Consider the following 57671-nt stretch of genomic DNA (forward strand, 5'->3'; position numbering starts at 1 on the left):
CCAAGCGCGCCTCCAAGACCCAAAACATGCTCGAGATCACCCTCGACATATTCCTCGCCAGAAAACGCCTGCAGAGTCCGGGGTGAACACTCCCCTGTCCAGGGGAGAGGGAAAGAAGAAGCAATGCTGAATGTCGATCCGCCCTAGCCCCCCGCGAGAACCCGAACCTCGGATACTCGAACCGAACCACCGCTTGCGTTGAGGTTCAAGCTGGTCGCATCCGATGGCGCATTGATGAGTTCGGAAAGGACGCTGTCACCATCGTTGATGAACACCTCGATCGAACCGGTATCGAGGAAGATGCTGACCGTCACCTTTCCGTCAGCGGCTTCGCACCGTACGCTGCGAGTCTCGCGCCATGCAACATGGTCGGGCGGGTAAGGACCGCTGGTGTCGCGTTTCACAAATACATGGCTTTTGTTCAGTTCGAAGCCGATCTGGGTGAAGTAACCTTGGCCGCCGCGCACCGACAGCCATGCGCCGCCCGGCCAGTCGGCACCGACGCGGGTGAGCGTCAGGTCGATCCGCCCGGCGATCATTCCGGCATCGGCGGGCCAGACATAGTCGCGTCCGTCGGTGATGGTCTGATCCGTCCCGAGCATCACGCTCTGGAACGCGTTATTCTGGGCGGCGATCGGCGTCATGCGCAGGCTGGGCGTGCCGTCGGAGTTGCGCTGCAGTCGGATCTGGCGGACGATGCTCAACTGCCCGCGATAGCCGGCGGAGGCGGGCAGTTGATTGGCATAGGCCCAATTGTTCATCCAGCCCATCGTCCACGCCGCGGCAAGCGGATCGGCCGCTCGCGGGTCCTGCCACACCATGGCGGCATAATAATCGGCCCCGCCGTCGAGCCAATGGCCGGTCGCGCTGTCGGCGGTGAAGCCGGTCCCGTCAAAGCTGCCCACCCAATAATAGCTGCCGCCGGTAAAGCCGCCGCCCGTCCCGTCGCCGCCGACCAGCAACACCCATTTGTCGACGCCCGTGGCCCCGTTCGCATCGTAGAGGTGCAGCGGGAAGAGGTGCGAGCATTCCATCACCCCGCCAACCAAGGTGGAGACAAAGCCGCTGGCATAGCTCCACTGTTTCAGGTCCGGAGAGGTGTAGAACCCGATCTTGCCCTCTTCCGACAAGGTCATGACCCAACGCGACGTGGGTGCATGCCAGAACACGGTTGGGTCGCGGAACGGCTTGTTGCCCGGAAAATTGGGATGGACGATCGCGTGGAAGGCGAAGCTCGCCCCGCCGTCGCGCGAATACCACAGCGCGGTCGACTGGTTCTGTCCGGCGGCATTGTCGGCGGGCATCGTCGTAAGCGCGATCAGCGTCCCCGCCCCGAAAACGGCGGTGTCGTCGGTGTCGATCACCGCGCTGCCGCTCCATACATCGCCGAACGCCGTCGTCTGACGTGGAATCGACACGCCGCGATCGGTCCAGGTGACGAGATCGGTCGAGGTCCAGCGGCGCCATTCGGTGCCGCCATTCGGCCATGTGGGATTGTAGAGCGCCCACATCGTCCAGCTGTCGCCGATCCGCACCGGGCGCTGCGGATCGTTGATCCAGCCGCCATCGGGCGCGGCAATATGATAACGCGGACGGCCGCCGACCGCCGCCGGGGCGGGGCTTTGGGTCGGGCTGGGGGTCGGCGTCGGGGCCGGAGCGAGTCCGGCGGCCGAGGCGCTGCCCCCTCCCCCGTCGCCCGATCCGCCACAGGCGGACAGCATGGGCAGGGTCGTGATGAAGCCGAGCGTCTGACGACGCGAAAATATCGATGCCATCTGCTTCCTCTCCGCGCGCGACGAGCCGCCGCACGTCATCCTCCGCGCATCGCTTCTTCGAGCGATCGCGCGATATTCGCATCGGGACGGTCCGGCGGACGCGGCAAGGCACGTCCGCCGCCCGGATTACATCTTGAAGCGGACGCCCAGGCTGAAATAGCGCCCCTCCACCCGCAGATCGCGGCCGAAGAATTGCGTTTCATTGTAGAAGCGATAGTTCTTGAACGGCTGCGCCAGAATATTGCTGACGTTCGCGACCAAGGAGATATTGCGAAATGCGTCGTAGCTGGCCGAAAAATCGAGACGGGAGACCGGCCGCACCAGCTCGCCGGCATATTGATCTTCGTTGATATTGCGGTTGTAGCTGGTGACGTAGCGCGATCGCCAGTTATAGGACAGCCGCGCGGAGATGCCGCTCTTCTCGTAAAAGGCCGTCAGGTTGTACGCCCATTTCGACAGGCCGGTAATCTCCACCTGTCGGTCGCCCTCGCCCAGCACGCGGGGCAACTGATTGGTGCCATCGAGATAGGTGACATTGCCCTGGACGCCGAAGCCCGACAGCGCACCGGGCAGGAAGTCGAAAAAGGTCTGGAGCGACGCCTCGATCCCCTTGATCCGCCCGTCACCGGCATTTTCCGGCCGGTTGAGCTGGACGCGGCCATAGATGGGATCGGTCACGACCTGGGTATAATAGCCGATGAAACCGTTCAGGTCGCGATAGAAGGCGGCGACCGACGCCGATCCGTTCTTCGAGAAATACCATTCGAGCGACGCATCGTAATTCTTCGACGTCAGCGGTCGCAGATCGGGATTGCCGCCCGAACCGCTGGCGTCGAACACCGGTGGCGTGCCGTCGGGACCCGGGCTGTTGCGGGTGATGTTGATCGACGGATTGAGCTGCCCGAAGCCCGGCCGGGTCCGCGTCTGGGTATAGCCCAGCCGTATCTGCCATTCATTCGAGAAGCGGACTCGCGCGATCGCGGAGGGCAGCACATCGACATAATTCTGGCGCGTGGTGCTGGGGACGATACCGATCGTGCCGTCGGCGGCCTGCACCCGGCTTAACCCGCGATAGGTGCCGTCGGTGTTGACGATGCGCGCGCCGACCGTGCCGTCGATCCGCACCCCGCCCAGGTCGAAATCAAACTTCCCCTGGCCATAGGCCGCATAGCTTGCCTCGCTGGCGGTGAAGCCGCCCAGCGGATTGAACGGAATCTCGGCGGTCGCGAATTTGGTCACCGCTTCGCGAATGCCATTGTCCGAGGGGAATAATAGGGTCGCGCGCTGGACCGATTGCAGCGCCAGCAGGCGCAGGGCCTCGCCATTGTCGCGGATCGCATCGCGACTGGGGGCGAGCCAGTTCTTGAAGCGTTGCGGGTCGTCGCGAAACCCGTCGGTGATAAGCCCGAGCGCCCCCGTCGGCAGGCTGTCGAGCGGGATGTTCAGCCCGGCGGTATAGGCATAGCGATTGTTGTTCTGCGAATAGGCGTTGCGATCGCTGGCGCGGAAGCCGAATTGCAGCCGCGGCAGCCAGTCCCAGTCGGTTTCGAGATCCAGATCGATGCGCCCCTGGACGCCATCGCCCTTGGTCACCAAGTCGCGCTGATAATAGCCGCGCCAACGGCTATTGGCCGGATTGTCGATGGCATAGCCGCCCAGATCGAACACCGCCGATCCGCGCACGTCCCAATCGACATTGATGGTGGGCGCGCTGGCAAGCTGGGCGTCGAGGCTATATTCCGACGCCTGATATTTGCTGTTGGTATAGGCGAAGTCGCCCGACAGCGTCGCGCGGCCGGTGGTCCATTTGAAACCCGCCGCCGCCTGCCACGTATCGGTACGGTCATTCTGGGTCGAACGATAGAATTCGGGGACATAGCCGCCGGTCTTGGTGAAGCTGGCCGCCTTGTCCGGCTCGCCCGGCACCAGCACGACATTGCTCAGCGTCGGGGCGACGCCGTTCGCATCGCGGCGTTCGAAATTGACGTTGAACGCATCGCGCAGCACCTGGCCGCGATAGGCCTGCCACAGCCCTTCGGCGAAGACTTCGAGATTGGGGGTCGGTCGCCACTGGATCGTGCCGTTGACCGCCGGGCGGTGGCGCACGCCCTTTTCGTAGAAATTGCCCGCATTGGCGGGAAAGCGGAAATCCATGCCCACGCCCGGCGTGGTCACGGTCAGGTCATCGGCGGCGTCGTTCGCCCCGAAGCCGCGCGGCGAGATGATCGCGGAATCGGCATAACGATCGGCGTTGCGATAGGTGGTGCGGACATAGCTGACGTTGATCAGCGCGCCGACCTCCCCGATCGGCGTGTCCCAGCGCTTGGTCAGCAGCAGATTGCCCGCCGGGTCGAACGCCCGTGCCTGATCATTATAGGACGCGCGCAATTCGCCCGCGATCTCGGTATCCTTGACGTCGAACGGGCGGCGCGATCGCAGATTGACCAGCCCGGCAAGCCCCGGTTCAATGAGGTCGGACGTCCCCGATTTATAGACCTCGATCCCCGCCGCAACGCCCGCCGGAAAATCCTGAAGGTGCAGCACGCGGTCCTCGGCCGAGAAGAATTCGCGGCCGTTGAAGGTGGTCGCGACATCGGGCAGGCCGCGCACCAAGATCACCCCGGCTTCGTCGTTATAGCGCTGGACGGTGACGCCGGTGACGCGCGCAATCGCTTCGGCGGCATTGTTGTCGGGCAGCTTGCCGATGTCGTTCGACACGATCGCATCGACGATCGACGCGGAGTTGCGCTTGATCTCCTGCGCCGATCCCAGCGCGGCGCGGTAGCCGGTGACGACGATATCGGCGCTGGCGTCGTTTTCGGGCGCGGCATCGGCCTGCGCCTGGGCGCTCCTGTCCTGTGCGGCGGCGGGACTGGCGGCAAGCGGCACCAGCGCACTGGATGTCAGCAGGGCGAGCAAGGTCTTCGGCATAAATCCTCCCAGATTTCCGTTATGTTTTTTTGATTTTCAAAAGATCGACGGGGTGGGCGTCAGCCCGGCGCGATCGCTTCCACCGTCATGACGAAGCCGTTCATGTCAGCGCGAGCCCCCAGTCATCGGCCACGCCTGCATCGTCAGCCGCGCCGATCCGCCCCTTGCGCTCGCGCTCCAGCGAAGCGGGCCGCCACCGCGAAAGAAGCGGTCGGTGATGGTGCGCGTGCCGTCGCCGACGAACACCTCCAGGATCGACTGATCGGCCAGCACCCGCAGCCGCACCCGCTTTCCCTTCAGGTCGACCGGCGCGATATGGCGGGTGGCGAAACCGTCATGAAAATGCGGGCCCGATCGGGTGCGGTCGACGAACACCTCGTCAACGGTCGGGTTGACGCCGATCAGCGTCTGGTAACCCTGTTCGTCGGTCAGGGCGATCGTCACCTGCTCCGCCGTGCCGGTGTCGAGATCGAGCGTCAGGTCGGCCGAGCCGCCCGCGATCGGCAGATCGACCGGCGTTTCGCCGAGCGTCGCGGCGAAATCCTGTCGCTCCCCGCGCAGGCTCGCCACCTCGCGCACCGGCGCCTGGGCGATGCGATAACCGGCGGGCGTCTTCTTCAGCGTCACCTCGCGCGGGACGGTCATCAGGCCGCGAGCGGGCCAGGTCGGTATGGCCTCGGCATAGCGCCAGTCATTCGCCCAGCCGATCCAGATGCGGCGCGGGTCATCCTTGGGCAGGTCGTTCCACGACACGGCCGCGTAAAAGTCCGCGCCATAGTCCATCCACTGCGCCTCGCCGGGCCAGCTCGGCACCGGGGTGAAGCGCTTGCCGTCGAAATCGCCGACGAAATACTGCCCGCCCGAACCGCCGCCGACTGCATTGTCGCCGAGATTGATGCCCAGCACCCAGCGCTTCTCGCCCGGCGCGCCGCCTTCGACCGGCAGTTCGAACAGATCGGGGCATTCCCAGTTCTTGCCCCGCCCGCCAGCGGGACCGAAGCTGCTGGCAAAGGTCCATTGCTTCAGGTCAGGCGAGGTGAACAGGACCGCGCGGTTCTCCAGCGCCATCACCGCCACCATCACCCAGCGCTTCGTGGGGGCATGCCAGAACACCTTGGGATCGCGGAACTCGGGCGAGCCGACGCTCAACACCTCGCCATGCACGGTCCAGGTCCGGCCGCGATCATTGCTATAGGCGACATATTGCGACTGCAGCTTCGCCTTGGGATTATGCCCCGTATAGATGGCGACCAGCGGCGGCTTGCCGTCCCGGCCGAAGCCGGTCGTGTTGTTCCAGTCGACCACCGCGCTGCCCGAAAAGGCCATGACATCGGCGGTTTCGGGGATGGCGATCGGCAGCTCCTGCCAATGGACCAGATCGCGGCTGACCGCATGGCCCCAACTCATATGGCCCCAGCGATCGCCATGCGGGTTATACTGGAAGAACAGATGATACTCACCGTCATAATAGACGAGGCCGTTGGGGTCGTTCATCCAGTTGCGCTGCGGCGCGAAATGATAGGTCGGGCGCGGATCGGGACGCTGCGCCGACGCGGCGGAGGCCAGCGCGATCCCGGTCATCGCAAGGAGGGCGATGGTCTTCATGCCGCCTGCCCCTTCAGGTTCATGTCTTCGAGTGCGACGCCGTTGGTCTCCGGCATCACGCGCAGCGTCCAGAGCAGTTGCAGCAGCATCATCGCGCCGAAGAATGCGAAGACCCAGCCGCCGACCGCGCTCGCCACGATCGGGAAAAGCCAGGTGATCGCCGCCGCCGCGACCCAATGGGTGGTGGACCCCAGCGCCTGTCCCTTGCCGCGCACCGCGCTGGGGAAGACTTCCGAGATGAAGACCCAGATCACCGCCCCCTGGCTGATCGCGAAGGCGGCGATGAAGGCCAGCAGGCCGCCCAGGATCAGCGTACCGTTCGGGGCGCTGCGTTCGAGCTGCCAACCGACCAGCAGCAGCGCGGCGGCGCACACGACCGACCCGACGATCAGCAGCGGCTTTCGCCCAAACCGATCGATGAAGAACAGCGCGGCCACGGTGAAGAGCAGGTTGGTGCCCCCGACCGCGATCGACTGGAGCAGCGCGCTGTCGGCCCCCGCCCCCGCCAGTTCGAAGATGCGCGGCGCGTAATACAGCAGCGCGTTGATGCCCGACAGCTGGTTGAACAGCGCGATGGCGATGGCGCAGGCGACCGGGAAGCTGTGCGCGCTCTGGAACAGCCGGGCATCGCCCTGCCCCGCATCGCGGCGTTCTGCGGCCTCGATCCGCGTCAGTTCGGCCGCAGGGTCCAGGAAGCCGAGGCGCGCCATGACCTGCACCGACTTCGCCTGTTGCCCGTGCACCGCCAGCCAGCGCGGGCTTTCGGGCAGCAGGAAGGTCACGGCCAGGAACAGCGCCGAGGGCACCGCGACGATGCCGAACATCCATCGCCACGCCGCTTCGGGCGGCAGCGCCTGCGCGATCAGATAGTTGCTCAGGAACGCGATCAGGATGCCCAGCACAATGTTGAGCTGGTTCATCGCCACCAGCCGCCCACGGAACTTCGCGGGCGACACTTCGGCGATATAGATCGGCGTCACCACCGATGCCGCGCCAATCGCAAGGCCGCCCAGAAACCGGAACGCGATCAGCATCGGCCAGCTCTGCGCAAGCCCGGCGCCGAGTGAGGAAACGACATAGGCGATGGCGACCGACAGCATGATCGCCTTTCGCCCATATCGGTCCGCGGGCGCGCCGGTGACCAGCGATCCGATGACGGTCCCGATCAGCGCGGAGGCGACGGTGAACCCCAGCGATGCGTCGGTGAGCGCAAAGCGTTCCTGCAACGCCTGCGTGGCCCCGGAAATGACGGCGGTATCGAATCCAAACAGCAACCCGCCCAGCGCCGCCCCGGCCGCGCTCAGCACGATCGCGATCGTCGCCCGTGCATCGTCCACATCCTGCCGACCGTCCGGCGTGGTGATGCTATGCATCGACCGTCTCCTTGTTCGCGTGAAAGGGTTCGGCCATGCGCCAGTGCATCGGCCATTGGCGTGTCGCGGTGCGATAGGCGAGCGCCAGCGCGCCGGTCAGCCCGGCGGATGCCCCGGCGGTCGGTGCGGCGACATATTGATCCATATCGATCGCCCGCATGCTGGCATCATAGCCCGCGAGCTTCGCGACCAGCGCGGATCGCACCCTCGGGTACATTTGCGGCTGCATCACCCCGCCGCCGACGATGATCCGGTCCGGGCGAACGACATAGGTGAGCGTGGCGCACAGCGCGGCGATATAGTCCGCCTCGATATCCCATGCCGGATGGTCGGCGGGAAGGTGTTCGGCCGGTACGCCCCAGCGCGCAAGCATCGCCGGACCAGAGGCCAGCCCCTCCAGGCAATCGCCATGAAACGGACAAATGCCCTCGAACGCATCATCGCCGGGCGCGCGCGGCACCATGATATGCCCGGCCTCCGGATGGTTCGCCCCGCCATGCGGCGCGCCACCGATCAGCAAGCCGACGCCGATCCCCGTACCGATCGTGACATAGCAGAAGCTGTCCAGCCCCTGCCCGCTGCCGAACAGCCGCTCGCCCACCGCCGCGCAGTTCACGTCGGTGTCGAGCGTCATCGGCGCTTCCGTCATCCGGCGCAGATGGCCGAGCAGGTCGACATTTTCCCAACCGGGTTTCGGGGTCGAGGTGATGCTGCCGTAATCGGCCGACAGCGGATTGAGGGAGAGCGGCCCGAAGCTGCCGACCGAAAAGGCCGACAGATCGCCATGGACGCGCTGTGCCTCGCGGAAAAAGGCGCTGGTCGTGCCCAACGTCTCGGCCGGGCTCGTGGTCGCGATCCGGGTTTCGGCGAGGATCGTCCCATCACGATCGGCGACGGCGCACAGGAATTTGGTACCCCCGGCCTCGATCCCGCCCAGCAGCAGCGGTTCGGTCACCACGAGCAGCCCGCCCGCCTTGTACGCCGAGATACGGTCGCCATCGTCATCCTCCCATCACCTGCCGCTATTGCGGTCGATGCCATTAAATCTACTAGTGTGATTTAGTTGGTCAAGGACAAATTTTGCGGCTTTTCAGGGGCTTGTCGAGCAATCGTTTGCAGTTAGCGATACCAGACATGCCTCAGGCGGGCGGGATTTCGCGAAAGCCGACTAGCTGCGCTTGAACAAGCTGCTGAGATCAGGCGAATACTGTGCGTGCAGCGGCAACAGTCCTGCGCCGATCGCCGCGGCCTGCCGCCCCAACGTGCCGATGCGCAGTTCGGGCGCGAAGAAATCGGGCGGGGCATGTTCGGCCAGCTGCCGTTCCACCGCCGCCGCGATGTCGGCCATTTCCTCCGCTGCCAGCGATCCGTCGAGGATGACCGCTTCGAGATCGAGCAGGCTGTTCGCACCCGAGATCGCGAAGGCCAATGCTTCGGTACAGCGCCGTCGCCAGCCCTCCAGTTCGGCCGGCGTCGCGGCGAGATCCCGATCGTAGAGCGAGGCATGATGGATCAGCGAATCGCGCCGACCATCGGCCATGACGGGCATCGACGCCAGCGCCCCGGCATTGCCATGCCGCCCCTGCACCACCTGCCCGCCAAGGACCAGTCCCCCGCCGACAAAGGTGCCGAGGTTGATCAGAAGATAACTCTGCAGATCGGCCCCCGCCCCGCACAACAGATGCGCCAGCGCCGCCGCATTGCCGTCATTGTCGAAAAAGGTCGGCCAGTGCAGTCCGGCACGCAGGCGGCTGGCGACATCGCCGCGTCGCCACTCCTCGGCCTGATCCTCGGAAATGCCGAGCTCGTCACGCCATTCGCCCAGAAACCACGGCATCGCTATGCCAATGCCCAGAAAGGTGCTGGGATCGCGCAGCGAGGCCGGCAGTTGCTCGTGCAGGAACCGGTCGATCCGTTCCACCACCATGTCGATGGTCGGAAAGGCGCTGGCATCGCAATGCACCGCCTTTTGCTGCCCGTCGAAGTCGAGCAAGACCAGCGTCATGGCGTTCCGGCCGATTTCCACGCCGACCGTGTATCCGCGCGCCCCGTTGATACGATAGACCGTGGCGGGCTGCCCCATGCCGCCCGTGCGCTTCTCGGCCTGGAACAGTAATCCGTCACTGTCGAGTTCGTCGATGATGCGGACCACGGCCTGGGGTGACAGTCCCGTCACCCGCGCCAGCTCGGCCTTGGATGCACCGTTTAGTCGGCGGATTGCAGACAGGATCAGCCGCTCGTTATACCGCCGCATTCCGCTCGCGTTCGTGCCCTTTCGCACTCCATGCATATGGGCATCCGCTCCTATCGAACCATCGTTATCACCCTGTGATACACGGGATTCGGCGGAAAGTACCGCGTCACGCGCGCATTCATGGTGCGGGCGGGGTCAGAGCGTGATGGGTGGCGGCACGCATATCGCTACGACGCCGGACGCCCCTGACGGCGGGGATCGGTCGCCTCGGCTACCCCTCGCCCGTCGCGACATCCGCCGTCCGCTCCTTCCCCGCATTGGCCATCGTCGAGCGTCGCGGGATGAGGGTCGGCGCTGCCATCTGGATGGGCTCGCATGGCCGACTGCGGCCCGAGATGAGCAGGTCGAGGAGATGCCGTGTCGCCAGATAGCCGCCCAGCCGGTCGTCGCCGATGGAGGACAGGCTCTTGCCATCGGTCCGGAGGGCCAGCACGAACGGCACGCCGCGTTTGGCCAGAATGTCGGGCAGGTCGTCATCGTCGCGTGCGGTGGCCGGGATCAGCCCATCCACGCCACGCTGCAACAGGGACTCGGCGGCCCGCAGCTCGCCCTCGACCTGCTCTTCGGTCGTCGCGACCAGCGCGATACGACCGGTTCGCCCGCATGCCCGGGCGATGGCTTCGTACAGCATCGCCATGACCGTGTCGGTCAGCCTGGGCACGATGACACCGATCGTCATCGTCTGCCCCCGGCGCGGCCGCAACATCGAGGATCGTCACCCTGCCCGGCTTGGTGTTGCGATCCATCTTCGCGATGCCCCGTTGACGCAGACCGAATTCGGCCGCCTGCTCGTAAAATCTGGCATTCGGCCTGCGTGTCTCTATCGACAGAGCTGCATTGTTGGGCATGCCCGTTCAGGGATCGAGCGGGTCCGCGGGATCGACGCGCAGCGCCTCACGGGAAGGCTTCATGGCGATGGCGGTGGGGGCGATACGCCCGTCGGCGGTGGCGGGCTGATAGCCGAGTTCGCGGCGGTTGCGCTCGACAAAGGCCGGGCTGGCGACCGCATCGATATGGGAGGCGTTGCTGACCACGAGCATGTCCCGGTCGAGCGGCGCGCCCATCGCGATCAAGCGGCGCGTGGCGTTGCGGACATTGGTCGTAGTATGCCGCGCATAGGGTTCGACCACGATCGCGTCCGCCGGAATGCCATAGCGTTCGATCAGGGCGCGTCGCATCTCCAGCGCCTCGACATGCGGCGTATCGCGTGGATGCACGGCACCGCCGCTGACGATCAGAAACGGCGCTGCGCCCTTGGCGAATTGCTCGGCGGCGACGCGCACATTGACCTTGCCCTTGGCGCTGAGCGGCGTTTCCAGGTCATCCGGCCCGACCCCGAGGACCAGGATCGCGGTGTAGCGATAGCGGCTCCAAGCCATGGTCCGCGCCCGCCGGATGGCGGCGGCGTTATACCGCTGATCCAGGGGCTCGAAGGCGACGGCCGCATTCTTGTCATTGGCATCAAGCAGGGCGAGCGCCAGCGACAGGCTTATGTCGCCGCCGACCGCCGGATCGCCGCGCTGCGCCCCGGCCATGACGACCGCATCGGCCACCTTGGCGGCAAAGGCCTCGCTCCCGAACGGCGCGTCGGACCCGTCGATCAGCGGATAGCGCGGCAGTTTGCCGACGCCGTACACGCGCAATATGTCGTTCAGCCCATCGACCTGCCGCCGCACGTCATCCCCATGATCCGGGGAGCGCGCGGCCAGGGCCTCCCGCTCCTCGTCACGCAGGATCGCCGCCGCGACGACGCAATCAGGCACTCCCGCGCAGGCGGCGACGCGCCGATCCCGTGCGTCCCCCGCCAGCGGCCCGTGCAGCGCCGGAAACAGCCGCGCCGCCATCGCCGCCAGCTGGGTATCCCGTACCGCTGGCGCGGCGGCGGGCAGCGGCTGGGCGATCGAAATCGCCAGCGCCGCCGCCATCAGCCGTCCCATGGGCCTCACCAGGCCTTGCTGACGACGAAGCGGACGCTGCGCCCGAAGATCGGGCGACCATAGATCGCATCGCGCGAAGTCTGCCCGTCGAGCTGGTCGGTGCGCGGATTGCCCTCGGTCAGCCCCTTGTTGTTGAAGATATTGTCCCCGACGACCTGGAACTGGAACCCGCCATGGGTCAGCGTCGCGCCGAGCCCGAAGGTATTATAGGCGGGCAGGCCGGTATTGTTGAACAGGTCGACATACCGACGTCCGACGAACTCGTAGCGGCCATAGACCTCCACCTGATCGCCGCCTGCGTCAAAGGCGAAGGTCGGACGGATATTGCCGAACACCTTGGGCTCGCGAATGATCTGCTTGCCGTTGACGGCCGAGGGGTCGGCGCCCGAGCTGTTCTGCAGATTCTTGTACTCGGGTTCCTGATAGGTGAACGATCCGGAGACGAAGAACCATGGCACCGGGGCCAGCGTGCCGTCGACCTCGACGCCCTTGACCTCGGCCTGGCCGATAAAGGGCACCGACTGGTCATTCCGGCCGGTCGTGGGGTTGAACGCCACGAACGAGGCGTTGAACGGATCGAACTTCGTATAGAAGCCCGTCATATAGAGGTAATTGCGTCCGAAGGATGCCTTCAGCCCGGCCTCATATTGGTCGGCCTGCGTCTTCACCAGCACGGGGTTGATATTGTAATAGCTGGCGGACTGCGGCGGCACCTCCAGATGCGACGCACGCACATAGCCGCCGAAATGGGTGCTGACGTCGTAATTGATGCCGATCGTCCAGTTGGTCGCGACCGGGCTGTCCTTGCGTGTCTGGCGTCCGCCATCGAAGCTGCGGACGCTGTTGTCGGCGAGCGTGGTGGGATCGCCCAGATTCACCGAGGTCGATGTCAGGCCATAGCCGCTGATATTGTACCATTCATGGCGAATGCCGCCATCGATGCGCAGGCCGGGCGTCACTTCCCAGGTGTCGTTGGCATAGAGCGCATAGACGGTGGAATCGACATCGCCCTGGTTCAGCGTCGTGCCGTAACGCAGCACGCCCTTGTCGGTCACCGAGCCCAGCACGGCCCCGCTCGCCGAATAGGCGACGAGGTCCAGCGTCCGGGGCTGGCCGCGCACCTCCATCAGATAATCCTGATAGACCGCCTTGTTGGTCAGTCCATAGGCCGAGGCATAGCCGCCCAGCCGCACGTCATGCGTGCCGAAGCCCGTCTGGAACTTGCGCGTGACGCTGACATCGCCCTGCCCCGAATAGAAGCTGGAGTCGACGCCGCGATACTGGCCCTGCACGACCAGGCCCGACGCGGCATAAGGGTCATAGGCCGTCGCGCCATTGGTCCCCGACAGCGCATAGCCCAGCCGCGCGACCGGCCCGAACGCGGCGGTCGCCGCGCTTTGGAAACCATTGGCAAAGCTGTTGGCGTCGACCGGATTGGAAGTCGAATAGAGCGCGTCGAAGCGCAGCTTGCCCTGCGTGTAGCCGGTCTTGGCCGAGAACTGCCAGCCGCCGAATTCGGCGTCATATTGCAGGCCGATATTGCCATATTCCATATGACGGCCATCGGCCAGATCCCGCGTCTCGCTGCGCACGACCCCGGCAGAGTCGCGGTACTTCAGTGTCACCCCGCGAAAGGCGGGCGAGTTCAGCGTGCCGTGGAAGAAATCGATATAGGGATTGAGCGACACCGACGGATTGCGCGGATCGGCGATCGGGATCGGCAGGTAGAAGCTGTTATGGTCGTTCAGATAGTTGACGCTGATCTTGAGCGTGCCGTTGTCGAGGTCGCGCTTGATATTGGCGCGGATCTGGCCGCCGCGATCATTGGGAAAGCCATTGTCGCGCTGCCCGCCATCCTGTCGCAGATAACCGCCGATCGCATAATAGGTCCGCTCGCCCAGCGGCCCGGCCTGCATCGCGTCCAGGCGATACAGGTCGGTGGTGCCCACCGTCACCTGGACCTTGCCGCGCGTCGTGTCGGTGCCGGTCGCCGTGATCGAGTTGACGATCGCCGCCGCCTGGCTGGCGAAGATCGGCGCCGGGCCACCGCGCACCACCTCCACCCGCTCGGTCATCAGGTCATAGCGGTTGAGGCTGTCGCCGCGGAAGAAATTGCCGTTGATGTCGTGGAACAGCGGCAGGCCGTCCTGCTGGAACACGGCATAGCCGTCATCGGTAGGAATGCCGCGAATGCGCGTGACGTTCTGCACCTCGCCGCCCGTCGCCTCGACCTGGATACCGGGCAGCTTGCCGAGCAGATCGGCGAAGTTCAGCGGGGCAAGCCGCTTCACATCGTCCTGCCCCAGCGAGTTGACCGCATAGGACACGTCGAAGCGCCGCTGCCGCCGCGCCGAACCCGTGACGATCACCTCCTCGCCGGTCGCCGACTGCGCCGCCATATCCGCCTGCGCGGCATCGCTCGCCGCCGTCTCATTGGCCGTCTGCGCACTCGCCAGTTGCGGCGTGACGAGAAGGGCCGCGCTCAGGGCGGTCGCGCGCAGCAGCGCGGCTTTGGCAAAGATCATGATTTCCCCCGTTTCGGATGAATTGGCGGCTCCGATGCCCGTTGTTCGCGACAGATTTGTGAAGCTTTTGAGGGAAATGCATCAACCTGGATCAACGCGGCCGCGTCGTGACGGTCAAAATGCCCCCTTCCAGCAACGCATGATGCCCGACCCGCCAGTCCGCCAGCGCCCGTCCGTTCCAGTCCGCGCGGACGACCACGCCATCGCGGGGGCCGATCCGCCGCACCGTCATCCGTCGCCCCTGCCCCAGATCGATGCTCGTGCGCGCAAATGCCGGCACCGTCACCACATACCAGGGCTCGCCCGGCACCAGCGGATACAGCCCCAGCGAGGCGAAGACGTACCAGGCGGTCATCGCCCCGGCATCGTCGTCCATTCCGTCGGCAAATCCCTGCGGCGCCAGCGCAAAGCTGTGGCCGACAAAGGGCTGCGGCAGCTTGCCCGCATTGGTGTAGGGATGCGCCATCGGCTGCGTCAGGATCTTGCGGACCAGATCGGCAGTCGCCTGGGGCTGCCCCGCCGCCGCGAACAGCCACGGGACGTGGATGTCCGGCTCATTGGTCATGTTGAACAGGCCCGCGTCGAAAAAGCGGTGCAGCTGCGCCAGCCACTCGGACCGGCCGACCGTCGCCACCATCCAGTCGAGATCGAAGACCGGCGCCCAGCGATATTGCCACAACGTCCCCTGATACAGCCCCCTCGCCTTGACCGTATCGCCGTCCGCGCCCGGCGTCTGAAAGACCGAACGCCACATCGGGCGATAGCCATAGGCCTGTGCCGAGAAACGGCGCGCCGTCGCCTCGTCCCCCAGGTCCTGCGCCAGCTGCGCGGTCGCCCAGTCGTCATAGGCGGCCTCGATCTGTTGGTCGGGCGTTTCGCGCTGGAGCGTGGCGCTGTCGGCCACCATGCCCTCAAGGGCCGCCCTGGCGTCGAACCCTACGATGCCTTTGCGCCGCATGTCGAGCAGCGCGATCCCGGCATGTTCGGTGCGAACCGTCAGGAACGGCTCGTTCATCGTCGCCCATTGCGCCTTGCCGCGCCTATAGAGTTCGGCGAGCGAGCGGGCGATATCCTGGCTGCGTTCGGGTTGCAGCAGCGCAAGCAGGGGTAGCTGGGTCCGGTAATTGTCCCATAGAGACCAGCTGGCATAGCGGGTCTGGCCGACGGCCGACCGGGCGATCGTGCCGTCATTCTCGCGATGGCGACGATCGGGATCGTCGATCGCGACCGGGGTCTGGAAGACCCGGAACAGCGAGGTGTAGAACAGCGCGCGTTCGGCACGAGACCCTTCCGGCCTTACCCGCCCGAGCACATTGTTCCAGGCCGCGCGCGTTTCGGCGGCGACCGCGTCGAACCGGCGATTTCCCAGCTCCCGCTTGCGAACGAGCGCGGCTCCCTCGACGTCGACACTCGACAGGCCCGTCGCCAGTTCCACGACGTCGCCGCGCCGCACATCGAGGTCCAGGGTCGCGAGGCCCTCCCTCACGGTCAGCGTGCGGTGAAGCGGGCGACCGTTCAATGTCACCTGGCTGGACGAAAAGAGGCGATAGAGCCCTTTGTCGCACACCGTCCCCGCCACCATCTCGGCGCGCAGATCGTCGCTGTCCGCCGTTTGCCATGCGGCGGAGGCCCGCTTGGCATAGCTGTGCCCCGCATCGATCCGCAGCACGACGCGTCCCGGCCGGTGCACCCGAAAGCGCAACAGCCCCGCCCCCCGGGTCGCGGTGGCCTGTGCCGTGACCCCATCGTCGGACGCGACCTGGTAGAAGCCCGCACTCGCGCGCTCGCTGCGCTTGTCCATGACCGCCGGGCCGCTTTCGCCCGCAGGCCGTAACGATACGAGCAGGTCGCCACCCCCGCCACCGCAACCCACCCCGACGCCGCGAGTCAACGAAAAGCCGTGCAGCCGATCCGCCGCGAAATCATAGCCCGCATGGTTGGCGGGATCGGTATCGGGCCCCAGCTGCACCATACCGAATGGTGCCACCGCAGCGGGCGTCAATTGTCCGAAATCGGCCAGCGTCCCAACGAACGGATCGACCAGATCGGCAGGAGCATCGCGCCCGAATGCGGGCGTCGCGATCATGACCAGCCCAGCCGCAATGATGAATTTCATTCCTTGCTTCCCCGTTCGTCGCTCCGCCAAGCGAAAGGGCCATTCCCTATGCGCCTTTTTTGACGCCGCCATGACCTGCCGATCGGCTATGAGCCCGTTTTAGCGGGGTAAACGCCCTTTTGCGTTCATGTGCTACCATGGCAAACGTCAGAAGCGACATGGAGCCCGTTTTAATCGAACGGAATTCACCATAAGGCGAAGGCTTGGGGCTATTTCCTGGGCACACCCGGTCTACGACACCGGGCGCGTGCTGCCCGACCTGCGCCGCCAATCCGTTACCGGGCTGCGCCCGCGATCCAAGCCGCGACCTCCGCTTTAAAAGCGCCAAAGGCGGCATTCGCGGCCGTCAGGTTCACGCAGAATCTTTTCTCCAGAGCCGGGTTTGCAGCCATGAAAAGAGCGGGGATATCCTCACGCCGGGGTTGCATCCTCCCGTTGCCCGCCTCGATCTCCGTCAGTATGACATGGGCGGCCTGCTCGTCCTCCTCCGTCCACCCGGTCGCCCTCGCCATTTGCTGGGCGCGGAGCTGGCAGATCGCTTGCATCATTTCGACCAGCCCCGCCCGCGCGGTCGCGAGGGGCCAGGCCGCGGCTTCCGCGACATGGCCGAACGCCCGAACCTCGGCATCGCGGTCATCGCTCAGCGCGACGGCGGCGCTGCGCAGATTCCGCCATTCGGCGGAGCCGATCCGACCTTCCCGATGCGCCATGAGCAGAGCCTGCATGACGTTCCGTGCCGCCTCGGGCCATGGCCGGATGGCGTTCAGCATCCAGCAGGCCAGCCGCGTCGCATCATCGGCCCCGGCTGTGACGGGATCGGGCTCCTCCATCCCCAATGCGTGGCGGAGCGTCTCCATCGCGGGCAAGGTCGTCGTGCTGTTCATTCCGCAGCGTCCCCGCGCTTCAAGGCGTCCTCGATCATGAGCGCAAGCCGTGTCCGTGTCATGCCACCGACATGGCGGTCGATGATCGCGCTCCCGCGGCGCGTGATCACCGTGGGCACCCCGCGCACGTCGAATTCTTTTGCGAGGTCCGGCGATGTTTCGATATCGATCTTTACCACGACGAGCTCCCCGGCATAATCCTGGGCGATATCGTCGATGGCCGGCGCCATGGCCCTGCACGGCCCGCACCAGGTCGCGCTGAAGACCAAAAGTTGCAGCGCATCACTCGAGACAGGGTCGGCCGTTTCCGGACGATTTTCATGGCCGGGAAGAATCGTGGTCACGTTAGGCATCTCGCTTTCCTGGGAATTTCTGGTTGGGTGCCGGGCACGATGATCACGACGCGCCGCCGACCATCATCGCATCGATCCGGATCGTCGGCTGGCCGATACCAACGTCGAGATGCTGGCCGTCCTTGCTGCAACTGGCGACCCCATCGTCGAGCGCAAGGTCGTGGCCGACCATCGAAATCTGCTTCAAGGCCTCATGCCCCACCCCGATCAGCGTCGCGCCCTCGACCGGGGCGGTGATCCGGCCATTCTCGATGAGCCAGGCCTGCGTCGTGGTGAAGTTGAACCGGCCGCTGACGATATCGACCTGCCCTCCCCCAAAGGCGGTGGCGTAAATGCCGTTCTTGACCGAGGCGATCACGTCGTCAGGCGCGTGGCGCCCGGCGAGCAGGAAGGTGTTGGTCATGCGCGGCATCGGCAGATGGGCATAAGACTGCCGACGCCCGTTTCCGCTCGGCCGGGCGTTCATCAGCCCGGCGTTGAGCCGATCCTGCATCAACCCCGTCAACACGCCATCCTCGATCAACGTCGTGCGCATCGCCACCGAACCTTCGTCATCGACGGCAAGCGAGCCGATCAGGCCGGGCAGGCCGCCATCGTCGACCACCGTCACGCCCGGCGCCGCGATCCGCTCGCCGATCCGCCCGGTAAAGGCCGACTGATTCTTGCGATGATGATCGCCCTCCAGACCATGGCCGATCGCCTCATGGAACAGGACACCGGGGTAGCCCGGCCCGAGCACGACCGGCATCATGCCCGACGGCGCGGGCCGGGCATCGAGATTGATACACGCCATCTCCACCGCCTGTGCGACGAGCCCGTCGATCCGGGCCTCGCTCACACCCTCGACCCCATGACGTCCGCCCAGCCCTGCCTGTCCCTGCGCGCGACGACCTCCTTTTTCCGCGACGATGGTGACGAACACTTGCATCATCGGCCGAACGTCACCCGCGACACGCCCGTCGAGATCGGCGACGAATATGGTCTGATCGACGATCCGCAGAAAGGCATCCACCCTGGAGACCCGCGGGTCCGCCGCGCGGGCGACCATGTCGATCCGCTCCAGCAAGGCGATCCACGGGCCAGCACCGCCCGGCGCGTTCAGCGTGATCGGCGGATAGAGATTATGAACCTGCGGCGTGCCGATCATCGGCACCGCGACCTCACCACCCTCCCCTCCGTCGAGAGCGCGCACCGCCGCCGCCAGCGTCGCGAGCGCCTCCGCACCCATGTCCGCCGAATGGGCAAAGGCAACCTGGCCGCCTCGCGCCGCGCGCGCCCCAACTCCTTGTCCGATCTGGTACGATCCGCCCGCGACGCGGCCGTCCTCCAGCCAGAAGGTCCGCGTGCGTTTCGTCTCGAAGAACAGGTCGGCGAGGTCGGTGCCCGCACTCGCCAGTTGGCCCAGCGCGCGGGACAGGTCACCCATGTCCAGCCCGGCGGGCGCCAGAATGCGCGCCATGGCGCTATCTATCGCGGGGCCGGGGGTCATGGCGCTCCTCCAATCTGCATGACATCGATCAGGATGGATCCGGTGGAAAAGGCACCGTGCCGCTCCACATCGTCACCGACCGCGACGATGCCGGTCAGCATGTCGCGAAGATTGCCGCCGACCGTGACGTCGGTGACGGCGTGGACCGGTGAGCCGTCCTCCACCCACGCGCCCGCGACGGCATAGGTCCAGTTGCCGGTCACGGGATCGGCCGCGCCCCCGTTCAGTCGGCGCACGATCAGCCCCCGCCCCATCCGTCGGCAAAGGTCCGCAAACGATCCACGCTCGGCCCGACTGGTCAGTGCGAGGTTCCAAGGGCCATCGGCATTGCCGGTCGATGCCATGCCCAGCCGCCGCGCCGACCGCGTGCCCAGAAACAGCCCCTCGACCGTTCCGCCCCGGATGATGGTGCGGCACCGACCCGCAATCCCTTCGCGATCGAAGCCGCCGCTTGCCGGACCGAAGGGCTCATAGGGGTTCTCATACATGTCGAGATGGGGCGCTGCGGCGGCCTTGCCCAGCGCATCGGGCAAGAAGGTCGCGCCGCGTAGCTGCGGATTGCCGGACAGAGCGCCGACCAGGCTGCCGATCAACGCAATCGCCGCGCGCGGCTCGAACAGCACGGGTGCCCTCTGCCCCGGCACCGCGCGCGCTCCCAATTGGCCCGCCGCCCGTGCCACCGCGCGCTCGGCCAATAGCTGGGTCGGGATCAGCCGGTCGAAGCGTCGATCGAAGCTGTCGGCGCTGTCGTTGACCGCACCGTCCGCATCGCGGGCCAGCGCCACCAGCCACCGGCCATGGTTGGAATAGGTCTGCCCGCGACAGAAACCCGCGCTCGTCGCCAGCGCATGGACGCCCTCGCTGGACGAGACACCTGACGACACGGTTTCCAGCGTCATGCCCGGCCCCGACGCGGCGCGGATCAGCGCATCGCCCTCCAGCGCCATGGTTCGCAGCCGGGCGATATCGACCCCCGACGGCGCATCGAGCGGCGGCAGCGGCGTATCGACGGCCATGTCGGCCAGGAGAGGCGGCAGCGCGTCGGGGTCCTCGCCGACCAAAGCCGCCATCGCATAGGCCTCGTCCACCGCCTCGGCGATCGCGTGCCGGTCGAGCGCCGCCGTACTTGCCGTTCCGCCCCGCGTCCCCCGATAGACGGTGACGGTCAGCCCCTGCCCCGCATCGCGCAGTGCCGTGTCCGTGGCGCCGGCGCGGGCCGTCACCTGCACGCCCGCCCCGGCGCTCGCCGAGGCGACGGCATGATCCGCCCCGATCCGCCGCGCGATGGCGACCGCCTGTCCGGCAACGTCCTCCATGTCCGCGACATCCGCGGCAAGCAGTCTGGTCATGATCGTGACTCCAGAGGTCCTGCCACCGCGCGACCGTCGGCGATGATCAGCGCATGGTCGTGATAGCGGTGGAGCCGCTCGTCATGGACGACGCTGATGATCGTGACGTCGGTCAGACGCTGGCCGAGCAGATCGTGGAAATGCTGCGTGTTCGCCGGATCGAGCGCACTCGTCGCCTCGTCCAGGATCAGCAGGTCGGGCTTCTGGAGCAGGATCCGCATCAGCGCGATCCGCTGCTGCTCGCCAGGGGACAGTTCCTCGGACCACATGCGCAGGGCGTGCAGGTCATCGGCGAGATGCGACAGATGGACCATGTCGAGCATCGCGGCAATCTCGCTATCGGCATGATCTTCCGACGCATCGGGAAAGCAGATCGCTGCCTTCAGCGTGCCGAGCGGCAGATAGAGGCGCTGCGGCACGAACATGGCCGTGCTCCGGTCCGCCAATGCGACCCGCCCCACGCCATCAGGCCACAGCCCGGCGAGCGCGCGCAACAACGTGCTCTTGCCCGCGCCCGACGGCCCACGGATCACCCAGCGCTCGCCCGCGCGCACCTGCCAGTCACCGACATCGACCAGCGGCTCGCCATGCGGGCGGCGGATGACGAGGCCAGCGGTTTCCACCGCGATCGCCGCCGAGGTGCCGACGGTCGCCGTGATGCCCGCCGGTCGCTCGTGATCGATCGCATCGTCCAGGGCCTTCAAGCGGTTGATGTACGAGATTTGCGTCGCCATCCGGGGGTAGAGGTGCACGAAAAACCCCAGTTGCGGCACCAGTGCCTGGAAGGCGTCCCGGCCGCCCATGACCTGACCGAAACTGATCGCCCCGGCGAAATAGCGCGGGACGAGGATGAACAGCGGGATGATGGATCCGATCCGATCGTACAGACTGTTGGCGGCGTTGAGGCCGATCAGCGACCGGATGACGGACCGCGAGGTCAGATAGATGTTCTGCAGGGCGGTACGAAGCGAGAGCCGCTCCGCTCCGATGGCATTGGCAAGTCCGATCTGAGGGGCGTTACGGCGGACATGGATCAGGTTCGACCGGAAATCCGCCTCGCGGTGCTGCCAGCGCATCATCGCGCGGATGTACGGCTTGCCAAGCAGCACCATGACGACGCTGCTCGCCATCACATACAGAGCCGCATAGACCACCGTGCTACCCGGTATCGCCACATGCCGACCGAACAGCGCGAAGCGGATCGGTGCGGCGGTTTCGAGCAGGATCATGATCGAAGAGGCGGCCGACACGACCGCGCTGACCAGGCTCAGCAGGATCGACAAGGTGCCGACCTCGGGATCGGAGACGAATTTCACGTCGTCGGCGATGCGCTGGTCGGGATTGTCGATCATCCGCAGCCGTTCGATTTCGGCATAGCGGTTGCGCGCCAGCCAGCGATCCAGATAGGTCCGGGTCAGATGGACGCGCCAGCGCAGGCACAATATGCGGCAGACATAGGGCTCGATGGTTTCGAAGGCGACCTGCAACGCCAGGATGCCGATGAACGCGGTGAGCAGCGAGGCAAAGCCCGCAACGTCGCGATTTTCGACACCGTCGAAGAAACGCTGTTGCCAACGGTTCATCAGCACGAAGAGCCATGCGCCCGCGAACTGGAATGCCAGCAGGACGATCAAGGCGCTCCACGCGAATTTCCAGTCCTTCGACGTCCAGTAATCGCGCAACAGGCCAAAGGCATGCCGCCACCGCTCGCCCGCCGGTTGCGGCCGGGCGAGCCCCGTTTCACGACGGGATTCATCGGATGGAACGGGTTGTGGCAACATCGATCAGCCAGCCTTCGTCAACGGAAACGATAACCGACGGTCAGCCGCCACGTGCGCGGTTCGCCGAGTGGGACATAGCTTGTGGTGATCGTCGGACCGTAATTCCGGCGGTCGAACAGGTTGCGGACGCCCAGGTTCAGGTCCAGCTTGCCGATCGTAAGGAAGCCGTTGAGATCGGTCTGTACCGACGGGCCGACCCAATATTGCCCGGCCATGTCGATGGCGGCACTCGATCGCCCATAGACGCCCGCGCCGAGACCCGCCGTCACGTCATCGGCCACGCGGTGGCGATAGGAGGCATAGGCGCTGTACTGGTCGCGCGGCTGAAGCACCACGGTGCTCCCGACGTCCGCATTGCCGGGCGTCAGCATGGAATATCGGGTGCGGGTGAACGCGCCGCTGACCATCAGTCCTTTGAGGGGTTCGCCCGAGACGCTGACATCGACACCCTCCGCCAGTTGCGCGGGCAGATTGATGTAATAGAGCCGATCGAGCGGATCGGGGACCTTGTAGTTGCTCTGGCTCAATCGAAACCAGGACGCATTGAGCAACACGCGCTTGTCGAGCAGATCGAGCTTGATCCCCGTCTCGGCATTGCGCGTCCGCGTGTCGGGCAACAGGTTCCGGCTTCGGTCGTACTGAAAGCTGGCGATGAAACCGAAGGCGAGTTGGCCATAGACCGACACATTGTCCGTCACCGCGACCACCGCGCCATAGCTGGGGGTGACGGCGCCATTGGACGTGTAGCGAGCCGTGGGGCCATCGCGGAAGCTCGATATGGCGTCGGACGATGTCTTGCGCACGCTGGCGAGCAAGGCGAGCTTCCAATATTTCACCAGATACTGGGCATAATAGGAGGTCTGCTTGCCGGTGCCGCTGCTCGTCGTGAAATAATCCCTTGGCAGGGGCGGCAGGGGCGGATCGCCCGCGACGTAATCATAGGGGAACATCTCGCCCGAGCCGGTATCGTCTGCGGACGTCTTGAAATTCGTCGCCATGGCGCCAGCGATCAGCTTGTGCTCGACCGGCCCGGTCTTGACCGCAATGCGGGCATAGCCGTCGACCGCGTTGTTGGTCGCGTGCTGCTTCACGCCGCTCGTGCTGACGAGCAACAGGTTCGGGGCGAGCACGACGAAGGGCGAATATTGGCTGATGAACAGGTCGGTATTCTGATGCTGCCAGTGGCCCACGATCGTCAGCCAGCTTCCGACCGCCTGATTGACCTGCGCATCGTAGATGGTGCTCTTGATCTGCGAATACTGGTTCTGCCCACCGATCAGGGGCACCCCGGCCCGGATCGGCATGGGCCGCTTCGTCGTCGTATCGAATAGCGTATAGGGCACCATGCCGAAAATCTGGTTCCCGGTCGTGATGCTGGCGATAATGTCGGTCCCGCCCTTCTTGTAGCGGATCGAAGGGGCGAACAGATAATCCTCATTGCCGCGATAGCCGCCGAAATTATGGTCCGCTGTGGCCGCCGTCGCGATGATACGGGCGCTGACGCTGTCGTCGGCGGAGATGGACCGGTTCGCATCGACCGTTCCGCGCACCGAACCGAAGGAACCGACCTCGCTCGACACGTACAGCCGCTCGTCGGCGCTCGGCTTCTTCGTGACGATGTTCACCGTCCCGCCCAGGCTGTCCCCGCCGAGCAGGATGGCATCGGGCCCCTTCAGGACTTCCAGTCGCTCGACATTGGCGATCGGCTGGGTGCTGCCCGCCGCGAAGCTGCTGTTGGAGGGCGTCGGCAGACCGTTGACCGCCCCGCCCGACGAAAGACCGCGCACGGTATAGCCGACGCCGCCCTGCACGGTCGCGGCGTTGACGGTCACACCGCCCGCGTTGCGCAGCGCGTCGGGCAGGTTCTGCGCCTGTTGCTCGGCCAGGAGTTTGGCGGACAGGACCTGAACATTGCGCGGCTGATCGCGCAGGGTTTCCCCGGTTCGCGTCGAACTGGTCGCCCCCCGCACCGTCACATTGGTTTCCGCTTCATCGCGATGCGCGATGACGATGATGTCATTGACGACCAGAATGCTGCCGTCACGCTCATGGCTGACGGCAAGGCGCAGGCCCCGCGTCGCCTGCCTGACCGCCGCCATCGCGTCGCGCGCGCCCTTCACCGACCGGGCGCTCAGCCCGCGCACCGCATCGGGATCGGCGTTGATCGTCACCCCCGTCTGCTCATGAATACGCGCCAGGGTGTCCTCCAGCGGCATCGCCGGCACCGTGATGCGCTGGCCTTGCGCTGAGGCGGGCCCCGGCATCCCCCAGGCGATCATCGGCACCAACGCGATGGCCGCAACCCGAATTTGCAATTCCGCACGACGACTCAGCATGAAAGCCCCCTTCCCCGCGTCGCGGCCACACGTCCCCATGCCCTGTCGGACACCCATTTGAAGCGTTGGCCACGCCACGCTTTACAGCGATGACAGCGAGCCCCACCCTAGGGCGGGACGGTCGATCGTCGACGTCGTCCAAGACCGTCGACGGTTCACTCTGCAGTCGCGAAGTCGGCCGCCGATTGTCACGGGGCTTGCCCGGTGCGATCCTGTACTTCGTCGGGCAGAAACTGCGCGCAACCACAGGCATCATCAAATCGTATTTGGTTATGCCCCTATAATTCCAGATCGAGCGGCTTGCCGAGCCCCGCCGCCGCGCGTTCCAGCTCGGCGACGAGCCAGCGAATGACAGGCTCCCTGTCGCGATAGGGTTGCCACTGGACGACGAGATCGGTCGACGTGACGGGGAAATCCAGTTCGAGAATGGTGACCGGCAGGAATGCGGCCTGATGCTGCGCGAACCAGTTGCTTGTCGTGACGATCAGATCGGACCCGATCGCCAGCACCGGCAACATCGAATGGAGGCCCGTCCGTATCGCGACGTTACGCCGTGCAAGCGGACTGTCATTCGCAAAGTCGCCGAATATGGCACGTTCCATGTCCGAGTGGACGCCCGCATGAGACGCTTCGAGATAGGTCTTTTCGCCGACGCGACGGCCCGCCAGCGGATGCGACGCACGTACCAGCGCACTTGGCGCGTGATCGATCAGGCGGGCGGCACACAGATCCTTGTCGACCATTGCCTGCGGAACGACGACAACATCCACACCCGCATCGAACAGACGCCGGACGGAGCCATGAACGAAGGGCGTCATTTTCAGTTCGATGCCCGGTGCCACCGCACGCAGTCGCGGCACGACGCGACTGAAGAACATCAGTTCCACGACCTCGGGTGCCGTCATCGTGATCGTCCGCCGCGCCGTTGCGGGATCGAAATCCAACGTCAGGTGGAACGTGTCATCGACCTCGCGCAGCAGGCGACCGACCCGTTGGCGCAGCGCATCGCCAAGGGCGGTCAACTGACGACGCTCGCCGAACACGACCAACTCGTCTTTGAATTGATCGCGCAACTGGCGCAGCTTGACGCTCATCGCGGGCTGGCTGATCGCGATGGACTGCGCCGCGGCGGTCAAGGATGGTGAATGGAGCAACGCGTCGAGCGCGTAGAGCAAATTTATGTTCAGGCGACGCAACCGGGTTCGCCCTTCAGCCAGCGGTGTTGGATCGCCCGAATCCTGCAACTAATGCCCCTATCGCTTGCCCTCCGATGCTACCAGATGACCGCCTCCCAGCGCATTTGGCAAGATTTCTCCTGTCTGCCCGCCAGTTGTCGCGAACAGGATCATCCGGAATAGCCGCAAAGGTGCCGACCTGTGAGAAATCATGGTCGTTCCCAGCATCACAGTTGCCGGCGCCGAACGGCAGATCAGACGACGTTCAAATCCGTTACGAATTCGTATCGATCCCCACGATAGACCGAACGGGTGAATTCCACGATGCGACCATCAGGAATGCGGGTGCAGCGCTCGATCCGCAAAACCTCGGAATTGTGTCGTACATTCAGGATTCCAGCTTCGGTTTGCGTGGCGAGCGAGGCGCGGACGCGCTGCGTGCCCGATGTCGGGCGAAAGCCATGGGTCTCCAACGCCTGATAGAGGGAATCGCCCAGCGCATCGAGATCGGGCATGAAGATCGCAGGGATCACCGCATGCTCGATCGCCAGCGGCTCGTCGCCGACCAGACGGACGCGACCCAGCCGGGCGACGCGGACATTGGGGGCCACCCCCACCGCCGCAGCTTCCTCCTCGGTAGGCAGCGCGTAGGATTTGTAGATCCATACAACGCCGGGATCCTGCCCTCGCGACCGGGTGTCATCGGTAAAGCTATTCAGCTTCGCGCCCGATGCTTCGATCCGCCGCGCGACGAAGGTGCCCGACCCGTGGCGGCTGACCAGCACGCCTTCGTCGATCAACTGCCTTATGCCCTTACGAACGGTGACGCGCGACAGGCCCACCATTTCGCTCAGTTCCCGTTCCGAGGGCAGCGCGCTGCCCGGATCGATCCCCCCGCCGTCGATATGCGCGCGCAGGCTCTGGGCGAGTTGGAGATATAGGGGCGTCGCTTCGTCGCTCCGCGTCCAGGCGATGTCGCGCATCGTCACGCCTCCGGTGCATCCAGCGCCTGCAGCACCGCGCGCAGGCTGCCATGATGCGCATCGAGCAGCGCGTCGGCCTCGCCCAGGGAGACCCCCATGGCGACGAGGACGCCGCGCCTTATATCGTTGTCTGCCACGTCGAGCGCACGGATCGCCACCTCTGCCTCCACACCGGCCAGTTCCTGGATCATGCGGCGACCGCGTTGCAAGAGTTTCGCGTTGGAAACACGCATGGCCACCATCCGCCCGCGATAGACAAATCCCAGGCGCAGCATCAGTGCGGTGGACAACAGGTTCAACACCGCCTTTTGCGCGGTGCCCGCCTTCATCCGGGTCGACCCCGCCAGAACTTCGCTGCCCGTATCGGCCAGCACATGATGCTCGGCATGTGCGATCAGCGGAGTCCCCGCGTTGTTCGAAATCCCGATCGTCAGCGCACCGAGCGTTCTGGCATGCTCGATTGCCGCGACGGTGTAGGGCGTTGAGCCGCTGGCCGCCACGCCGATGACGACATCGGACGGGGTGATTGCGCAGCCATCGATATCGGCGCGTGCCGCCTCGACATTGTCCTCCGCCCCCTCATATGCCTGTGTCAGCGCCCCGTAACCGCCCGCCATCAGGAAGATCAGGCGTTTCATAGGCCAGTTGAACGTGGGGTTCAGCTCCGTCCCGTCCTGCACGGCGAGCCGGCCGGACGTGCCTGCCCCGACATAGATCAGGCGTCCCTCATGGCCGAGCCGTGCCGCCGCCGCTTCGGCGGCCCGCGCGATCGCAGCGGTCTGCGACTGGATGGCGGCAATGGCCGCCATCTGGCCTTCCAGCATCGCCTGGACGGCCAATTCCGTCGGCCACTTATCGAGGTCGAGATAGCGTGCGTCGAGCGTTTCGGTTTTCATCATAGCGTCGATCCCGATGGGAGCTTCGATGCGGAGCGGCCCGCGCCCGATGGCGCAGCGCAGACCAGGAACGCCAGGGCGGTTCCTATGCAAAGCTGAAAAGGAAAGGAGAGCCCGCTCAGTTGGATAGGAAGGCCGATGGCGCGCGCGATGGCAGGTTGCAGGAGGATGATCGTCAGGAAACCGATCAACATCGCGGCGATGGCCGAACCGGTCGTCCCGCGCGTGGTGAACAAGGCGGTGAAATAGACACCCAGCAGCCCCGCATAGCTGAACACCATCACCTGCAGCGCGAACTCCAGCAGGCCCATCGAGCTGTGGCGCTGCCAATAGAAGGAGAGGACGGCCATCAGGAACATCGCGAAGCCGATGATCCCCATGCCTGCGCGCCCGGCCTGGACGAAGTGGTGCTCCTCGACCGGCCCGCGCCGTTCTCGCCAGGGGCGATAGAAATCCTGCACCAGCACCGACGACATCGCATTCAGCGCGGAATTGGTGGTCGCCACCGCCGCCGCGCAGATGCCGATCGTCACCAGGCCGCGCAGGCCGCCGGGCAATTGCGTCAGGATATAGTGCATGAAAATGCTGATCTTCTGCCCCTCGAACTCGCTGGCGGCGATGGCGCCGGAACCGACCATCAGGTCGGGGCGGTCATAGAACACGTACAGCAACAGGCCGATGACAATGAACATGCCGACGGTCGGCACCGTCGCCAGCACCGACAGATAGAGGCTACGCGCGCCCGTCTTTGCATCCCTGCACGAAAGCAGGCGCTGCGTGGTGTCCTGATCCATGCCCGCATTGGCAATATAGAGCAGTGCAAGCCCGGTAACGATCGCCAGCATCGAGAAGGGCCGCGAGAGGTCCAGCGAGAAATCGAACAGCCGCAGCTTGTCGACGCCCTGCGGGGTATGGGCCAGCGCCTGCAGGATCTGGGCATTGGAGGCCGGGATCGACAGGCGCAGGAACACCAGCACCGCGACCGCCGAGCCGACATAGACGACGAACTGGATCAGGTCGTTCCACAGAACCGACTTCAGACCGCCGACGAAGGTGAACGCGACACTCGCCACGACCAGCGCGGCGGCGGCGATCACGATGCCCTGCACGCCGACGCCGCCCGTGACGACCATCGCCAGCGCGATGGCGGCGAGATATACGCGCGCGCCACCGGCAAAGACCCTCCCGACCAGGAACATGCCACCCGCCCAGCGGGTCGCTCGCTCGCTGAACCGCAGGGTCAGCAACTCATAGGCGGTATTCGCGCGGATCGCGTAGAAGCGTGGGATCAGGACATGGGCCACGAAGATCGCCCCGATCAGCCCGCCGCCGATATTGGCGCTGAGATAGGTCAGGTCGCCGTAATAGCCATAGTCCGGCCCACCGAGGAAGGTCGCCGCCGACTGGGTGGCGGACAGGACCGACAGCGCCGCAAGCCAGGCGGGAACGGTGCCGCCCGCCAGGAAATATTCGCGAGCCGACGCCGTCTGGCGCGGCGTCAATAGCCACCCGCCCGCGACCAGCAGCAGCAGATAGCCAGCGATCACGAGCCAGTCGGCCATGGAGAAGGGCAGCATCATCGAAGCATACTCCGATCGCCCCGGACCAAAGGCCCGCAGGCATGAGGCGATGGCGTCTGGCCCACCGATCGGGCCGGACGCCGTGGCAAGGCTATCCGGTCAGAGATGGGCGGTCAGCGAGAAGCCGATCGTCCGCCCCAGAATGTCGTAGGTGTCGGGGAAGGTGTTGAACACACCGCCCGTCGACACACGCGGCGGCGCCTTGTCGAACAGGTTGTAGACGCCCGCGCTCATCGTGACGACATCGGTGAAGTCGTAGGAGGCCGACAGGTCGAAGACATCCTGCGCCTTCAGCGTCTCGGTCGATCCGGCCGTGCTCGACCGGACCTTGCCGATGCGCTGCCAGTCGAACTGGATCACGCCCCTGTCCAACAGCCAGCCGAGCCCGGCCGTGTGGCGATAATCCGGCTGGACGAGCGTCGTGCCATCGCTGGAGCAGGTGGCACCGAACGTCCCCTTGCACTGAACCGCGGACACAGTCGGGTTCGCCTGGATCAGATAGGATGTGACGATATTGCCCTGATAGCTCGCGCGAAGGCCCTTGCCCGGCAGCCAGTCCGGCCGCAGGGTATAGGCCGCCGAGATGTCGAAGCCGCGTTGCAGCAGGCGACCCAGATTCTGATTGTTGACGAAGGCATCGGCGAAGGTGCCGTTCGGGTTGCGCGTGACCAGCGCGCATAGCGGATTGCTGGCGGTCGGATTGGTGATGTAGCAGCTCGTGATCGCCGCGATCGGCTGGATCACGCCGACCGCTCCACGCAGGTCGAGATTGTAATAGTCGACCGTCACGTTCAGGCCCGGCAGGAAGGTCGGCGTGAACACCGCGCCCGCCGTCGTCGTATAGCCGGTTTCCGGTTTGATGTCAGGATTGCCGCCATAAAAATAGTTGCCGGTCAGGTAGCCGGGGGCGGTGGAATTGGCCGATCCCACCGACGGAGCGCCGAACCGCGCGCACTGCGCCGCATTGCCGGTGCCGATCACGCAAGGATCGCCGCCATAGCGCGGCTTCAGGCGATCGACGGTGACCAGGCTGTTGAGCGGCAGCGACGAGGTGCTGGCGGCGAATTCCCCGAAATTGGGCGTCCGCAACACGCGCTGATAGGTGCCGCGCAGCCGCAGGTTGCGGTCGACTTCCCAATTACCCTCAACCTTCCACGTACCGTGCGTGCCGAACCGATTATAATCCGACAGGCGATAGGCGCCGCCGACGTCGAGCTTTCGGATCAGCGGAGTGTCGTGGATCAGCGGGACAAGGACTTCGCCATAGAGTTCGATGACATCGAACGCGCCGCGATAGGCGGCCTGCACGCCCTGACGATAGGTGTTGCCGGTCAGCAGCGCACTATCCTGATTGATGCTCGCCGTTTCCCGCCGATATTCGACGCCGCCGGCGAAGCCGATCGGCCCGGCAGGCAGGGAGAACAGGTCGGCCAGCGTGCCGCTCACCGTCCCTGCCGTGACGAACTGGTCACGCTTGCGGTTGAAGCCGTCGATCGTACTGCCCAGCGCGGCGGCCAGCCCAGGCCGGTTGGGCCCGAAGATGTTGACCGTATTGACGATCGACGCGAAATTGTTCGCGCCCGCCGGGCTGGTGACAAGGCCATCGCCCGAGATCAGCGACGATTCCGTCGAACGGCCATATTGCGCATAGACGTTCCACCGCACCGCATCGGTCAATGGTCCGCGCAGGCCCGACTGGATCTGCAATGTATCACGCTCGGTGGAATAGCGGATCAGCCCCAATTCGCTGAGCGACCGGGACACGTTTACCTGGGCAGTGCCGTTCACGAACGTCAACTGGTTGCGGATCGCGTCCGTCAGAAACGGATTGGTCGCGCTGATCCCAACGGTGCGGTTGACCGATGCGGGCGCCGCCCCGGGAGTACCCGTCTCCTCGGTACGGGCATTGGTATACATGGCCCGGCCATAGACCTCGATCTGCGGCGTGATCTCATATTTGTACAGCGCGGCCACGTTGATCCGCTTGAGCGGCGAGATCAGGGGATAGGTCGCCGAGATGTTGGAGGTGGCGGAAGGACTGGTCGTGAACGTGCCATCGTCCGTGAAGCCGAAGCGTCGACCGCTCGCGACGTCGGTGAAGACGCCGCCGATGCTCGGAATGGTCTGGTTGGGCGTCGCGGCCCAGCTGCGCTGTCCCGCCCGTACCCCGTCGCGCTGGGTGTAATCCGCCGCGATCACCAGATTGCCACGATCACCAATGCCGGTGCCCAGCATCAGCGAGCCGCCATATTGCGCACCGCCATGGACCGACAACCGGCTGGTTGCGGTGCCGCGGATGCCCTCATATTCGTCGTTGAGGATGAAGTTCACGACGCCCGCGACGGCATCCGCGCCATAGACCGCCGCCGCACCACCGGTCAGCACATCGACGCGCTTGATGAGCGATGCGGGAATGGCGTTGACGTCGACCGAGTTCCGGAAACTGAACGGTGCCGCACGGGTGCCGTCGATCAGCACCAACGAGCGGCTTTGGCCGAAATTGCGTAGCTCGAGCACCTGCGCGCCGAACGCATCGCTGCCCTGCGAGCCCTGGCGCACGCCACCCGAAAGCTGCGGGATGGTGGTGGAGAAATCCTCGATCGTCAGCGCGGACCGCAACCTGATCTGCGCCTCGTTCGTCGAGGCGACCGGGCTGCTGGAGGTCAGGCCGGTGGCGGGAATGCGCGTCCCCGTCACCACGACCTCGCCGCCGGACGTCGAACCGTCCTGGGTCGCGGGCGTCGCAGAGGAGGTCTGGGCCTGCACGGCTGCGGGTGCCTGCACAAGGGCTACCGCCAGTGCGGCTGCGGCTACGCTATGTCGGTACGACGTCATCATTGCAGTCCCTCCCTGATATCCCCGAACCCAGTCCGCCGATCATGGATCATGACCTATGGCGGGCCTGGGGCCCCACCGCGATCATGTATACCTCTCGCTAGGATGTAAACATGTGGTATTATCTTTTGGTATTGTGGCGTGGTCGCCAAAGGCGACCGCCGGTCAGGGGTTCGACGACACCGGTCGTGCCCGGAAAGGTCAGCGGCAGACCATGCACGCTACGTGCAGCGAGGAACGCCATCGCCTCGGCCTCGATGAAATCGCTGCGCAGGCCGATTTCGTCCGCCGTCCGGCAGACTCCGAGGCGATCGCGCAACGCCGCCATCAATACCGGATTATGTCCCCCGCCCCCGCACACGATCCACAATTCGGGCAGGGCGGGCAGTGTCCGCGCCGCCAGGGCCACCGCCTCCGCCGTGAACGCAGTCAGTGTGGCGGCGGCATCCTCGATCGAACAGGCCGCCACCCAGTCGAGCGGAAAGTCATAGCGATCGAGCGACCTCGCTCCCTCTCCCTGAAAATAGTCGTGCGTCAGCAGACGGGCCAGAATGTCTGTGTCGACACGGCCCGCAGCGGCAAAACGGCCCCCCTCGTCATAACGGCCCGCCCCGCGTGACTGGACGAGCTGGTCGATCAGGCCGTTCCCCGGTCCCGTATCGAACGCGATCAAGTTTCTGTCCGCCCCGATCCAGGTCAGGTTCGCAACGCCCCCGATGTTGAGGAACGCGACCGGTCGCGTGATACCAAGATGCTCGGCAAGCGCGAGGTGATAGACAGGCACCAGCGGGGCACCCTGCCCTCCGGCTTGCAGATCATCCTGCCGCATTTGCGCGACTACCGGCACGCCCAGGACATCCGCCAGCATCTGGGGATCGCCGATCTGGACGGACAGGCCGCGCTCGGGCCGATGGAGCAACGTCTGGCCGTGAAAGCCGATCAGGTCCGGACGCCGCCCGGCCTCCGCCATCAGCCGCTCGCCAGCCTCGATATGCAGCCGCTCTATGACGGTTGACGCCGTATCGAACGATGACGGCATCGCACCATAGCCGTTCCATGCCAGCGCATCGCGCGTCGCCCGTTCGATGCTCACGCGTTCGGCATCGGCAAAGGGAAACATCGCCGTGGAGTCGAACGCCTCGATCCGCTCGCCATCCGTCTCGATCAGCGCGACGTCGACGCCGTCCAGCGACGTCCCGCTCATATAGCCCATCACCAGCATCAGCAGGACGGGTCCCAGGCGCAGACGATCAGACTGGCATCGTCGTGCCGCTTCACCCGGATATGACGCCGCAGCGAATCCGGCTCGCTTTCGATATCGCGCAACCGCGCCAGCCAGGCGGCACCGTCCTCCGGCGTGGCGATGGCCAGCAGATCGTCGGGCGTCGCCGCATCGAACAGTTCCACGAGTCGCAGGAACCCGTCGCTGGCAATGGCGAAGCGCTGGCCGGGTTGGAGCGGAACCGTCGTCTGCCAGAGATGGTCGGCAGCGGCAGGCTCCGTCCCGAGCACCCAATAGCCGCCGTCGCGGTTCTTGAGATGGCGATTGGCGCTCAGTCCCGGCAACAGCAGATTCTTCAAGGCCTCGGAGTCGATCGAGGGGTTTTCCTCGCGAATCGCCTTGACCGCAGCCAGCGTTCGCGCCTCGACGACATCGAGCGCATAGGTGCCGAACAATCGCGCAACCCCGGCTTCGTCCACTGCCGCTACGCGGCAGTCGGCCAGCGCGGTGATCTCGGCAGCATCACCACGCAACCGGATCATGGCAAAGGCCGCCGAGGGCAGTTCGTGGGTACCATCGAAAGCGCGAACCTGCGCATCCGCAAGCGCTGCCGCGCAGCGCGTCATGACATCGCGCAATATCTCGATCGTGGAACATTCCGGATCTTCGGCAAGGGCGTCGGCGATCAGCCGGTTGGCGGTCTGCGCCAGCCATGCCGCGTCGCTGGGTGCGTCCAGCAGGGATGGACCGATCCCCGTGGCTCCGTCGATCACCCAGGCCGCATCACCGAAATGGCCGATCGCATCCTCGTTCACCATGCTCCCGGCATCGGAGAGCGCGACGTCGATCCTCAGCATCCCATGCCCCTCGAGCCGATCCTCATGCGATGCGAAACGCTATCCCGATCCTCCCCGACATGCAAACCAATAGCATGCCACTTGCACCGCTCTGAATAGTGGTATTTACTCAGGTTATGACACGCCCCACGGCCCCGAACGACGCTGCCACGCTGCTCGCCCGCCTGCGCAACGCGGTCGGCCGCCGTCATGTCCTGACCGCGCCACGTGCCACGGCACGGTTTCGCAAGGGCTATCGCACCGGCGAGGGAGCGGCGATCGCCGTGGTGCGTCCGGGAAGCCTGCTCGAGATGTGGCACGTAGCCCAGGCCTGCGTCGCCGCCGATGTCTCGATCCTGCTTCAGGCGTCGAATACCGGGCTGACCGGCGGCTCCACCCCCGATGGCGACGATTATCCCGGCGGCCTCGTCATCATCAGCACCACGCGCTTGTCGCGGCTGAGCGTGATCCGGGGCGGCAAGCAGGTGCTGTGCCTGCCGGGCACGACCCTGTACGCGCTCGAACAGGCCCTGCGGCCTTATGGGCGTGAGCCGCATTCGGTCATCGGGTCATCCTGTTTCGGCGCGTCGGTGGTCGGCGGCATCTGCAACAATTCGGGTGGATCACTGATCCGGCGCGGGCCCGCCTATACCCAGCTGGCCCTGTTCGCGGCCGTCCAGCCCGATGGCCGACTGCATCTGGTCAATCACCTGGGCATGGCGTTGGGCGAGGAACCGGAGACGATCCTGTCGCGCCTCGATCGCGGCGAATTCAGTGACGCCGACATCGAAGACGTGGATGATCGATGGGCGCACGACCATCGCTATGCCGAACATGTCCGGGCGATAGACAGCCCTGTCCCCGCCCGTTTCAACGCCGACCCGCGCTGCCTGTTCGAGGCGGCGGGAAGTGCGGGCAAGCTGATCGTCTTCGCGGTGCGCCTCGACACCTTCCCGCGCGAAGCGGGCACAACCACCTTCTATATCGGTACGAACGAGGCCGATCGTCTCACCGATCTGCGGCGCACGATGCTGCGCGATTTCGACAGGCTGCCGATTGCGGCCGAATATATGCACCGGACCGCCTTCGACGTGGCGGATCGCTATGGGCGTGACACCTTCTTCGCGATCGAGCGGCTCGGCACCGAACGGCTGCCCGCCCTCTTCGCTGCCAAGGCACGGTTCGATGCACTCGCGGGTCGCCTGTCCAGGGGCATGAGTGATCGTCTGCTCCAGGCGGCAGGACGTTTCATCCCGGATCCGCTGCCCGGCTGGATGCGGAGCTATCGTGATCGCTTCGCCCATCACCTGATGCTGAAAGTGTCGATCGATCAGATCGACGAAACTCGTGCCCTGCTGACCCGGCTGCTCCCCGGTGACGACGCGGGCGACTATGTCGAATGCAGCGCCGTGGACAGCGCCAAGGCGTTCCTTCACCGGTTCGTCGCGGCGGGAGCGGCGGTCCGTTACCGAGCGATCCATTCCGACGACGTCGCCGACATCGTCGCGCTCGACGTCGCGCTGCCCCGCAACGCCGGGATATGGACCGAGACATTGCCGCCGGCGCTGGATGCCCAGGTCATCCATGCGCTCTATTACGGCCATTTCTTCTGCCACGTCTTCCATCAGGACTATATCGTGCGCAAAGGCACCGATCCCGTGGCGTTCGAACATGCGCTATGGGCCTTGCTCGACGCGCGGGGCGCGCAATATCCGGCCGAGCACAATGTCGGCCACCTCTATGTCGCGCCGCCCGCACTGGCCCAATTCTATCGCCACATCGATCCGCGCAATCAGCTCAATCCGGGAATCGGCCACACGCCGCGTGCACGCCACTGGACCTGCGAGAACCCGGAAAGCGCCGAACGGCCCCAGTCACTATCGGAGAATCGGGTTTGAGAACCGGTCACCGTCGCCAAGGGCATGGCCGGCCGTTATGGCGGTCCGCCATGGCGGAATGGGTGACCATTGGCCGCCATGCTATGACGGAACGATGAAGCGCATGACGATTCGAGCCGCGCGAACCCGCCGCGCCCGCATCGCCCCGCTTTTCATGTGCCTCGGCCTATGCGCCGCACCGGGCCTCGCGGCTTCCCCCGTCTGTCCGATCCTGAACACCACATCCGCTCGCGCCGACGACATGCGTTTCGCACCGATCGATGCGGCGGTTCGCGATGGCGTCGGCACACTCTATCCCGGCGCGGTACTGATCGTCACCGATCGGGGGCGGATCGTTCATCAGGCGGCCTTCGGCGATGCCCAGACGCTGACCAGCGCGCCCGACGGCACGCTGCGGACGCTCGCCACGCCGCGCGCAATGGCGGTCGACACGCTTTTCGACATGGCCTCGATCACCAAGATCGAGGCGACCACCGCGGCGATCCTCCATCTCGTCGGTACCGGTCGCCTGTCGCTCGACGACCGGCTGGGTATGTTGCTGCCCGCGTTTCGGGGCACCGACAAGGCGGACATCACCATCCGTCAGTTGCTGACCCACCGAGCAGGGCTTCGGGAATGGCAGCCGACCTGGTTGCACCGCGACGCCTCGGGCCAGGTGCTGCCCTATCTGGCGGCACTGCCGCTCCGTTATCCGAGGGGCTCGCGCTTCGCCTATTCCGACATCGGTTTCATGCTGCTGGGTGCCGTCGTGGAGCGGGTCACGGGCACACCGCTGGACCGTTATGTCCGCAAACGAATCTATCGCCCACTCGGCATGACCGATACCGGCTTCCTGCCGCCATCGTCCTTGCGTCGGCGCGCGGCCGCGACATCGCAGGGCGACGCCTATCAGCGGCGCATGGCGGAGACCGGCAAGCCCTATCCCGCCGCGCCTTTCCCATCGGCCCAGCCCTTCGACGGATATCGGAACCGGATGCTGGTCGGCGAGGCGAATGATGCCAATGCCGCGCTCGGCTGGCGGGGGGTAGCTGGCCATGCCGGGCTGTTCTCGACCGCGACCGATCTAGCCCGCTATGCCCAGCTGCTCCTCAACGGCGGCTGCTACGGCGGCTGGCGGCTCGCGCCCGCCCGGACGATCGCAGCGTTCGAGCACACGCCCTTCGACGCCGATCAGGCACTGGGTTTCCACAAGACGCAGCTCGCCGGGATCGCGGCCCCCTTCTACGGGCATTCGGGTTTCACCGGCACCTGGTTCGCCTTCTCGCCCCAGCTGGACGTGACCGTCGTCCTCCTCACCAACCGGGTCCACCGGCCGGACGGCGAACCCTATCCCACGCTCGACGCCCTGCGGGAGACGGTGCTGCGGCAAGCGGTGACGACGGTGCTCGAAAACCGGAAAAAGGAGAAGACATGGCGCTGAACCTGGGCGTGATCGAAGGCTTTTTCGGCAAGCCATGGAGCTGGGCCGATCGAACGTCCGTGCTCCGGACGCTGGCAGGGGCAGGCTATCGCTTCTATCATTACGGGCCCAAGGCCGACCCGTTCCTGCGCCGTCGCTGGCGCGAGCCGCATCCGCCCGAACACTTCGCCGCCCTTGCGGCCTTCGCCGCCGAGTGCAAAAGGCTGGGCGTGCGCTTTGGTGTCGCGCTGACCCCGGTCGGCAGCACCCATCCCTTCAGCGCGGAATCGCGCGCCGCTCTGAAGCGGAAGCTGGGGCAGCTCGACGCGCTGGGCATCCATGACCTCGCCATCCTGTTCGACGACCTGCCCGCCGAACTGCCCGATTTGGCGCGCGGCCAGGCCGAACTCGTCGATTTCTGCGCCAGCAACAGCCGCGCGACCCAGGTCTTCTTCTGCCCCAGCTTCTATTCCGACGATCCCATTCTCGAGCGCGCCTGGGGGAAGCGGCCGCCCACCTATCTGCCCGAGCTGGGGCGCTATCTCGATCGCGACGTGCACGTCTATTGGACCGGCGAGGAAGTCGTGTCCCGCGAGATCGGTGTTGCCCATCTGGAACGGGTACAGCACGAACTCGGCCGCAAAGTGTGCCTTTGGGACAATTACCCCGTCAATGACGGTGTACGCATGTCGCAATATCTGCACCTACGCGCCTTCACCGGTCGCCCGGCCGCGATCCGCCATCATGTCGCCGGTCATGCGATCAACCCCGCATCGCAACCGCTCCTCTCCTGCATTCCCGCGCTGACGCTTGCGGCCAGCTATCGGGAGGGAGAGCGCTACGCTTATGGCCAGGCATTTCTGGCAGCAGCGACCCAGGTGCTGGGCGCCGACTTCGCCACCCTATTGCACCGCGACATCCTGCCGCTCCAGGATACCGGGCTCGACAATCTCGGTCCGCGTTTCGCTGAACTGCGCGAACGCTATGGGGCGATCGATCATCCCGCCGCCCGTGAAATCACCGACTGGCTGGACGGACGCTTCCGCACCACGCTGGACGAGGTGCAGACGCAATAACGGAAGGGCAGAACCGGACATGACGCAGTTCTTTCTCGGCGTGGATGCGGGCGGCAGCACCTGTCGCTGCCGCCTGGTCGACAGCGCGGGTCGGATGCTGGCCACCGAACAGGCCGGTCCCGCCAATGCCGGACTGGGGCTGGACGCGCTCTATACGACGCTGCGCCAAGTGACCGAGAATACGGTGCGCGCAGCCGGACTCGACGCGGAGCAGGTCGCGAGCGTCCGGGCGGCGATGGGCATCGCAGGCATCTCGCGCCCCGGCGTTCGGGCGGCGCTGGAGGGCTTCGCCTTTCCCTTCGCCTCGACGGTGTTCGACACCGATGCCGTCATCGCCAATCTGGGAGCGCATGGCGGCGGCGACGGGGCCGTGCTGATCATCGGCACGGGCAGCATCGCGCAAGTGCGGGTAGACGGGCGGAGCTTCCGGATCGGCGGCTATGGCTTTCCCATTTCCGACGAGGGCAGCGGCGCGGCCCTGGGCCTCAGCGCGATGCGCCACGCACTGCGCGCGCTGGACGGACGGACGCGCGCGACGCCGCTCAGCACGGCAGTCACGGAGCGGTTTGGCCATGACACGGCGCGCGCCATCGCCTGGATGGATCAGGCGACCCCGCGCGACTATGGCAGCTTCGCCCCGCTGGTGATGGACTATGCCGAAGCGGACGATACGATCGCTCGCTCGATCGTCGAGGACGCGGCAGGCCATATCGAGCGGTTCATCGAGACGATCTACGAACGCGGCGCACCTCGATGCGCGCTGCTCGGCGGCCTGTCGGCGAAGATGCGCCCCTGGTTGCGCGCCCGGACAGTCGCCCGGCTCAGCGAACCAATGGGCGATGCATTGAGCGGCGCGCTCTATCTTGCGGGTCTGCCCGCCCGCGCAACGGAGACTTTGGTATGATCGAGCGTCGCCGCTTCCTCGCCGCCACGGGTCTGGCCGCGCTAGGCCGGGTCATCGTACCGTTGCCCAAGGCGTTGGCGGCCCAGCCGCCCGCCCCGACGCTGCTCGCCTCCAACGTCCTCGCACTCATGCGGGGCTGATCAACGGGCGCTCAATTCGCTCCGGCGATCGCCACCAGCGCCGCGTCGATCGCCGGGGTCGCGCTCATGTCGCCCGGCATGTCGTTGGCATAGGCCGCGAAGGTCAGCATCCGACCGCTCGCCGCGATCATCGTGCCAGCCAGCGCATTGGCGGCGTTGAGCGTGCCGGTCTTCGCCATCAGCCGACCCGCCAGCGGCGTGCCGACGAACCGTCGCGCGAGCGTCCCGTCGGTGGCCGCGACCGGAAAGGTCGCGCGCCAGTCCGCGCCCCAGGGCTGCGTCTCCGCCCAGCGCAGCAGCGCCACCGTCGTGCGGGGGGTGACCCGGTCATAATTGGACATGCCCGCGCCATCCGCAAAGTCGTAGGTCACGCGGGCAATGCCAGCACGTGCCAGAACCGCATCGACGACGGCATGACCATCGGCGACCGAGCCGCTAGCCCCAAGTCGGCGTAGCAGCAGTTCGGCATGGAGATTCTGGCTCGTCTTGTTGGTCTGGTATAGATCCTCGGCCAGCGGTGGCGGCGTCAGGGCCGCCAGTACCGGAATGGGTGCGGCCACCGCAACAGGAGCGCGGCCGCGGCGCGCGGGATCATCCGCGTCCGTCAAGGGCCGGTGACGCACGGCAATGCGCCCCTTCACCGTCACACCCGCCGCGCGCAAGAGTTGCGCGAACCGCCAGGCCGCCCGGTGAGCCGGATCGTCAACGCCCAGCTTCAGGACCACCGGCGTCGCCCCGGCCGCGAGACTGCCGGTCACGCGCAGCAGATCGCTACCCGGCATGCGCTCGACCGACAGCGCGTTTCCACTACCGGCCTCACCAGTCGTCGCGGCATTTTCGATCCGGTAATAGCCGTCCCCGCCGACCTGGAGCGGTTCGCCCGGTGCCGTGGGGGACACGGTCAATATCGTGACATTGTCGTCCAGGGTCAGCGCCGAGATGCCGGTGCCATAGACGCTGTCCATGTTGTTCCAGCTCATCCCCTGCGGCCAGCGCTCGTCCGGGAATGCCGTGTCGTCGCCGACCACATCGCCCACGACACGCGTCCGTCGGGCGACCGCCGCCGCCAATTCGCCCAGGCAGTCGACACGACAACCCGGGGCGGAGGACAGGCGGGCATCGCCATGCCCGGCCAGGATCACCGTCGGCGTCCCCCGCCCCTCCAGCCGCACCGTCGCCCCGCCCCGTATATCCGGGCTCGTCACGTCCAGCGTCGCGAAGGCGGCGGCGGTGGTGAACAGCTTGGTGTTGGACGCCGGGATGAAGCGCTCGTCGGGGCGCAGTGCGACGATCTCGCGCCCCTCGGCATCGACCACCACCAGCCCGATCCGCGTGCCCGGCGGCGCCTTGGCCAGCGCTTCGACGGCGGCGGGCGGCAGCGGCGCCTCGACCGGCGCACCCGCCAGCAACAGCGGCAGCAACAGGCTACCCATCATCGGCGTTCGATCTCTTCGCTCAGCAGGGTCAGGAACTCGGCAGCCAGCATCGAAGGTGGCCGATCGAGCAGGTGGATGGCGTGGACGTCGAAGGTGATTGAGGGGCGAAGCGGCCGCATCGCGAGCCCCGGCGCCATCGACGCCGCCGCCGTGAAATTGTCGACGATCGCCAGGCCCACCCCCGCACGGACCAGGGCTGCGGCGATGTAGAAGGTCCGCGCCACGACGATCTCATCGAGGACCAGATCGTGCCGGTCGATCTCTTCGGACAGCAGCTTGCCGATCGGGCCGCTGCCCTTGAGCGAGATCAGCGGACGCCCGACCAGTTGCGACAGTTCCAGCCGTGGCGGGGCGTCGGGCATGTCACGTTCGCGGTAGAGGACGACCATCTCGCCCTCGCCCAGCCAGTCATGGGTCAGGGCCACACCGCGCGGCGGCTCGCTGGCGATGGCGATGTCGCTTTCGCGTTCATAGAGTTTGCGCAGCAGGTCGTCGTGATGCACCGTCTGCAAGTCGAAGCGGACATCAGGACGCCGCGCGAGGAACCGCGAAACCGCATCGGGCAGTACCCCCAGCCCCAGGCTGGGCAACGCGGAAATGCGCAACGTCGTGCCCGCGCCCATGCGCAGGTTGCGCCCCGCCTCACGCAGCGCACGCACCCGCTCCTGAATATCGGCCACGTCCGCGAACAACGCATGGGCGTCCTCTGTCGGCAGCAGGCGCCCATTCGAGCGCTGGAACAACTCGAACCCCAACAGGGTCTCGGCATGGCGGAGCGTCTTGGACACCGACGGCTGCGACACGTTGAGCGCCCGGGCGGCGGCGGATACCGAGCCGTTGACGTAAACGGCGTGGAAAATCTCGATATGGCGAAGGTTCATGGGTGCAGCCTAGGCCCTGTCCTGTGCCTGTTCCACCATCGACCCGCGAAAACGCGCCGCGTCCAGCTCCCCCTCGGCGCGCGCGACCAGCGTGGCCACCGCCAGATTGGCCGAGGCGGATGGCACGGTACGCGTCATGTCGAGCAGTCGGTCGAACGGCAGGACCAGCCCTACGACGAGGGCGGTCTGCTCCGCCCCCACGCCCACCGCCGACAGCATCGCCGCCAGCATGAACAGCGAAGCCGAAGGGACGGGTGCCGTACCGAAGGCCGCCAGCGCGCCGGTCACCAGCATGACGACGAGCATGGTCACGTCGGGGACGATCCCCAGCGCCTGCAACGCGAACTGGCCAAGCAGCCCGACATACATGGCCGTGCCGTCCTTGCCGATCGATGCGCCCAGCGGCAGCACCGTCGAGGCGACGCCGCGCGACACGCCCAGATTGTCCTGCGCCACCCGCAGCGCGACGGGCAGCGTCGCCGAGGACGAGGCGGTCGAAAAGGCGACGATCAGTGCATCGACGATCCCCCAAAAGAATCGCACCACCGGCAACCGTGCGACGAGCCCGACCAGTGCGGCATGAACGACCAGCATCTGCACCAGCGACGCGATTATGACCGCCAGCGCAAGCCAGCCGACATGGACGAACAGCGCCGTGCCGTTCACCGCCACCGCCTGCGCGATCAGCGCCAGCACGCCGAATGGCGTCACCTCCATGACCACGCGGACGATATGCAACAGTACCGCCGACAGCCCCTGGAGCAGCGCGAGGACCGGCCGCCCCGCCTCGCCCGCCATCACACTGCCGGTGCCGAGCAGCACGGCGACAAAGATGATCGCCAGCATGTCGCCGCGCCCCAATGCCTCGACGATGTTGATCGGCACGATCGACAGCAGTTGGTCAGCCGGCGTCACCGGCGCCCCGAGCGGATGGGGAACCACGTCCGCCAGCTGCATCGCCGCGCCGGGCCGCAGGATGAGACCCATCGCCATGCCGATCGATACCGCCACCAGCGTGGTCGCCGCGAATAGTCCCACCGTACGCAGCCCGATCGACCCCAGCCGCCGGGGATCGCCCAGCGTCGCGATCCCGCCTGCGATGGTGACCAGCACCACCGGCACCACCAGCATCTTGATGAGGCGGACGAATAGCTCACCGACGAGCCGGATCGCCCCGGCCCCTTCGGGCCAGAACAGACCGAGCGCGACGCCCAGCAGCAACCCGCCCATCACCCGCTGCCACAGCGGGATGCCGAACCACCCCCGGATCAGGCGCAAGCCGGCGCTCCCCAGAAGCCGGGCGCAGGCGCCGTCAGAATGCCGCCCTCATCCCGCGCGCCGCCGGGACGATCGGCCGCCAGCCACAGCGGGCCGTCCAGATCGACGAAGTCCGCGTTGCCCGCCATAAGCATCGCGGGCGCGATCCCCAGCGACGAACACACCATGCACCCCACCATCACGCCGAACCCCCGCTCCCTGGCCTCTGCCGCCAGCGCCAATGCTTCGGTCAAGCCGCCGGTCTTGTCGAGCTTGACGTTGACATGGCTATAGCGCCCGGCCAGCCGATCGAGATCGGCGCGGGTGTGCAATGCCTCGTCTGCGCAAATCGGGATCGTCCCTGCCAGCTCGGCCAGCCCTTCATCCTCTGCGGCAGGCACCGGCTGTTCCAGCAGGTCGACGCGCTGGGCGAGCAGCATCGGCAACCGATCGGCGATGTCGGCCACCCGCCAACTTTCATTCGGGTCGACGATCAGCCGGGGCGTGAGCGCGACGGCACGGACCGCCGCGATCTGTTCGGCCGCGCCCTCGCGATCCACCTTGATCTTGAGAAGCGGCACCCGCGCCACCGTTCGGGCGACCTCCGCCATGGCCTGCGGCGTGTCGATACCGATGGTGATCGCCGAGGCGAGCGCCGCCACCGGCGGGAGCCCCGCCAGCGCCGCGACGCTGGTTCCGGCCAGTCGCGCCTCCAGGTCCCAGAGCGCGCAATCCACCGCGTTGCGGGCGGCCCCCGCTGGCATCGCCCGGGCGATGTCCGCTCGCGTCGCGCCGCCCTCGATCAAATCACGGACCGCTTCGATGGCCGCGATCGCCGCCTCGATCGTCTCGCCATAACGGGGATAGGGCACGCCCTCACCCCATCCTTGCGCATCGTCCTCGCGGATCGTCACCGTCACCACATCGGCGGCCGTCTTCACCCCGCGCGCGATGCGGAACGGCGCCCTTAGCGGGAAAGGGTCGTGACGAACGGCGAGGATGCGGCGCATGACGTTTCCAGCAGGAGGTCGATGATCGCCTCGGCACCGAAGCGATAGGGATCGGTGCAGGGCAGGCCCAGCGCATCCTCGGTCTCGGAACACAGACGCTGAGCGGCTGCTTCGTCGAGCTTGACGGTGTTCAGCGCCACGCCGACCGCGCGGACTTCCGGGCTGGTCAGCCGGGCAACGCGCAAATTGGCATCCAGGCACTCGGCCAGCCCCGGCATCGGGAAATGCGGCAGGCCGCGCATATGCGGGCGCAGCGGATCGTGGCAGATCACCAGCGCGGTCGGCTGTGCGCCATGGAGAAGGCCCGTCGAAACCCCCGCAAAGGCGGGGTGGAACAGCGACCCCTGCCCCTCGATCAGATCCCAGCCCTGATCCGTGCGGGCCGGGGCCAGCGTCTCGATCGCGCCCGCGATGAAATCGGCGACCACCGCGTCGAGCGGCACGCCCTTCCCTGCGATCAGGATGCCCGTCTGGCCGGTCGCGCGGAAATCAGCCACGACACCCCGTGCACGCAGCGCATCGCGCAGGCAGAGCGTGGCATACATCTTGCCGACTGAACAATCCGTGCCGACGGTCAGCAGCCGGTTGCCCGTGCGCCTCCGCCCGCTGCCGACCGGCAGCGTCTCGGGCGCGTCGCGCACGTCGAACAGGGTAACGCCCGCCTCCGCTGCCGCCGCGACCAGCACGGGCACGTCGCGCAGCCGCTGATGAAGCCCGCAGGCGATATTGAGCCCGGCGCGGATCGCTGACAGTGCGTCGCCTATCATCCAATCGGGGAAACGCCCCCCCGGATTGGCGATGCCCAGCACCAGCGTCCTTGCCCCGGCGGCGCGTGCCGCAACGGCATCCATCCGGGGCAGGCCAAGCGTGAACGGGCAATCGTCGTGCCGCCATTCGCCCACACAGTCTTCGCTGCGGAAGGCGGCCAGACCGCGCGATGTCTTGAGGCCGATCTCGTCATCGGAATGGCCGAGATAGAGGAGGTAGGGGGCGGGAATGGTCATGATGCGAACATGATAGGAGCAACGTCCTAGGTGCCGCCAATCGCGCTCGCAGTGCCGCCTATAACGTGCGGCTATTGGCCGCAGCCGCTGGGCCGGGCCCGCAGCAGCGCACGTCCCGCAGCCGCGCCGGTCGCCGCCCCATCCGACACCGCCCGTCGCCCGTTGACGAACAGCGCGGTAACGCCGACGCCAGGCACGCGCGGATGCATATAATCGGCGCGGGGGGCATAGGTTCTGGGATCGAGCACCACGACATCGGCAAAATAACCTCGCCGTAGATAACCGCGCTGCGCAATGCGGTACATGTCGGCCGTCGCGCCGGTCGACCGGCGGATGAACTGTGGCAGGGTGATCACCTTCCGCGCGACGACATAGGTGCGATAGAGCTGGGGAAAGGTCGCATATTGGCGGGGATGGCCGTCCGACCCGTCCGATGACGTCACCACCCAGGGCTGCTTCATGATTAGGTCGACGTCACGATCGGCCATGTTGAAGCTCGCCACGCTGCTGCCCGCCGGGCCGGTGCCCGTGGCATTGGGCGTGCGCAGGATGCGGATCGCCGCGTCGATCGGTGAGAGCCCCCATTGCGTCGCCATCGCGGCCAGCGTCTTGCCGCTCCAGGGCTGGCCCTGCGCGGTCAGCAACAGCGAATCCGCCCCACCCCGCCGACGCAGATTCTCCGCCATCTCGGTCTTCAACCGCGCGAGCGTCGCCGGATCGTCGAACCGGGCGAGCAGCTTGGGATAGCCGCCGTCCATCGCCCAGCCGGGCACCAGCGCGGCATCCACGCTCGAACCCGAGGCCAGCCAGGGATATTGGTCCGCGGTGACGGCCTGCCCCTTGCTGCGCGCCGCCTCGATCGTGGCGATCAGCGCGGGCGCCTGGCCCTGCACATCGACACCCAGGGCCTTTAGATGAGCGAAATGGACCGGCGTACCAGCGATGCGCCCGATCTCGATCGCCTCTCGGGTCGAGGCAAGAAGGCCGATCGAATAATGCGCCTCGTCGCGCTGGTGCGTGTCGTACATACCGCCGCGCTTGCCCGCTTCACGGGCGACCGCCGCCACCTCGGCCGTCGTGGCAAAGCTTTGCGGAGGATAGAACAGGCTGGTGGACAGGCCATAGGCGCCCTCGCACATCGCGCGGGCTGCAAGGCGCTTCTCTTCCGCCAGTTCCGCGGCCGTGGGCGCGCGGGCATCCTGTCCCAGCACGCGCTCGCGGATCGCCCCGAAGCCGACGAAAGGCACGACATTGGTGCCGATCCCGCTGGCCTCCAGTGCGCGCGCATCCTTCGCCACCTCGAACGTACCAAAGCCGTCGACGCCGATCACCACGGTCGAGACGCCTTGCGCCAGCCAGGGAAGATTGAGCCGCGCCTTGGCATCGGCCGAGCGGATATAGCTGTCCGGATGGGTATGGGCGTCGATCAGGCCGGGTGCGACGATCAGCCCCCGCGCATCGATCTCGTCAACCGCCGCCGTGCCGCGGGCGCGGCCTACATAGACGATGCGATCGCCCGCCAACTCGACATCGCCGACAAAGGGCGGCGTCTCGGCCCCCGTATAGATGGTGCCGCCCCGGATCACGACATCGACGCGCGGCGTACTCGACGCCGTGGCGGCGCACCAAACCAGGGCGGTCAGGACAAGACGCTTCATCTCGGGCTCCTCTCGGGTTGCAGGTGGGTGAGGGTCGTAGCGACCGCGTCGACCGCGGCGCGGCTGAACGGCATGGGTAGCATCTGGCCTGCACTCCACGGGCCACCCTGGTCCTGCCGGTGCGGGGAGCGCGGATCGTTCGACTGGCCCGGCAGGTTGAGCATCAGCGAACGATCCCAGTCACCGACATCGATGACCTCGAGATAGCTCGCGCCGCCGCCGACCCGCCAGTCCGGTCCGTTTCCCAGCCAGCGGGCCATCACCGTAAAGCCATCGCCGCCGGAGCCGCCCACCTCGATCGCGGGGAAGGCCGCCGCGATCGCCGGAAGCCGCGCTAGCGGATGCGTGATCCGGACCCGGTGAAGCATATCCCACCGCCAGGCCTTGGGATCGGGGCCCAGCAGCTTGACCGCTTCCGTCCAGCCGACGGCGAGCGACTCGTCGACCAGGTCGGGCCGGCCAGCGGCCACACGGAGCAGTTCGGGCGGCTCGATCGCGGAAATCAGGCTGCGCGCGTTTTCCGGGACCAGCGCGCCCAGCATCCGCACATTCAGCGCGCGCAGCACGATCTCGTACAGTGCCGCCGCCCCGCTCGCACCGTCGATCCGCGCATCCCAGCGCGCCAGCATCGCGACCGCCGCCGCCGCTCCGGGCGAAGGCTGGCGCGGTAACATCGCCTGGAAGCGCCGGGCGAGCGACGACGATGTGTCGTGCTGCAGCGCCACGCTGTCGGCCAGGCTGTGCCGGGTCTGCTTCGACAGCATGTCGGCAATGCGATCATAGCGTGCGGGATCGCGGAACGAGAAGGCCGGGCTCTTTTCGATCGGCCAGCCTGGCGGCAGGTTGTTCTGGTTCGCGGAGGCGAACCAGCCCGCAGCGGGATCGAACACACCGGGCAAGGCGCGGAAATCGCGCATCCCCACCCAGTCGTAACGTCCATCGCCCGGTACCGGCAGCAGGCCATGGCCGCGCTTGCGCTCCGGCCAGAAGCCGATGGCCTGCCACGCATGATGCCCGCGCACATCGGCATAATGGAAATTGGTGGGCGACGGGTGAAGCTTGAACGCCTCGCGCAACCCCGCCCAGTCCTGCGCCAGGTTGATGGCCACCATCGAAAACGCACCCGATCCGCCCGGCTGCATTCCCACCGAGGCGATCGCAGTCGTGCGCGAACGGGCCGGATCGTGCGACACCACCGGCCCCTGCACCGCATAACGGAGCACCGCCCGGTGCGGCGGCGCGTCCTTCACGGGAATGTCGACCACCTCCCGCTCGAACCGCTTCCAGCCGCCGTCATGGCGGTAACGCTCCGGATCGTCCGGATGGAGCTCCAGCACGAACAGGTCTTGCTGGTCGATATGGAAATTCGTGCGACCGAAGGCGAAGCGGTCGGTATGGCCCTGCATGATGCCCGCCAGCCCCGGCGCCCCGCCGCCGATTACGTCCAGGCCGGGCGCGGTGAGATGGGCGACGTGGCGCGGCCCGAACCCGCCAATGCCCAGATGCGGGTCATTGGCCAGGATCGGACGCCCCGTCGCGGTGCGACTTCCCGCCACCGTCCAGGCGTTCGACCCGGCATTGGTGGCGCTCAGCATCTCGTCCCGCTCGCGGGTCGGCGTCTCTCGTCCGAACGGCAGCGGCCCAAGCTGCAACACCCCCATGTCCGCCTCGCTGACCTGTGCCGGGTCCAGTCCCTCCGGCACGGTCATCGCGATCGCGGGACGCAGCGGGGCCACCAGCCGGTCGAGGTCGAGCTGCCCCATTGCCGCCAGCATGGCGCGGCGAATCTCGTCGTCGACATTGCCGACCGAGCCGCCCCGCGCCACCACCAGATCGCGCAATTCCCAACGCATCGGCATCACGCCCAGAATGCGATATTCCAGCGGCAGCAATGTCGGATCGCGCTCCACTTCAGCGATCCGGGCATTGATCCCCGCGACATAGCCCCGCACGCAGTCCAGGACCGGCGACGGGATGCGGGCCAGCTCCGCATCGAGATCGCCGCGATAATGAAACAGCTGCGCCTTGGCGTCATACGTCGCGAACGCCGCGCCGAACGCCTCGGCCATCCGCCCCATTTCCCGGCGATGGGCGAAGTCGATCTGGAACAGCCGGTCACGCGCAACGACATAGCCCTGACCGAAAAAGGCGTCCGCCTTGGTCTGCGCGCGGATATGCGGGATGCCCCAGCCATCGTCCACGATCTCGATCGGTCGCGACAGGCCGGGCACCGTCGCATAGGCGGTCGAGCCGACCGGCCGGGCGATCCCTCGCCAGGGCGCAAGCGCACCCAACGCGGTGGCGCCGAGCAGGAATGTACGGCGAGAGACCATGGCTTCCCCCTTTTCAAACCATGCGGTGTGTCGGATCATCCCGTGGCGCACCCCCGCAAACCCGGTGATGCCCCCTGTCGACAGGACGGCCGGTGCCAGACCATAGGGCGACCCGACGCGCGTGCAATGCCGCCATAATCCAAGGCTATGGCCCACCCAACGATCGGTAGTCGGACGACCCTTGACCTGGATCGCGTCTCGCCTGCACCATTCCGGAAGCACGGATCAGCGAAAAGATCATGACCGGCCGCAGGGAGATCACGCTCCAAAGATCGTGAATAGGGGGATTGCATATGACCGACGGATCTCGGCGCCGTCTGATGAGCGCCGGTACGGGCCTGACAGCCTTGTCGATGGCGCTTGCCTTCCCCGCCTTTGCCCAAACGACGCCGTCACCCGGCGTGACCCCATCCCCGCCGGACATCAACGGGACGCAAATCGACCCGGACGACATCACCGTCACCGGCACGCGGATCATCCGCAACGGGTTCCAGTCGCCGACGCCGCTGACCGTAGCGACGCAAGAGGATATCCTCAACACCTCACCGACGAACAACATTGCCGATTTCGTCAACCAGCTGCCCGCGCTGGCAGGTTCCACCCGCCCCTCCAATTCGCGGCTGGCGATCAGTTCGGGCCTGGCGGGCATCAACGCGCTCAACCTGCGCGGACTAGGCGAGATCCGCACGCTGGTACTGCTCGACGGGCGGCGGACGGTGTCGTCCAGCGTCACCGGTCTGGTCGACGTCAACACCTTCCCCCAGGCCTTGGTAAAGAGCGTCGAGATCGTGACGGGTGGCGCATCGGCGGCCTATGGATCGGACGCGGTCGCCGGGGTCGTCAACTTCGTGCTCGACAAGAAATATCAGGGCATCAAGGTCCTGGCCGACAGCGGGATCACCGAACGGGGCGACGGTGCAAATTACTCATTCAGCGCCGCCGTCGGGACGCCCTTTGGCCGCGATGATCGCGGTCATCTGCTGCTGAGCGGCGAATGGGCGCATCGCGACGGCATCTTCCGGGTCGACCGCGCGTGGAACGCGCGCGGCGTGGTCCGGATCACCAATCCCAATTACACCAACACCAATGGCCAGCCGCAATATCTGATCCGCCAGCCGGTCGGCGTCTCCAACACGACCCCCGGTGGCATCATCCTGAATTCCAGCGGCGGCGTGGCGAACCGGCTACGCGGCCTCTATTTCGGGCAAGACGGCGCAGCGAGCCAGTATCAGTATGGCGCGCTCAGCTTCCCGGCGCTGGGCGGCGCCACCGCCCCTTCGCTGACCCAGGGCGGGGACTGGCGCGTCAACGATCAGGGCCGCAATATCGGCCTGGATGCGGACGACGATCGCCGGGGCGCATTCGGCCGGTTGAGCTACGAAGTCGCCAATGGCGTGACGCTGTTCGCCGAGGCATCGTACAACTGGCAAAAGACGCTGTTCAACGCCGGGCCGCAATCGACGACCGGCATCACCCTCGCGTCGGCCAATCCCTATCTGCAGGCCGCCCTGGCCAATGCGGTGTCCGCCGGGCTCATCACCCCGGCGGAGCGGTCCGCCGTCACCTCGGTGACGGTCGGCAGCACCGCCGTCGACCTGCCCTACCGGAAGAACAACAGCAGCCGTGACGTTCAGCGTTACGCGATCGGCGGCGAAGGGGAATTTCAGGCATTCGGCCACACGGCCTTCTGGAACATCTACGGCCAATATGGCGAAACGAACGCGCATGAGCAGTTGCGCGACATCATGAACACCGCCAACATGGCCGCAGCGACCGACGCGGTCGCCGCACCGGCGGGGAATGCGCTGGGTGTGGCAGCGGGCACGATCGTATGCCGATCCTCGCTGACCGCGCCGACCAATGGCTGCGTGCCGCTCAACCGGCTGGGCATCGGCGTCGCCAACCCGGCCGCGATCGACTATGTCCTGGGCGATCCGTATCGCGACCAGAAACTGAAACAGACCGTCGCCGGTGCCAATCTGTCGATGACCCCGTTCGCGACCTGGGCGGGCGACGTCAGCGTCGCGGTAGGCGGCGAATATCGTCGGGAGTCGGTATCCGGCTTCGTGCCCAGCCAATATCAGACCGGCTGGTCCGTGGGCAATTTCCTGCCCACCTTCGGCAGCTATCACGTCAAGGAAGCCTATCTCGAAACGGTGGTCCCGCTGGGCCTCGGCCTGGAGTTCAACGGCGCGGTTCGCGGGACCGACTATTCCACCTCGGGTTACGTCACCACCTGGAAGCTCGGCGCGACGTGGCAGCCCATCCCGGACATCCGCTTCCGCGCCACCCGTTCACGCGACATCCGGGCCCCCAATCTCAGCGAACTGTTCGCATCGGGCACGTCGCGGACCAATACGCTGACCGATCCCGCGACCGGGCGAACCACCGTCACCTTCCGCGAAATCACGACGGGCAACCCCAATCTGCGCCCCGAAAAGGCCGATTCGATCTCGATCGGCGTCGTGCTCCAGCCCCGCTTCCTTCCCGGCTTCTCGGCCTCACTCGACGGCTTCGACATCAAGCTGAGAGACGCGATCGGGCAATTCTTCGCACAGGACATCATCAATCGCTGCTATGAGGGGCGCAAGGACTTCTGTGCCGCCTATGGCCCCGATCCCTCGGGCGACCGGGAGCTGTTCTTCCGGGCCAGCCCGTTCAACTTCGCGCGGCAATGGGTGCGCGGCATCGACTTCGACGCCAACTACCGCGTGCCGCTGAGTGACCTCGTCCGTCAAGCCCCCGGCGCGGTGACGCTGCATGGGCTGGCGACGCGGTATATCCACAACATTACCGACAGCGGCGTGCCGAACGTGGTGCCGGTCGACATCGTCGGCCAGCTGAACGGCACCAGCCCGCCCAAATGGATCTATCGCTTCAACCTGGCCTATGACTATGACGGCTTCTCGGTCACCGGCACGGCGCGCGGGGTGAGCAGCGGGACCTATGGCAACAACTACATAGTCTGCAATGGCAACTGCCCGACCGGGCGCCCCGCCGCGACCGTTTCGCAATTCCCGACGATCGACGACAATTCCATCTCGGGCGCGATGTATCTCGACCTGAACCTGACCGCCAAGATCAAGACGCATAGCGGCGGTCGCGCCGAGCTGTTCCTGAACATCACGAACCTGCTGGATCGCGATCCCATCCTGTTGCCGGAAACCGGGCTTGCGGCGAACAGCACCTATTCAGACCTGCTCGGCCGCGCCTTCCGGTTCGGCATCCGGTTCCAGACCCGCTGAGCCGGCACAGCCGGGCGTTCACGGCGACGGGACCGCCGTGATCCGTCCCCGCCGCCCCCCTCCCGTCCGGCGCCGCCATCAGGCAGGCAGGGTGGGCGGCGCGACGACGGCACGAAGCGACCCTGCCCAATCCAGGAAAGGAGGAAAGCCGTGCCGCTGCGGGCATCCGTAACCATCGCCGACGACGAATGGGGCGTGCCGCATATTCGCGCCTCCTCGATCCCCGATGCCTATTTCGGTCAGGGCTATGTCGTGGCCCGCGACCGGCTGTTCCAGATCGATCTCCAGCTGCGGCGCGATCTGGGACGGCTGGCGGAGGCATTCGGCGCGCGGTTCGTGCCCCATGACCATGCCGCGCGCCTGCTCCTCTATCGCGGCGACGTCGAGGGCGAACTGGCGGGGCTTCCCCCGGACGTTGTCGCTTGCGCCCGCGCCTATGTCGACGGGATCAACGCCCGCATTGCCGAGCTGGAGGGCGATCCCTCTCTATTGCCGCCGGAATATGAGGTACTGAAGCTGCAACCGCTGCGGTGGGACATTTCAGATCTGGTCCGCGTCCGCCGTGGCGACATGGGCAGCGTTACCGACGAAATCCGGCGGGCCCGGCTCGCAACGCTTGGCCTGCTAGACCTCGACACGCTGGTCGCGCCGCTGACCGGGGACCGCACGCCCCAGCTACCCGAGGGGCTCGATCTGGCAGCCGTCTCTCAGGCCGATCTGGGTATCTTGAGCGAGACCGAAGGGCCGCTGCCCTGGAGCGGCACCTCGCCTGCCGGTTACGATCCGGTCGAGGACCGCCTCGACCGCGACGCGCATGGCAGCAATGCTTGGACAATCTCGTCTGCGCGGTCGGCCACCGGTCGCCCGATCCTGGCCAATGATCCGCATCTCGGTATCGGAGGCTTTTCCCCACGTCATCTTGCCCATCTCACCGCCCCGGGTTTCGACGTGATCGGCGCGGGGAGTCCCGGCATGCCCGGCATCATGCAGGGCCATACCGACCATTATGCGTTCGGGCGGACCAATTCGCATATCGATCAGGAGGATCTGTACGTCCTGGAACTGAGCCCGGACGATCCCGAATACTATCGCCATCAGGGCCAGTGGAAGCGGTTCGCAAGGACGACCGAAACGATCCGCGTGAAGGACGCCGATGACGTGGTGGTGACGCTTCGCTATGCCGAACACGGGCCGGTGCTGCGCCACGATCCATCCCGCCTGCGTGCCACGGCCATGGCGTCGGCCTCGCTGCTTCCCGGTGCCAACATGACCTTTGCCATCATCGCGCTCAACCTGGCAGGGAACTGGGACGAAATCGCCAAGGCCGCCCGGCTGCACGTGGCGCCGACCAACTTCCATTATGCCGATATCGACGGCAACACGGGCTGGCGATTGCTGGGCCATGTTCCGATCCGTAACCAGGCTGACGGCCTGCTGCCGGTGCCGGGCGACGGACGCCATGACTGGCAGGGTATTCTTCCCGCCGAGCAGATGCCGACGCTTCTCAATCCGGCGCAGGGCTGGTTCGCCTCGGCCAACCAGTTCAATCTTCCACCGGAATGGTCGTCGACCAAGGGAATGACGAGCTTCACCTGGAACGCGCCTTATCGCTACGACCGGGTCGCGCAGGTGCTCGGTGAAGCCGACCGTCATTCCGTCGCCGACAGCGTGGCGTTACAGCATGACGATCTCTCGCTGCCCGCGCAGGCCCTTCTGCCGTTGCTGCCGAAGGCGCTCGACGGCATGGCGGGGCGGGCGGCAGCCATGCTCTGCGACTGGGATGCCCGGCTGGGTGCGGACAGCGCCGCCGCCGCTTTGTTCGAAATGCTGTGGATCGAACTCGGCAAAGCCTGCCTCGCCGCGATCGTACCCGACAGGGCGCGCGAGTTGGTGACATCGATCGATCCGCGACCGATGCTCGCGCTGCTGACTCACCCCGATACGCGCCTCGGCCCCGCCCCTGAGGCGGCGCGCGACGCTCTGCTCGCGAAGGCGCTCGGCCGGGCCTGGGAGACGGCGGCGGAGGCGCTGGGCACCGATCCGGCCGCTTGGCGCTGGGGTGACATTCACCGCGTCGTCCTTCGCCACCCCCTGTCCGGCTTGCCCGCGATCAACGCCGCGCTACCCGTCATCGAGGGCGGCCGGTCCGGGGGCGACACCTTCACCGTGATGGCGCGCGGCTATGTCGCCGCCCGCGACTATCATGTCAGTCACGGCGCGAGCGTCCTGATGGTCTGCGATGTCGGCGATTGGGATCGGAGCTGTATCCTGACCCTGCCCGGCCAGTCGATCGATCCGCGCTCCCCGCATTACCGCGACGGCTATGCGACGTGGCTGGCCGGACGGCCCCGCCCCTTTCCATTTGGCAGGAAGGCGGTCGACGCACATATTCGCCAGGTGACGGAGCTTCACCCATGACGATCGACCGGCGGCGCTTCGTGCAGGGGATGACCGTGGGGGCAATATTCGCCCCGGCTGTCGTTGCCGAGGCACGGGTGCCACGCTTCACCGGAGCCTTTGATGAAATTCAATCCTGGGTCGGCAAGGCCTTTCCAGGCGCGGTCGTCGCGATCGGTCTCCATGGTCGGCTGGTGGCGCTGCGCAACTTCGGGCGGATGTCGTCCGCGCCCGATGCGCCGCCCATGCCCCGCAACGCGATCTTCGATCTCGCCTCGCTGACCAAAGTCGTTGGTACGACGACCGCGGCCGAGTTGCTCTATGACCGGGGGCTGCTGGACCTCGACCGGCCGGTGATCGACTATCTGCCGACCTTTGCAGGCACTCCCGGGCATGAGCGGATTTCCGTGCGTCACCTGCTGGGTCACAGCTCGGGCTTGTTCACCACCGATCTTCTCTGGCAGCATAGCCGCAACCGGCATGAGCTGCTCGCCCTGATCGATCATATGCCGGTCGCATGGACGCCCGGTTCGCACTATCAGTATCGCGACGAGAACATGATCCTGATGGGCGAGATCGTCGCGCGCCTATCGGGCAGGCCGCTCGACCGCTTCCTGCACGACGCTGTGTTCGGACCGTTGGGAATGAAGGATACCGGCTTCAACCCGTCCTCTCGCAACCTGGCCAGGATCGTGCCCACCGAGCAGGACAAGATATTTCGGCACCGATTGATCCGGGGCGAGGTGCATGACGAAAATGCCTATGTGCTGGACGGGGTCTCCGGGCATGCAGGGCTGTTCTCCACCGCGCGGGACCTCGCAAAGCTGGCGGAACTCTATCTTCGCGACGGCAAGGGCCTGTTGAAGCCGTCCACGATCGCCGCCTTCACCACTCGCCAGGCCGAACCGCCGGGCACTTCGCGCGCTTTGGGATGGGACATGCCCGATGCCTCCGGTAGCTTTGCCGGGCCACGCGCCTCATCCGACGCGCTGATCCATACCGGCTTTACCGGCACGTCCATCTATATCGACCGCAAGCGCGATGCCTTCATCATTCTGTTGACCAATCGCGTGAACCCCACCCGCGACAACAAGCGCATCGGCGAAGCGCGGATCGCGATCCACACCGCTATCCTGGCGGCGATCGATGGACTGGCCCCACAGCGCCACGTCGGTTGATCCCGGACGATCGCTCAGCGCATGATGTGCGACATGTGCGATCGCATTTGCTGAGATCGTCGGAAGCGGACGGCGTCGCGAACCTCCCCGGCCAATATGCCTTTCACAAGGAGGCATGAGGTTCCCTCCGTGTCTCATCCAGTCTGCAGGGGGAACATCCGGCGTTTATCCGGCGAAAATTTTGGCCGCCTTCCCGATACGGCCTGTAAGCACGTTCGTAGTTCGCGCCCCATCCCTCCCTGCTCAGCAGGATGCGCGGCTGCTGCCGTGGGACGCCCGGACGTGCGGGACGGTCCCGCACACGCCAGGCATCAGAGCTTTGTTATCAGACCATCCTGCGGGATATGCCTGTCGAGGTTCAGGTCGGCGACCAGTTGTTTCAGCGTCCGGTTCCCTCCTCGGCTTGCTTCACCTGTCGCAATCCACCAGCCCCGAGCCCGCCGTACCCCTTCTTCCAGCGGAAGAACGTCTGCTCGGAAATCCCCATCGGGCGGATGACCTCGGTCACCGGCGTGCCGGTCTCCGCCCGGTTGAGCGCAAAAGTGATCTGCTCTTCCGTGTACCGCGACTTCTTCAGGTCCCAGGTCCTTGGCCGCAGACTCCAAAGGACTGGCAAAGTCTTGCTCAGATCGGGCTGAAAAACTAAAGGCATATCAAAGCGTTGACCCACATCCCTTGGCTCGGATTCGCAGGATGATCTTAAAGTGCCGCACGACCTCTCGGGTGGGATGAATTAATGCGTCATTCCCATGACAAACCCGTCCCATCGGGTATCCTTCCATTTTAAGGAAGTCATCAGACCACAACTCCATGAGGTCACATATAGCAATCAAGGAAAATCGTCTTTGGCCAATCACTTGGCAATTAAGACAAATCCAACTGCACGCGTTTACGAAAAGGATAACCCAATAAGCAGAATTTAACTAACATATGACATTGACGCGCATATGGTTTCCGCATCGCCACTTCGCAGCGCGAGCATTGCTTCGACCCGCTCCGGATCGGGCAACCTCCACGCGCCCGTTCGCCCGCTGCCTTGATCGAAACCCATGTGGATCGCTCTCCATCTTGCGCTACTGGCGGGTGCCGCCACGCCGTCCGGTGCGACGGAATCCGGACGCACAGTAATCCGGCGCGACGTGATCGATCTGCGGGACTTGCCCGCGCGCTCCCGATTGTCGGCCCTGACCGTCGACCTGCATGGTCGAGCGGGCAGCGGCGCCCGGCAGCCCTGGGTGTCCATGGCCGTCAACGGCGTTGTGATCGCGCGGACATGGCTGGGGCGTCAGGACAGCGTCACGCTGCGCGCCGATGTGGACGAACGCCTGCTGTCGATGCGCAGCCTGGTCGAAGTGGCCGCCTATGTGCCGCAATGCGAGACGCCCTATTGCCGCGCTCTGGCCGCATCGGTGCGCGTCGTCGGCCCCGTGCGCCAGGACTATGATGCCGCCCGCGCCGACGCCACCTTCGTGCATCTTGCCAGCCGCTATCGGGCCGGCCTGACCCTTTTGCAGGGACCGGACGTCGATCCGGCATTCGGTAAGCTGGTCCGCAATGCCCTGGCCCCCAGGGCCCGTCCGCTCGCGGAAGGCGGGGGGCTGGTCTATGTCTCGCGACAGC

Annotated in this window: 39 protein-coding genes and 1 pseudogene (1 of these 40 running past the window's edge); 9 read left to right on the plus strand and 31 right to left on the minus strand. The window is 66.0% G+C overall.

What is annotated here, in order from left to right; genetic code table 11:
• Nucleotides 1-143: 143 nt before the first annotated feature.
• From ABIC44_RS13980 to ABIC44_RS14090, 23 genes are all read right to left on the minus strand, one after another.
• Nucleotides 144-1775, minus strand: coding sequence for a glycoside hydrolase family 32 protein (locus ABIC44_RS13980; protein ID WP_354296143.1), 1632 nt, complete (start codon nt 1773-1775; stop codon nt 144-146).
• Nucleotides 1776-1901: 126 nt separating this feature from the next.
• Entirely contained in the window at nt 1902-4706 is a 2805-nt protein-coding gene (locus ABIC44_RS13985; RefSeq protein ID WP_354296145.1) for a TonB-dependent receptor, read from the minus strand.
• Between the two features lie 105 nt (nt 4707-4811).
• On the minus strand, nt 4812-6311 hold the full coding sequence (locus ABIC44_RS13990; protein ID WP_354296146.1) for a glycoside hydrolase family 32 protein: 1500 nt from the start codon (nt 6309-6311) through the stop codon (nt 4812-4814).
• Complete coding sequence (locus ABIC44_RS13995; RefSeq protein WP_354296147.1) at nt 6308-7684, minus strand: sugar porter family MFS transporter; 1377 nt, start codon at nt 7682-7684, stop codon at nt 6308-6310. The genes ABIC44_RS13990 and ABIC44_RS13995 overlap by 4 nt, the downstream gene beginning before the upstream one ends.
• Nucleotides 7677-8639 carry an ROK family protein gene (locus ABIC44_RS14000; RefSeq protein WP_354296149.1) on the minus strand — a complete coding sequence of 321 codons (963 nt, stop codon included), beginning with the start codon at nt 8637-8639 and terminating at the stop codon, nt 7677-7679. The genes ABIC44_RS13995 and ABIC44_RS14000 overlap by 8 nt, the downstream gene beginning before the upstream one ends.
• Nucleotides 8640-8852: 213 nt before the next feature.
• Nucleotides 8853-9938 (minus strand): ROK family transcriptional regulator, encoded by a 1086-nt coding sequence (locus ABIC44_RS14005; RefSeq protein ID WP_354296151.1) that lies wholly within the window; start codon nt 9936-9938, stop codon nt 8853-8855.
• Between the two features lie 211 nt (nt 9939-10149).
• On the minus strand, nt 10150-10617 hold the full coding sequence (locus ABIC44_RS14010) for a type 1 periplasmic-binding domain-containing protein (protein WP_354296152.1): 468 nt from the start codon (nt 10615-10617) through the stop codon (nt 10150-10152).
• A 175-nt stretch (nt 10618-10792) separates the two neighbouring features.
• A complete protein-coding gene (locus ABIC44_RS14015; protein WP_354296206.1) occupies nt 10793-11875 on the minus strand; it encodes a YdcF family protein in 1083 nt (360 codons plus the stop codon).
• 5 nt (nt 11876-11880) lie between these two features.
• Nucleotides 11881-14400, minus strand: coding sequence for a TonB-dependent receptor (locus ABIC44_RS14020; RefSeq protein WP_354296154.1), 2520 nt, complete (start codon nt 14398-14400; stop codon nt 11881-11883).
• Nucleotides 14401-14491: 91 nt separating this feature from the next.
• Complete coding sequence (locus ABIC44_RS14025; RefSeq protein ID WP_354296155.1) at nt 14492-16516, minus strand: glycoside hydrolase domain-containing protein; 2025 nt, start codon at nt 16514-16516, stop codon at nt 14492-14494.
• Nucleotides 16517-16791: 275 nt separating this feature from the next.
• Nucleotides 16792-17286 carry a hypothetical protein gene (locus ABIC44_RS14030; protein WP_354296157.1) on the minus strand — a complete coding sequence of 165 codons (495 nt, stop codon included), beginning with the start codon at nt 17284-17286 and terminating at the stop codon, nt 16792-16794.
• 110 nt (nt 17287-17396) lie between these two features.
• The gene (locus ABIC44_RS14035; protein WP_354296159.1) at nt 17397-17744 is read right to left on the minus strand and encodes a thioredoxin family protein; all 348 of its coding nucleotides are present in this window, start codon (nt 17742-17744) and stop codon (nt 17397-17399) included.
• A gap of 52 nt (nt 17745-17796) precedes the next feature.
• Nucleotides 17797-19212 (minus strand): metallopeptidase TldD-related protein, encoded by a 1416-nt coding sequence (locus tag ABIC44_RS14040; RefSeq protein ID WP_354296160.1) that lies wholly within the window; start codon nt 19210-19212, stop codon nt 17797-17799.
• 26 nt (nt 19213-19238) lie between these two features.
• Nucleotides 19239-20591: a TldD/PmbA family protein gene (locus tag ABIC44_RS14045; protein ID WP_354296162.1), complete on the minus strand. Its 1353-nt coding sequence runs from the start codon at nt 20589-20591 to the stop codon at nt 19239-19241.
• Entirely contained in the window at nt 20588-22372 is a 1785-nt protein-coding gene (locus ABIC44_RS14050; protein ID WP_354296163.1) for an ABC transporter ATP-binding protein/permease, read from the minus strand. Before ABIC44_RS14050 ends, ABIC44_RS14045 begins: the two co-directional genes overlap by 4 nt.
• Before the next feature lie 17 nt (nt 22373-22389).
• Entirely contained in the window at nt 22390-24708 is a 2319-nt protein-coding gene (locus tag ABIC44_RS14055; RefSeq protein ID WP_354296165.1) for a TonB-dependent siderophore receptor, read from the minus strand.
• Nucleotides 24709-24986: 278 nt separating this feature from the next.
• Complete coding sequence (locus ABIC44_RS14060; RefSeq protein ID WP_354296167.1) at nt 24987-25952, minus strand: LysR family transcriptional regulator; 966 nt, start codon at nt 25950-25952, stop codon at nt 24987-24989.
• Nucleotides 25953-26137: 185 nt separating this feature from the next.
• Nucleotides 26138-26866, minus strand: a complete 729-nt coding sequence (locus tag ABIC44_RS14065) for a GntR family transcriptional regulator (protein ID WP_309694984.1) — start codon at nt 26864-26866, stop codon at nt 26138-26140.
• 2 nt (nt 26867-26868) lie between these two features.
• Nucleotides 26869-27762, minus strand: a complete 894-nt coding sequence (locus ABIC44_RS14070; RefSeq protein WP_354296207.1) for an N-acetylmuramic acid 6-phosphate etherase — start codon at nt 27760-27762, stop codon at nt 26869-26871.
• Entirely contained in the window at nt 27762-29342 is a 1581-nt protein-coding gene (locus ABIC44_RS14075) for a sodium:solute symporter family transporter (RefSeq protein ID WP_354296169.1), read from the minus strand. Before ABIC44_RS14075 ends, ABIC44_RS14070 begins: the two co-directional genes overlap by 1 nt.
• 99 nt (nt 29343-29441) lie before the next feature.
• Nucleotides 29442-32126, minus strand: a complete 2685-nt coding sequence (locus ABIC44_RS14080) for a TonB-dependent receptor plug domain-containing protein (protein WP_354296171.1) — start codon at nt 32124-32126, stop codon at nt 29442-29444.
• 172 nt (nt 32127-32298) lie between these two features.
• On the minus strand, nt 32299-33399 hold the full coding sequence (locus ABIC44_RS14085) for an anhydro-N-acetylmuramic acid kinase (RefSeq protein WP_354296172.1): 1101 nt from the start codon (nt 33397-33399) through the stop codon (nt 32299-32301).
• A complete protein-coding gene (locus ABIC44_RS14090) occupies nt 33399-34256 on the minus strand; it encodes a hypothetical protein (protein WP_354296174.1) in 858 nt (285 codons plus the stop codon). The genes ABIC44_RS14085 and ABIC44_RS14090 overlap by 1 nt, the downstream gene beginning before the upstream one ends.
• Before the next feature lie 116 nt (nt 34257-34372).
• On the opposite strand from ABIC44_RS14090, the gene dld reads away from it, so the two are divergent.
• The 5 genes from dld (at nt 34373) to ABIC44_RS14115 (ending at nt 39652) form a co-directional block, all read left to right on the plus strand.
• A complete protein-coding gene (gene dld, locus ABIC44_RS14095) occupies nt 34373-36133 on the plus strand; it encodes a D-lactate dehydrogenase (protein ID WP_354296175.1) in 1761 nt (586 codons plus the stop codon).
• Between the two features lie 241 nt (nt 36134-36374).
• Complete coding sequence (locus ABIC44_RS14100) at nt 36375-37553, plus strand: serine hydrolase domain-containing protein (protein WP_354296177.1); 1179 nt, start codon at nt 36375-36377, stop codon at nt 37551-37553.
• A complete protein-coding gene (locus ABIC44_RS14105; RefSeq protein WP_354296179.1) occupies nt 37544-38608 on the plus strand; it encodes a beta-N-acetylglucosaminidase domain-containing protein in 1065 nt (354 codons plus the stop codon). The genes ABIC44_RS14100 and ABIC44_RS14105 overlap by 10 nt, the downstream gene beginning before the upstream one ends.
• A gap of 19 nt (nt 38609-38627) precedes the next feature.
• Nucleotides 38628-39512: a glucosamine kinase nucleotide-binding domain-containing protein gene (locus tag ABIC44_RS14110; RefSeq protein WP_354296180.1), complete on the plus strand. Its 885-nt coding sequence runs from the start codon at nt 38628-38630 to the stop codon at nt 39510-39512.
• Complete coding sequence (locus ABIC44_RS14115) at nt 39509-39652, plus strand: hypothetical protein (RefSeq protein WP_309703150.1); 144 nt, start codon at nt 39509-39511, stop codon at nt 39650-39652. The genes ABIC44_RS14110 and ABIC44_RS14115 overlap by 4 nt, the downstream gene beginning before the upstream one ends.
• An 11-nt stretch (nt 39653-39663) precedes the next feature.
• On the opposite strand, the gene dacB is transcribed toward ABIC44_RS14115, so the two are convergent.
• The 7 genes from dacB to ABIC44_RS14150 all read right to left on the minus strand — a co-directional run bounded on the left by dacB (nt 39664) and on the right by ABIC44_RS14150 (nt 49231).
• Nucleotides 39664-41088, minus strand: coding sequence for a D-alanyl-D-alanine carboxypeptidase/D-alanyl-D-alanine endopeptidase (gene dacB, locus ABIC44_RS14120; protein ID WP_354296181.1), 1425 nt, complete (start codon nt 41086-41088; stop codon nt 39664-39666).
• Nucleotides 41085-41969, minus strand: coding sequence for a LysR family transcriptional regulator (locus ABIC44_RS14125; protein WP_307098271.1), 885 nt, complete (start codon nt 41967-41969; stop codon nt 41085-41087). The genes dacB and ABIC44_RS14125 overlap by 4 nt, the downstream gene beginning before the upstream one ends.
• A 9-nt stretch (nt 41970-41978) precedes the next feature.
• Nucleotides 41979-43247 carry a dicarboxylate/amino acid:cation symporter gene (locus ABIC44_RS14130; protein ID WP_354296183.1) on the minus strand — a complete coding sequence of 423 codons (1269 nt, stop codon included), beginning with the start codon at nt 43245-43247 and terminating at the stop codon, nt 41979-41981.
• Complete coding sequence (gene dgcA / locus ABIC44_RS14135; protein ID WP_354296184.1) at nt 43238-44236, minus strand: N-acetyl-D-Glu racemase DgcA; 999 nt, start codon at nt 44234-44236, stop codon at nt 43238-43240. The genes ABIC44_RS14130 and dgcA overlap by 10 nt, the downstream gene beginning before the upstream one ends.
• Nucleotides 44194-45240, minus strand: a complete 1047-nt coding sequence (dgcN, locus tag ABIC44_RS14140; protein ID WP_354296185.1) for an N-acetyltransferase DgcN — start codon at nt 45238-45240, stop codon at nt 44194-44196. The genes dgcA and dgcN overlap by 43 nt, the downstream gene beginning before the upstream one ends.
• Nucleotides 45241-45311: 71 nt before the next feature.
• Nucleotides 45312-46898 (minus strand): N-acyl-D-amino-acid deacylase family protein, encoded by a 1587-nt coding sequence (locus ABIC44_RS14145; protein WP_354296187.1) that lies wholly within the window; start codon nt 46896-46898, stop codon nt 45312-45314.
• Nucleotides 46895-49231: a penicillin acylase family protein gene (locus ABIC44_RS14150; RefSeq protein ID WP_354296188.1), complete on the minus strand. Its 2337-nt coding sequence runs from the start codon at nt 49229-49231 to the stop codon at nt 46895-46897. The genes ABIC44_RS14145 and ABIC44_RS14150 overlap by 4 nt, the downstream gene beginning before the upstream one ends.
• Before the next feature lie 293 nt (nt 49232-49524).
• Between ABIC44_RS14150 and ABIC44_RS14155 the strand changes: the two genes are divergently transcribed.
• The 3 genes from ABIC44_RS14155 to ABIC44_RS14165 all read left to right on the plus strand — a co-directional run bounded on the left by ABIC44_RS14155 (nt 49525) and on the right by ABIC44_RS14165 (nt 56051).
• On the plus strand, nt 49525-52476 hold the full coding sequence (locus ABIC44_RS14155; RefSeq protein ID WP_354296190.1) for a TonB-dependent receptor plug domain-containing protein: 2952 nt from the start codon (nt 49525-49527) through the stop codon (nt 52474-52476).
• A 150-nt stretch (nt 52477-52626) separates the two neighbouring features.
• A complete protein-coding gene (locus tag ABIC44_RS14160; RefSeq protein ID WP_354296192.1) occupies nt 52627-54894 on the plus strand; it encodes a penicillin acylase family protein in 2268 nt (755 codons plus the stop codon).
• Nucleotides 54891-56051, plus strand: coding sequence for a serine hydrolase domain-containing protein (locus tag ABIC44_RS14165; protein ID WP_354296193.1), 1161 nt, complete (start codon nt 54891-54893; stop codon nt 56049-56051). The genes ABIC44_RS14160 and ABIC44_RS14165 overlap by 4 nt, the downstream gene beginning before the upstream one ends.
• 172 nt (nt 56052-56223) lie before the next feature.
• Here ABIC44_RS14165 and ABIC44_RS14170 read toward each other — a convergent pair.
• A pseudogene (locus tag ABIC44_RS14170) lies at nt 56224-56628 on the minus strand (transposase); the annotation flags it as partial.
• 562 nt (nt 56629-57190) lie between these two features.
• Here ABIC44_RS14170 and ABIC44_RS14175 point away from each other — a divergent pair.
• On the plus strand, nt 57191-57671 hold the 5' portion of the coding sequence (locus ABIC44_RS14175) for a hypothetical protein (RefSeq protein WP_354296195.1). 437 nt of this gene lie beyond the right edge of the window; 481 of the gene's 918 nt are visible here — the first part of the coding sequence; it begins with the start codon at nt 57191-57193; its stop codon lies off the right edge, out of view.

The organism is Sphingomonas sp. 1185, assembly GCF_040544655.1.
GTDB lineage: Bacteria > Pseudomonadota > Alphaproteobacteria > Sphingomonadales > Sphingomonadaceae > Sphingomonas.

Excerpts from the sequence above, each read along its gene's own strand:
- ABIC44_RS13980 (WP_354296143.1), bottom strand. The coding sequence starts at position 1,775 with ATGGCATCGATATTTTCGCGTCGTCAGACGCTCGGCTTCATCACGACC.
- ABIC44_RS13985 (WP_354296145.1), bottom strand. The coding sequence starts at position 4,706 with ATGCCGAAGACCTTGCTCGCCCTGCTGACATCCAGTGCGCTGGTGCCG.
- ABIC44_RS13990 (WP_354296146.1), bottom strand. The coding sequence starts at position 6,311 with ATGAAGACCATCGCCCTCCTTGCGATGACCGGGATCGCGCTGGCCTCC.
- ABIC44_RS13995 (WP_354296147.1), bottom strand. The coding sequence starts at position 7,684 with ATGCATAGCATCACCACGCCGGACGGTCGGCAGGATGTGGACGATGCA.
- ABIC44_RS14005 (WP_354296151.1), bottom strand. The coding sequence starts at position 9,938 with ATGCGGCGGTATAACGAGCGGCTGATCCTGTCTGCAATCCGCCGACTA.
- ABIC44_RS14010 (WP_354296152.1), bottom strand. The coding sequence starts at position 10,617 with ATGACGATCGGTGTCATCGTGCCCAGGCTGACCGACACGGTCATGGCG.
- ABIC44_RS14015 (WP_354296206.1), bottom strand. The coding sequence starts at position 11,875 with ATGGGACGGCTGATGGCGGCGGCGCTGGCGATTTCGATCGCCCAGCCG.
- ABIC44_RS14020 (WP_354296154.1), bottom strand. The coding sequence starts at position 14,400 with ATGATCTTTGCCAAAGCCGCGCTGCTGCGCGCGACCGCCCTGAGCGCG.
- ABIC44_RS14025 (WP_354296155.1), bottom strand. The coding sequence starts at position 16,516 with ATGAAATTCATCATTGCGGCTGGGCTGGTCATGATCGCGACGCCCGCA.
- ABIC44_RS14030 (WP_354296157.1), bottom strand. The coding sequence starts at position 17,286 with ATGCTGAACGCCATCCGGCCATGGCCCGAGGCGGCACGGAACGTCATG.
- ABIC44_RS14040 (WP_354296160.1), bottom strand. The coding sequence starts at position 19,212 with ATGGCGCGCATTCTGGCGCCCGCCGGGCTGGACATGGGTGACCTGTCC.
- ABIC44_RS14045 (WP_354296162.1), bottom strand. The coding sequence starts at position 20,591 with ATGACCAGACTGCTTGCCGCGGATGTCGCGGACATGGAGGACGTTGCC.
- ABIC44_RS14050 (WP_354296163.1), bottom strand. The coding sequence starts at position 22,372 with ATGTTGCCACAACCCGTTCCATCCGATGAATCCCGTCGTGAAACGGGG.
- ABIC44_RS14055 (WP_354296165.1), bottom strand. The coding sequence starts at position 24,708 with ATGCTGAGTCGTCGTGCGGAATTGCAAATTCGGGTTGCGGCCATCGCG.
- ABIC44_RS14065 (WP_309694984.1), bottom strand. The coding sequence starts at position 26,866 with ATGCGCGACATCGCCTGGACGCGGAGCGACGAAGCGACGCCCCTATAT.
- ABIC44_RS14070 (WP_354296207.1), bottom strand. The coding sequence starts at position 27,762 with ATGAAAACCGAAACGCTCGACGCACGCTATCTCGACCTCGATAAGTGG.
- ABIC44_RS14075 (WP_354296169.1), bottom strand. The coding sequence starts at position 29,342 with ATGATGCTGCCCTTCTCCATGGCCGACTGGCTCGTGATCGCTGGCTAT.
- ABIC44_RS14085 (WP_354296172.1), bottom strand. The coding sequence starts at position 33,399 with ATGCTGGTGATGGGCTATATGAGCGGGACGTCGCTGGACGGCGTCGAC.
- ABIC44_RS14090 (WP_354296174.1), bottom strand. The coding sequence starts at position 34,256 with ATGCTGAGGATCGACGTCGCGCTCTCCGATGCCGGGAGCATGGTGAAC.
- dld (WP_354296175.1), top strand. The coding sequence starts at position 34,373 with ATGACACGCCCCACGGCCCCGAACGACGCTGCCACGCTGCTCGCCCGC.
- ABIC44_RS14100 (WP_354296177.1), top strand. The coding sequence starts at position 36,375 with ATGCGTTTCGCACCGATCGATGCGGCGGTTCGCGATGGCGTCGGCACA.
- ABIC44_RS14105 (WP_354296179.1), top strand. The coding sequence starts at position 37,544 with ATGGCGCTGAACCTGGGCGTGATCGAAGGCTTTTTCGGCAAGCCATGG.
- ABIC44_RS14110 (WP_354296180.1), top strand. The coding sequence starts at position 38,628 with ATGACGCAGTTCTTTCTCGGCGTGGATGCGGGCGGCAGCACCTGTCGC.
- ABIC44_RS14115 (WP_309703150.1), top strand. The coding sequence starts at position 39,509 with ATGATCGAGCGTCGCCGCTTCCTCGCCGCCACGGGTCTGGCCGCGCTA.
- dacB (WP_354296181.1), bottom strand. The coding sequence starts at position 41,088 with ATGATGGGTAGCCTGTTGCTGCCGCTGTTGCTGGCGGGTGCGCCGGTC.
- ABIC44_RS14125 (WP_307098271.1), bottom strand. The coding sequence starts at position 41,969 with ATGAACCTTCGCCATATCGAGATTTTCCACGCCGTTTACGTCAACGGC.
- dgcA (WP_354296184.1), bottom strand. The coding sequence starts at position 44,236 with ATGCGCCGCATCCTCGCCGTTCGTCACGACCCTTTCCCGCTAAGGGCG.
- dgcN (WP_354296185.1), bottom strand. The coding sequence starts at position 45,240 with ATGACCATTCCCGCCCCCTACCTCCTCTATCTCGGCCATTCCGATGAC.
- ABIC44_RS14145 (WP_354296187.1), bottom strand. The coding sequence starts at position 46,898 with ATGAAGCGTCTTGTCCTGACCGCCCTGGTTTGGTGCGCCGCCACGGCG.
- ABIC44_RS14150 (WP_354296188.1), bottom strand. The coding sequence starts at position 49,231 with ATGGTCTCTCGCCGTACATTCCTGCTCGGCGCCACCGCGTTGGGTGCG.
- ABIC44_RS14155 (WP_354296190.1), top strand. The coding sequence starts at position 49,525 with ATGACCGACGGATCTCGGCGCCGTCTGATGAGCGCCGGTACGGGCCTG.
- ABIC44_RS14165 (WP_354296193.1), top strand. The coding sequence starts at position 54,891 with ATGACGATCGACCGGCGGCGCTTCGTGCAGGGGATGACCGTGGGGGCA.